54 protein-coding genes and 1 pseudogene (2 of these 55 only partly in view) are annotated in these 57,076 nt (G+C 61.9%); 26 read left to right on the top strand and 29 right to left on the bottom strand.

Annotated elements, in window-relative coordinates; translation table 11 throughout:
• Positions 1-1,867, bottom strand: partial view of a DNA internalization-related competence protein ComEC/Rec2 gene (locus tag J2T55_RS03735; protein WP_259054339.1) — the 5' portion only. 461 nt of this gene lie to the left of the window's left edge; 1,867 of the gene's 2,328 nt are visible here — the first part of the coding sequence; the start codon lies at positions 1,865-1,867; its stop codon lies off the left edge, out of view.
• Positions 1,868-2,013: 146 nt separating this feature from the next.
• Between J2T55_RS03735 and J2T55_RS03730 the strand changes: the two genes are divergently transcribed.
• Positions 2,014-2,580 carry a DUF2062 domain-containing protein gene (locus J2T55_RS03730; protein WP_259054338.1) on the top strand — a complete coding sequence of 189 codons (567 nt, stop codon included), beginning with the start codon at positions 2,014-2,016 and terminating at the stop codon, positions 2,578-2,580.
• Here J2T55_RS03730 and lolD read toward each other — a convergent pair.
• Both lolD and J2T55_RS03720 read right to left on the bottom strand, forming a co-directional pair.
• Positions 2,577-3,263, bottom strand: coding sequence for a lipoprotein-releasing ABC transporter ATP-binding protein LolD (gene lolD / locus J2T55_RS03725; RefSeq protein ID WP_259054336.1), 687 nt, complete (start codon positions 3,261-3,263; stop codon positions 2,577-2,579). The two genes, J2T55_RS03730 and lolD, sit on opposite strands and share 4 nt — an antisense overlap.
• Positions 3,256-4,500: a lipoprotein-releasing ABC transporter permease subunit gene (locus tag J2T55_RS03720; protein WP_259054333.1), complete on the bottom strand. Its 1,245-nt coding sequence runs from the start codon at positions 4,498-4,500 to the stop codon at positions 3,256-3,258. Before J2T55_RS03720 ends, lolD begins: the two co-directional genes overlap by 8 nt.
• 105 nt (positions 4,501-4,605) lie before the next feature.
• Here J2T55_RS03720 and tsaB point away from each other — a divergent pair, with 105 nt between their 5' ends.
• The 3 genes from tsaB to J2T55_RS03705 all read left to right on the top strand — a co-directional run bounded on the left by tsaB (position 4,606) and on the right by J2T55_RS03705 (position 7,738).
• Positions 4,606-5,283, top strand: coding sequence for a tRNA (adenosine(37)-N6)-threonylcarbamoyltransferase complex dimerization subunit type 1 TsaB (gene tsaB, locus J2T55_RS03715; RefSeq protein ID WP_259054331.1), 678 nt, complete (start codon positions 4,606-4,608; stop codon positions 5,281-5,283).
• A 23-nt stretch (positions 5,284-5,306) separates the two neighbouring features.
• The gene (locus J2T55_RS03710; protein ID WP_259054328.1) at positions 5,307-6,173 is read left to right on the top strand and encodes an SDR family oxidoreductase; all 867 of its coding nucleotides are present in this window, start codon (positions 5,307-5,309) and stop codon (positions 6,171-6,173) included.
• Positions 6,174-6,295: 122 nt separating this feature from the next.
• Positions 6,296-7,738, top strand: a complete 1,443-nt coding sequence (locus J2T55_RS03705; protein WP_259054326.1) for a sensor domain-containing diguanylate cyclase — start codon at positions 6,296-6,298, stop codon at positions 7,736-7,738.
• Between the two features lies 1 nt (position 7,739).
• Here the strand turns inward: J2T55_RS03705 and J2T55_RS03700 are convergent, their stop codons facing one another.
• The gene (locus J2T55_RS03700; RefSeq protein ID WP_259054324.1) at positions 7,740-8,486 is read right to left on the bottom strand and encodes a phosphodiesterase; all 747 of its coding nucleotides are present in this window, start codon (positions 8,484-8,486) and stop codon (positions 7,740-7,742) included.
• 148 nt (positions 8,487-8,634) lie between these two features.
• On the opposite strand from J2T55_RS03700, the gene J2T55_RS03695 reads away from it, so the two are divergent.
• Positions 8,635-9,297: an O-methyltransferase gene (locus J2T55_RS03695; protein WP_259054323.1), complete on the top strand. Its 663-nt coding sequence runs from the start codon at positions 8,635-8,637 to the stop codon at positions 9,295-9,297.
• 13 nt (positions 9,298-9,310) lie between these two features.
• A complete protein-coding gene (locus J2T55_RS03690; RefSeq protein WP_259054322.1) occupies positions 9,311-9,769 on the top strand; it encodes a glutaredoxin family protein in 459 nt (152 codons plus the stop codon).
• Here the strand turns inward: J2T55_RS03690 and J2T55_RS03685 are convergent.
• From J2T55_RS03685 to efp, 3 genes are read right to left on the bottom strand one after another with little or no spacing between them, the layout of a single operon-like run.
• Entirely contained in the window at positions 9,752-11,695 is a 1,944-nt protein-coding gene (locus tag J2T55_RS03685) for an ATP-dependent DNA helicase (RefSeq protein ID WP_259054321.1), read from the bottom strand. The genes J2T55_RS03690 and J2T55_RS03685 overlap by 18 nt on opposite strands.
• A gap of 10 nt (positions 11,696-11,705) precedes the next feature.
• Positions 11,706-12,686, bottom strand: coding sequence for an EF-P lysine aminoacylase EpmA (epmA, locus tag J2T55_RS03680; RefSeq protein ID WP_259054320.1), 981 nt, complete (start codon positions 12,684-12,686; stop codon positions 11,706-11,708).
• Positions 12,687-12,692: 6 nt separating this feature from the next.
• A complete protein-coding gene (gene efp, locus J2T55_RS03675; protein WP_259054319.1) occupies positions 12,693-13,259 on the bottom strand; it encodes an elongation factor P in 567 nt (188 codons plus the stop codon).
• 113 nt (positions 13,260-13,372) lie between these two features.
• On the opposite strand from efp, the gene epmB reads away from it, so the two are divergent.
• A complete protein-coding gene (gene epmB / locus J2T55_RS03670) occupies positions 13,373-14,392 on the top strand; it encodes an EF-P beta-lysylation protein EpmB (protein WP_259054318.1) in 1,020 nt (339 codons plus the stop codon).
• 2 nt (positions 14,393-14,394) lie between these two features.
• On the opposite strand, the gene J2T55_RS03665 is transcribed toward epmB, so the two are convergent.
• From J2T55_RS03665 to J2T55_RS03615, 11 genes are all read right to left on the bottom strand, one after another.
• Positions 14,395-14,946: a cysteine hydrolase family protein gene (locus J2T55_RS03665; protein ID WP_259054317.1), complete on the bottom strand. Its 552-nt coding sequence runs from the start codon at positions 14,944-14,946 to the stop codon at positions 14,395-14,397.
• Positions 14,947-14,999: 53 nt separating this feature from the next.
• Complete coding sequence (locus J2T55_RS03660; RefSeq protein WP_310521971.1) at positions 15,000-15,290, bottom strand: GIY-YIG nuclease family protein; 291 nt, start codon at positions 15,288-15,290, stop codon at positions 15,000-15,002.
• A gap of 13 nt (positions 15,291-15,303) precedes the next feature.
• On the bottom strand, positions 15,304-15,825 hold the full coding sequence (locus J2T55_RS03655) for a flavin reductase family protein (RefSeq protein ID WP_259054314.1): 522 nt from the start codon (positions 15,823-15,825) through the stop codon (positions 15,304-15,306).
• Between the two features lie 8 nt (positions 15,826-15,833).
• Positions 15,834-16,268 carry a hemerythrin domain-containing protein gene (locus J2T55_RS03650; RefSeq protein WP_259054312.1) on the bottom strand — a complete coding sequence of 145 codons (435 nt, stop codon included), beginning with the start codon at positions 16,266-16,268 and terminating at the stop codon, positions 15,834-15,836.
• Between the two features lie 30 nt (positions 16,269-16,298).
• Positions 16,299-16,835, bottom strand: coding sequence for an NlpC/P60 family protein (locus J2T55_RS03645; protein ID WP_259054310.1), 537 nt, complete (start codon positions 16,833-16,835; stop codon positions 16,299-16,301).
• An 82-nt stretch (positions 16,836-16,917) separates the two neighbouring features.
• Positions 16,918-17,373 carry a YaiI/YqxD family protein gene (locus J2T55_RS03640; RefSeq protein ID WP_259054308.1) on the bottom strand — a complete coding sequence of 152 codons (456 nt, stop codon included), beginning with the start codon at positions 17,371-17,373 and terminating at the stop codon, positions 16,918-16,920.
• Between the two features lie 66 nt (positions 17,374-17,439).
• Complete coding sequence (gene htpX, locus J2T55_RS03635; protein ID WP_259054307.1) at positions 17,440-18,327, bottom strand: protease HtpX; 888 nt, start codon at positions 18,325-18,327, stop codon at positions 17,440-17,442.
• Between the two features lie 92 nt (positions 18,328-18,419).
• Positions 18,420-20,669 carry a DNA topoisomerase IV subunit A gene (parC, locus tag J2T55_RS03630; RefSeq protein WP_259054305.1) on the bottom strand — a complete coding sequence of 750 codons (2,250 nt, stop codon included), beginning with the start codon at positions 20,667-20,669 and terminating at the stop codon, positions 18,420-18,422.
• Between the two features lie 114 nt (positions 20,670-20,783).
• Positions 20,784-21,923, bottom strand: a complete 1,140-nt coding sequence (locus J2T55_RS03625; protein ID WP_259054303.1) for a PQQ-dependent sugar dehydrogenase — start codon at positions 21,921-21,923, stop codon at positions 20,784-20,786.
• Between the two features lie 80 nt (positions 21,924-22,003).
• Positions 22,004-23,896: a DNA topoisomerase IV subunit B gene (parE, locus tag J2T55_RS03620; protein WP_259054301.1), complete on the bottom strand. Its 1,893-nt coding sequence runs from the start codon at positions 23,894-23,896 to the stop codon at positions 22,004-22,006.
• Between the two features lie 323 nt (positions 23,897-24,219).
• Positions 24,220-24,465, bottom strand: a complete 246-nt coding sequence (locus J2T55_RS03615) for a heterodisulfide reductase-related iron-sulfur binding cluster (RefSeq protein ID WP_259054299.1) — start codon at positions 24,463-24,465, stop codon at positions 24,220-24,222.
• 292 nt (positions 24,466-24,757) lie between these two features.
• Here J2T55_RS03615 and J2T55_RS03610 point away from each other — a divergent pair, with 292 nt between their 5' ends.
• From J2T55_RS03610 to J2T55_RS03595, 4 genes are all read left to right on the top strand, one after another.
• Positions 24,758-25,072 (top strand): exodeoxyribonuclease VII small subunit, encoded by a 315-nt coding sequence (locus J2T55_RS03610; RefSeq protein WP_259054297.1) that lies wholly within the window; start codon positions 24,758-24,760, stop codon positions 25,070-25,072.
• 2 nt (positions 25,073-25,074) lie between these two features.
• The gene (gene ispA, locus J2T55_RS03605; RefSeq protein ID WP_259054295.1) at positions 25,075-25,965 is read left to right on the top strand and encodes a (2E,6E)-farnesyl diphosphate synthase; all 891 of its coding nucleotides are present in this window, start codon (positions 25,075-25,077) and stop codon (positions 25,963-25,965) included.
• A gap of 120 nt (positions 25,966-26,085) precedes the next feature.
• Positions 26,086-26,892, top strand: coding sequence for a GTP cyclohydrolase FolE2 (gene folE2, locus J2T55_RS03600; RefSeq protein ID WP_259054428.1), 807 nt, complete (start codon positions 26,086-26,088; stop codon positions 26,890-26,892).
• 56 nt (positions 26,893-26,948) lie between these two features.
• Entirely contained in the window at positions 26,949-27,248 is a 300-nt protein-coding gene (locus tag J2T55_RS03595; RefSeq protein ID WP_259054292.1) for a hypothetical protein, read from the top strand.
• Positions 27,249-27,435: 187 nt separating this feature from the next.
• On the opposite strand, the gene mazG is transcribed toward J2T55_RS03595, so the two are convergent.
• Positions 27,436-28,242 (bottom strand): nucleoside triphosphate pyrophosphohydrolase, encoded by an 807-nt coding sequence (gene mazG, locus J2T55_RS03590; RefSeq protein WP_259054291.1) that lies wholly within the window; start codon positions 28,240-28,242, stop codon positions 27,436-27,438.
• Positions 28,243-28,443: 201 nt separating this feature from the next.
• Between mazG and J2T55_RS03585 the strand changes: the two genes are divergently transcribed.
• The 7 genes and pseudogenes from J2T55_RS03585 (at position 28,444) to fabI (ending at position 35,266) form a co-directional block, all read left to right on the top strand.
• Positions 28,444-29,016, top strand: a complete 573-nt coding sequence (locus J2T55_RS03585) for an HNH endonuclease (RefSeq protein WP_259054289.1) — start codon at positions 28,444-28,446, stop codon at positions 29,014-29,016.
• A gap of 78 nt (positions 29,017-29,094) precedes the next feature.
• Positions 29,095-30,294 carry a pyridoxal phosphate-dependent aminotransferase gene (locus J2T55_RS03580; protein ID WP_259054287.1) on the top strand — a complete coding sequence of 400 codons (1,200 nt, stop codon included), beginning with the start codon at positions 29,095-29,097 and terminating at the stop codon, positions 30,292-30,294.
• Positions 30,295-30,446: 152 nt separating this feature from the next.
• Entirely contained in the window at positions 30,447-30,827 is a 381-nt protein-coding gene (locus tag J2T55_RS03575) for a hypothetical protein (protein ID WP_259054285.1), read from the top strand.
• Between the two features lie 255 nt (positions 30,828-31,082).
• Positions 31,083-31,367 (top strand): Lpp/OprI family alanine-zipper lipoprotein, encoded by a 285-nt coding sequence (locus J2T55_RS03570; RefSeq protein WP_259054284.1) that lies wholly within the window; start codon positions 31,083-31,085, stop codon positions 31,365-31,367.
• Between the two features lie 545 nt (positions 31,368-31,912).
• Positions 31,913-33,315, top strand: a pseudogene (locus tag J2T55_RS03565) (bifunctional enoyl-CoA hydratase/phosphate acetyltransferase).
• Positions 33,312-34,499 (top strand): acetate/propionate family kinase, encoded by a 1,188-nt coding sequence (locus tag J2T55_RS03560; RefSeq protein WP_259054282.1) that lies wholly within the window; start codon positions 33,312-33,314, stop codon positions 34,497-34,499. Before J2T55_RS03565 ends, J2T55_RS03560 begins: the two are co-directional and overlap by 4 nt.
• Positions 34,496-35,266 carry an enoyl-ACP reductase FabI gene (gene fabI, locus J2T55_RS03555; protein WP_259054281.1) on the top strand — a complete coding sequence of 257 codons (771 nt, stop codon included), beginning with the start codon at positions 34,496-34,498 and terminating at the stop codon, positions 35,264-35,266. Before J2T55_RS03560 ends, fabI begins: the two co-directional genes overlap by 4 nt.
• Before the next feature lie 42 nt (positions 35,267-35,308).
• On the opposite strand, the gene J2T55_RS03550 is transcribed toward fabI, so the two are convergent.
• Positions 35,309-36,253: a L,D-transpeptidase family protein gene (locus J2T55_RS03550; RefSeq protein ID WP_259054280.1), complete on the bottom strand. Its 945-nt coding sequence runs from the start codon at positions 36,251-36,253 to the stop codon at positions 35,309-35,311.
• A 181-nt stretch (positions 36,254-36,434) separates the two neighbouring features.
• Between J2T55_RS03550 and J2T55_RS03545 the strand changes: the two genes are divergently transcribed.
• On the top strand, positions 36,435-37,448 hold the full coding sequence (locus J2T55_RS03545) for an esterase-like activity of phytase family protein (RefSeq protein ID WP_259054279.1): 1,014 nt from the start codon (positions 36,435-36,437) through the stop codon (positions 37,446-37,448).
• A gap of 8 nt (positions 37,449-37,456) precedes the next feature.
• On the opposite strand, the gene moaB is transcribed toward J2T55_RS03545, so the two are convergent.
• On the bottom strand, positions 37,457-37,984 hold the full coding sequence (gene moaB, locus J2T55_RS03540; RefSeq protein WP_259054278.1) for a molybdenum cofactor biosynthesis protein B: 528 nt from the start codon (positions 37,982-37,984) through the stop codon (positions 37,457-37,459).
• A gap of 80 nt (positions 37,985-38,064) precedes the next feature.
• Here moaB and J2T55_RS03535 point away from each other — a divergent pair, with 80 nt between their 5' ends.
• Positions 38,065-38,466 (top strand): RNA-binding S4 domain-containing protein, encoded by a 402-nt coding sequence (locus tag J2T55_RS03535; protein ID WP_259054277.1) that lies wholly within the window; start codon positions 38,065-38,067, stop codon positions 38,464-38,466.
• A 24-nt stretch (positions 38,467-38,490) separates the two neighbouring features.
• On the opposite strand, the gene J2T55_RS03530 is transcribed toward J2T55_RS03535, so the two are convergent.
• Genes J2T55_RS03530 through hrpA form a run of 4 tightly spaced genes read right to left on the bottom strand, consistent with a single transcriptional unit; the run spans position 38,491 to position 44,126 of the window.
• A complete protein-coding gene (locus tag J2T55_RS03530) occupies positions 38,491-39,093 on the bottom strand; it encodes a nitroreductase family protein (protein ID WP_310521968.1) in 603 nt (200 codons plus the stop codon).
• 42 nt (positions 39,094-39,135) lie between these two features.
• A complete protein-coding gene (locus J2T55_RS03525; protein ID WP_259054276.1) occupies positions 39,136-39,759 on the bottom strand; it encodes a Rieske 2Fe-2S domain-containing protein in 624 nt (207 codons plus the stop codon).
• Complete coding sequence (locus J2T55_RS03520) at positions 39,756-40,235, bottom strand: hypothetical protein (RefSeq protein WP_259054275.1); 480 nt, start codon at positions 40,233-40,235, stop codon at positions 39,756-39,758. The genes J2T55_RS03525 and J2T55_RS03520 overlap by 4 nt, the downstream gene beginning before the upstream one ends.
• Positions 40,236-40,268: 33 nt before the next feature.
• The gene (gene hrpA / locus J2T55_RS03515; protein ID WP_259054274.1) at positions 40,269-44,126 is read right to left on the bottom strand and encodes an ATP-dependent RNA helicase HrpA; all 3,858 of its coding nucleotides are present in this window, start codon (positions 44,124-44,126) and stop codon (positions 40,269-40,271) included.
• Positions 44,127-44,282: 156 nt separating this feature from the next.
• On the opposite strand from hrpA, the gene J2T55_RS03510 reads away from it, so the two are divergent.
• Positions 44,283-46,292: an SUMF1/EgtB/PvdO family nonheme iron enzyme gene (locus J2T55_RS03510; RefSeq protein ID WP_259054272.1), complete on the top strand. Its 2,010-nt coding sequence runs from the start codon at positions 44,283-44,285 to the stop codon at positions 46,290-46,292.
• A 161-nt stretch (positions 46,293-46,453) separates the two neighbouring features.
• Here the strand turns inward: J2T55_RS03510 and ligA are convergent, their stop codons facing one another.
• From ligA to smc, 3 genes are read right to left on the bottom strand one after another with little or no spacing between them, the layout of a single operon-like run.
• A complete protein-coding gene (gene ligA, locus J2T55_RS03505; protein ID WP_259054271.1) occupies positions 46,454-48,571 on the bottom strand; it encodes an NAD-dependent DNA ligase LigA in 2,118 nt (705 codons plus the stop codon).
• A gap of 7 nt (positions 48,572-48,578) precedes the next feature.
• On the bottom strand, positions 48,579-49,340 hold the full coding sequence (locus J2T55_RS03500) for a cell division protein ZipA (RefSeq protein ID WP_259054270.1): 762 nt from the start codon (positions 49,338-49,340) through the stop codon (positions 48,579-48,581).
• A gap of 15 nt (positions 49,341-49,355) precedes the next feature.
• Positions 49,356-52,874: a chromosome segregation protein SMC gene (gene smc / locus J2T55_RS03495; protein ID WP_259054269.1), complete on the bottom strand. Its 3,519-nt coding sequence runs from the start codon at positions 52,872-52,874 to the stop codon at positions 49,356-49,358.
• A gap of 166 nt (positions 52,875-53,040) precedes the next feature.
• Between smc and queF the strand changes: the two genes are divergently transcribed.
• From queF to J2T55_RS03470, 5 genes are all read left to right on the top strand, one after another.
• A complete protein-coding gene (gene queF / locus J2T55_RS03490) occupies positions 53,041-53,478 on the top strand; it encodes a preQ(1) synthase (RefSeq protein WP_259054268.1) in 438 nt (145 codons plus the stop codon).
• A 1-nt stretch (position 53,479) separates the two neighbouring features.
• Positions 53,480-54,247 (top strand): sulfate transporter CysZ, encoded by a 768-nt coding sequence (cysZ, locus tag J2T55_RS03485; RefSeq protein WP_259054267.1) that lies wholly within the window; start codon positions 53,480-53,482, stop codon positions 54,245-54,247.
• An 89-nt stretch (positions 54,248-54,336) separates the two neighbouring features.
• On the top strand, positions 54,337-55,170 hold the full coding sequence (gene dksA, locus J2T55_RS03480; RefSeq protein WP_259054266.1) for an RNA polymerase-binding protein DksA: 834 nt from the start codon (positions 54,337-54,339) through the stop codon (positions 55,168-55,170).
• 47 nt (positions 55,171-55,217) lie between these two features.
• On the top strand, positions 55,218-56,138 hold the full coding sequence (gene gluQRS / locus J2T55_RS03475) for a tRNA glutamyl-Q(34) synthetase GluQRS (protein ID WP_259054265.1): 921 nt from the start codon (positions 55,218-55,220) through the stop codon (positions 56,136-56,138).
• 64 nt (positions 56,139-56,202) lie between these two features.
• Positions 56,203-56,871, top strand: coding sequence for a retropepsin-like aspartic protease family protein (locus J2T55_RS03470; RefSeq protein WP_259054263.1), 669 nt, complete (start codon positions 56,203-56,205; stop codon positions 56,869-56,871).
• Between the two features lie 7 nt (positions 56,872-56,878).
• Here the strand turns inward: J2T55_RS03470 and J2T55_RS03465 are convergent, their stop codons facing one another.
• A protein-coding gene (locus J2T55_RS03465) for a cob(I)yrinic acid a,c-diamide adenosyltransferase (RefSeq protein ID WP_259054261.1) crosses the window boundary here: on the bottom strand, positions 56,879-57,076 show its 3' end. It continues 363 nt past the right edge of the window; 198 of the gene's 561 nt are visible here — the last part of the coding sequence; its start codon lies off the right edge, out of view — the gene reads right to left on this strand; it ends in the stop codon at positions 56,879-56,881.

Here is a 57,076-nt window from a genome sequence, read left to right as displayed (position 1 = left end):
GTATGGTGAAATCGACACCATCCCAGTGCCACGACTGACCCGCCCGGCAATGTTGGGCATGGTCCAGCGGCAATGCCGCCGGCACGCTGCTCAGGCTGGCCATGATTGGCAGTTGTGCGGCCAGTGCAGCGGTACCGCCGATATGGTCGTTGTCACCATGACTGACGATCAACTGGTCGATACGTTCATGACCACGACTGAGCAGGTACGGCAGCAACACGGCGGAACCGGCATCGAAGCGGTCGCTGAAGCGCGCACCGGTGTCATAGACGAGCACATGCCGCTGCGTCTCGATCACGGCAGCAAGACCCTGACCGACATCAAGCACCGCCAGGCGAAAGGCGCCGTTGTCCGGGCGCGGTTGCGCGGGCAACAGCAGCGGCAATAGCCACAGCAGACCGAGCCAGCGCGCCGGCACGGCCCGCGGCAACAGCAGCAGCGCGGCACCGGCCAGGCCGGCAAGCAGCAATGGCGCCGCCGGCTGCGGCCGGATCAGCAATGCCGGCAGCCACGCCAGCAGCAGGTCGAGCCCCTGCCACAGCCAGTCCAGCGCCAGCGCGGCCATGTGCAGCAGCAGCGCCGCGGCTGCCGGCCAGACGCCCAGCAACAGCAATGCGAGCAGTATCAGTGGCACCACCACGGCGCTGACCCAGGGCACGGCAACCAGGTTGGCGCAAAAACCGGCCAGCGGCACCTGCTGGAACCAGAACAGCAACAACGGCGCCAGACCGAGCGCGATCAAGGCCTGGGTACGGCCATAACGCCACCAGAAGCCGTTCTGCGGCAGGCGCCAGGCCAGCCCCCAGCCGATCACCGCCACGGCTGCAAAAGACAGCCAAAGACCGGGCGCGAGCAGCGCGAATGGATCGAACAGCAGGACCAGCAGCAGGGCCAGCGCGAGGCCATCGCCCAGTCGCCAGCGCCGCTGCAGCAGCAATGCCAGCACGACGACAGCGAGCATGATAAGCGCGCGCCGGGCAGGAATGGCAAGCCCGGACAGGGCCGCATAACCGCCGGCCGCGATCAGGCCGGCCAGTAGTCCGGCCCGCTGTGCCGGGACCCGGCTCGTGAGTCCGACGAACAACGACCCAATCGGACGTACCAGCAAATAGGCCAGTGCCGCCACCAGGCCGATGTGCAGGCCGGAAATGGCCAGCAAATGGCTGGTGCCGGTGGCGCGCAGGCGGTCCCAGTCGGCCGGTTTCAGGCCGCTGCGATCGCCCAGCGCCAGCGCCCTGACCAGGGCCGCGCCGTTGCCGGTGCCGAGAACGGCCTGCAAACGCTCACGCAGCTGCTGGCGCCAGTGATGAATGCCGCGCGCCGGCCGGGGCAACCGCCGGTTATCGGCATGGCTGCGGACATAACCGCTGGCACGTATGCCCTGCTCGAACAGCCAGGCCTCGTAATCAAACCCGCCCGGGTTGAGAAAACCGTGCGGTCGTTTCAGGCGTACGCGCAACTGCCAGGATTCACCGGCACGCGGTCGTTGCGCGCTGTCGTACCAGCTCAGTCGGATCGTTTGCGGCAACGTGTCCATCGCCGACCTGGCGCCGGGCGGCCATTCGCTGACCGCCAGGTTGAAACGCGTACGTTCCGGCAGGTAATCGGGCAACGACGCGATGGTACCGCGCAGCGTCAGGCTTTCACCTTCCAGCGCAGCCGGCAGTTGCTGTTGCAGTCTCAGCTGGGCATGGCCCAGGGCGTAGAGGAAACCGGCGGCAAACAACAGGACCGCGCGACTGCGCGGCTGGGTGCAGGCCAGTAACAGACATACCGGTAAACCGGCGACCAATGCCGGCGGCGGTAACGCCGGGCACTGCAGCAGCGCCAGTACACCCAGCATGAAGGCCAATATCCCTGTTGGCATGAAGCTTCCAACTATCCCTGTTGGACACGGTCAGACAGTCTGAACGGCACATGACAGTGCTGGCAAGTCCGTTATAATGCGCGCTTTTGGTAGACCGTTCCGTCCCGGGTCAGGGTACCGCGAGCACCTATGCAACGTATCATTACATGAGCCTGCGCGAACTCTTCAAGCGGTACCTGCCCGAGCATCACATTTTCCGTGAACATCGGCATATCCGCCTGTTCGGCGATCTGCTGCACGATCATACACTGTGGCGGCTGACGCGGCGCTCGGTGGCCGGCGCCATCGCCATCGGCCTGTTCTGTGCTTTCATTCCATTCTTCGGCCAGATGATCATTGCCGCCGCGCTGGCGATCTACTGGCGCGTCAACCTGCCCATCGCGGTGGTATTCACCTGGGCCAGCAATCCGCTGACCTTTGCGCCGATCTTTTACATGACCTATCGCATTGGCAGCCTGTTTCTCGACCTGCCGGTGCGCTACACCCAGTTTCATCTTTCCTACGAGTGGTTCAGTGCCGTACTGCACGAGATATGGCTGCCGGTATTGCTCGGCAGTCTGCTGCTGGGCGCGCTGGCGGCGGTGGCCGGCTATTACGGTACCAGCCTGCTGTGGCGGCTGCTGTTGCTGCGCAAGCGCGATGAACGGCGCAGCAAGCGACCATTCATGCGCCGCCTGGACGACGACAGTGACGATCCCCCGGGCGCTGCCTAGGCCAGCGCCTGCAGGTGGCCTTCGGTAAGTTCGTAGCGGCGCTGCATGCGTGCGGCGAGTTCCAGGTTGTGCGTCACCATCACCAGGCTGGTGCCGATCTCGCGATTCAGTTCCAGCACCAGCTCGAATACCTTGTCGGCCGTGTGTTCATCAAGATTGCCGGTCGGCTCGTCGGCCAGCAGGCATTGCGGCCGCGTCACCAGCGCCCGGGCGATGGCAGCACGCTGGCGTTCACCGCCGGACAGTTCGCCCGGCTTGTGCGTACCACGGTGACCCAGACCGACCCGTTCGAGTAGCGAGCGCGCCGCTGCCAGTGCCGCACTGTGGCTCTCGCCGCGGATACGCAGCGGCATGGCGACGTTCTCCTCGGCGGTGAATTCCGGCAACAGGTAATGGAACTGGTAGACGAAACCGAGCGCGGCATTGCGCAGGTTGCCGCGGGCGGTTTCCGACAGTGTCGATACCGCCGTTCCGGTGACCGTGACTTCGCCCGAGGTCGGCCGGTCCAGCGCGCCGAGCAAATGCAGTAGCGTGCTCTTGCCGGAGCCGGAACTGCCGACGATCGCCAGCGTGTCGCCATTGGCCACGCGCAGATCGATGCCACGCAATACCTCGATCTCGGAGTCGCCCTGGTGGAACGACTTGCGCAACTGTTGTGTTTCGATAACGGCCGTATCACTCATAGCGCAATGCCTCCACCGGCTGGGTCTTGGCGGCCCGCAGCGCCGGGTAGATCGTCGCCAGTATGTTCATGACAAACGCGACCGAGCAGATCCAGATGACGTCCGCCCACTGCAGGTCGGAAGGCAGCTCGCTGATGTAGTAGACCTCGGGGGACAGGAACTGGACCTGGAACAGCTGTTCGATCGCCGGCACGATGGTCTCGACGTTAAGCGCCAGCCAGACGCCGCCGACCAGGCCGCTGAGCATGCCGATGAGGCCCGTTACCGTGCCCTGGATAATGAAGATGCGCATGATGCTGCGAGGCGAGGCACCGAGTGTGCGCAGCACCGCGATGTCGGTCTGCTTGTCGGTAACCACCATGACCATGGTCGAGACGATGTTGAAGGCGGCCACGGCGATGATCATGGCGAGGATGACGAACATGACCATCTTCTCGGTCTGCAGCGCCTTGAAGAAATTGGAATGCCGCTGGGTCCAGTCGACCACCCAGTACTCGCCCGGCAGCTGCGCGACGATGCTGCGACTGATCTGCGGCGCCCGCATGATGTCGTCGGTTTTCAGGCGCAGACCGGTTACGCCATCCATGCGAAACAGCTTGGCGGCATCGTCCATCTGGATCAGCGCCAGCGAACTGTCGAATTCGTACATGCCGATGCGAAACAGTCCGACCACGTTGAACTGTTTCAGGCGCGGCAATACACCCGCGGGGGTGACATTCGTCTTCGGCGCGACCAGAGTTACCTTGTCGCCGACCCCCACCCCCAGGACGCGGGCCAGATCGGCGCCGAGAACAATATTGAATTCGCCGGCGACCAGATCCTGCAGGCTGCCCGACTCGATATTGTTGGCGACATCGGATACCTCAACCTCCTCGTCCGGCAGTACGCCGCGAATCAGCGTGCCCTTGACGTTCTTGCCCTTCATCAACATGCCTTCGCCGTCGATATAGGGCGCTGCACCGACGATGCCGGGCTGCCCCTGAACGCGCTTTTCGGCATCCTGCCAGTCCTGAAGATCGCCGCTACGCGCCATCACCGTGGCATGCGAGGCCATGCCGAGAATACGGTCGGTCAGTTCCTTCTTGAAACCATTCATGACCGACAGCACCGTAATCATGACCATGATGCCGAGCGCCAGGCCGATGATCGATGTCAGCGAGATGAAGGAAATGAAATGGTTCCGGCGTTTGGCGCGCAGATAACGCAGGCCGATGAAGGCTTCGAATGCTTGAAACATGGGCGGCGATTATAACGAAAGCGTAACGCCTGTGCCCGTCGAATTACTCGTAGCCGCGTACGGGCTGTACAATGCACCCATGTTGATGTTTATACCGAAACCGTTATGAAACTGCTGGCCATCGAAACCGCCACTGAAGCCTGCTCGGCTGCATTATGGCTCGACGGTGACATTCACGAGCGCTTTGAATTCGCACCCCGCCGGCACACCGAACTGATCCTGCCTATGGTCGACAGCCTGCTGGCCGCGGCCGGTTTGCGCAGCGCGGACATGGATGGCTTCGTCTACGGCTGCGGACCGGGCTCGTTCACCGGCGTACGTATCGCGACCGGCGTTGTTCAGGGACTGGCACTGGCCGCCGATCGACCGGTTGTTGCCGTATCCACCCTGGCCGCGCTGTCACAAACGCTGATTGAGCATGATCAGCCGGTCCTGGCGGCCCTGGATGCGCGCATGGATGAGGTCTACTGGGGCTGTTACCTGCCGGCCGACAGCGGCATGCAGCTGCAGGGCGCAGAGCACGTTTGTTCACCGGAGACGGTGCCGTTACCGGAAACGCGCCAGTGGCTGGCAGCCGGCAGTGGCTGGTACAGCTACGCCGAGCGCCTGCGCGCGCGCCTGCCGGCACTCGACATCACGGTTGTCGCCGACGTCTGGCCGCGGGCGGCCGCCAGTGTCGCGTTGGCCGCGCGAAACTGGACCGCCGGTCGCGTGCTGACGGCGGCGCAGGCGCGGCCCACCTACCTGCGCGATCGTGTCGCCCAGGTCAAACAATCGACTTGAAGAAAACGGGATAAATCGTTGTTATGGATATATTAATAGTCGGTTGTGGCGATACCGGGCGGCGTCTCGCCGAACTGCACCGGAACGCCGGTGATGGAGTCACCGTAACCAGCCGCAGCACAGAACGTTGTGCGCTACTGGCCGAAGACGGCTTTACCAGCCGACAACTGGACCTGGATAACGTCAACGCGGATCAGCCGATCGCCGCCGAAGTGGTTTACCTGCTCGCACCACCCGGCGGCAGTGGCGGCCATGACCCACGTACGCACAACCTGTTGCAATGGCTGGATACCGGCACGTTGCCACGGCGTTTCGTCTACATCAGTACCACCGGCGTTTACGGCGACTGTCAGGGGGACTGGGTCACGGAGAACCGGCCACGCAATCCGCACAGCCAGCGCGCCTCGCGGCGCGCGGCGGCGGAACAGCAGCTGGAAATATGGGCGCAACAGCGTGGCGTGGCTCTGGTCATTCTACGGGTACCCGGCATATACGGCCCCGGCCGCCTGCCGCTAGACCGGCTTCAGCGCGGCGATCCGATCATTCGCGAAAGTGAAGCGCCGTGGAGCAACCGCATTCATATCGACGACCTGGCAAGCGCGACGCACCTGGCCGGCAGCCTGACGCAGGTGGAAGCTATCTACAATGTCAGTGACGGCCAGCCCACCAGCATGACCGATTACTTCAACCGCCTCGCCGATACGCTCGGTTTACCACGGCCGCCCCAGGTCAGCCGCGCGGAAGCCGAACAGCAGCTCAGCGCCAGCATGCTGTCGTTTCTGAACGAATCGCGTCGTATCGACAACCGCCGGTTGCTGGAATCCCTCGGCCTGCAACTGCGCTACCCGGATCTCACGACCGGCCTGAAAAGCTGTCTGCCGGTCGCCTGAGCGGTTGATTCCCTGTCATGTCTCGGACATGCTAGGCGCCTTTTACCGTAACCGGTCCCCGCCGGCTACTGGCTGTTCCTACTGGTTTCCGACAGGGGCGGGATCCGCAACAGGTTCGAATCGTGTTATCCAGAAAGATCTATTTTGCTGCCGCACTCGCGGTACTGCTGATCATTGGCTTTATGGCAACCAGCCTGATCAGTTATTTCGTCGCGCACGACTCCATGAGCGATTATCTCGCCGAGGAGACGCTGCCGCTGACCAGCGACAACATTTATTCCGAGATACGCCGCGACCTGCTGCGCTCCATTCTGATCTCGTCTCTTATGGCACACGATACCTTCGTACGCGACTGGACCCTGTCCGGCGAGGAGAATCCCGAAGCCATCGTCCGCTATCTCAGTGAAATCCGGCAAAAGCACGAGACGATCACGGCCTTCTTCGTCTCTGACAGGACGCGCAATTACTATCACCCCGACGGCATTATCAAGCAGGTCGATGCGGATGATCCCGCCGACAGCTGGTATTTCCGCATCCGCGAAATGAACGATCCCTACGAGATCAACATCGATAACGATACGGCCGACCGTCAGCGCGTCAATATTTTCATCAATTATCGGGTCAACGATTACCAGGGCAACTTCATCGGCGTCACCGGTATTGGCCTGTCGGTTGATGCCGTCGCCGATTTGATCGCGAGCTATCAGAAACGCTATGGCCGACAGATCTATTTCGTTGACCGTGACGGCAAGGTCGTGCTCAACGGCACTGATTTCAGCGGCCCACGACAGCTGCATGAACGCGCCGGCATCGGCAGACATGCCACCCAGGTGCTGACCAGCCCGGGCATGTCATTCACCTACCAGCGGCCGGATGGGCATACCATCCACGTCAATACGCGTCTGATTTCGGAATTCGACTGGTACCTGGTGGTCGAGCAGGACGAGCATGCCGCCGAGACCCGCATTCGAAATACGCTGATCGCCAACATTCTGGTATCACTGGCAATCACAATTCTGGTGCTGACCGTCGCCCACTTCATGGTTCGCGGCTACCAGCGCCGGCTTGAAGAAATGGCGACTACCGACAAACTCACCGGCGCGGCCAATCGCCAGGTCTTCGACATGATTTTTGATCATGTCATCAAGACGGCACGGCGGCGCAACGAAGCGGTGACCCTGATTACGCTGGACATCGATCACTTCAAGGAAGTCAACGACAATCATGGCCATCAGGCCGGCGATCAGGTAATTCGACAGATTGCCGATGTCATCCGTCAGCACACCCGCGATACCGATACGCTGTGTCGCTGGGGCGGCGAAGAATTCCTGCTGTTGCTGTCGGACTGCTCTCTCGCCAACGCGCGCGAACGCGCCGAAAGTATCCGCGCGGCAATCAATAGTGAAATTATCCAGGTCGGCAATCATGCAATTGGCGTCACGGTAAGCCTCGGCCTGGCCGAGTATCGTCATAACGAGGACATGGCGACATTCATCAGTCGTGCCGATAAAGCACTTTACGCAGCCAAGAGTCGGGGCCGCGACCAGGTGCAGTGTGCCGACTGAATCAGCTGTTGACGCGCGTCACCGTCGTCCGGATCTCGCCGCTGTCGGTCAATAGCAGGTGGCGATAGCCCGGCCCGAGTTCGTCGCGGGCGTATTCATCGCTGCCGGGCCGGAATTGCACGCAGGTCGAGGGACAGCCGAGCAGCCGCACACCATGACGCTCGCTCTCGAACTGCTGGTGGATATGACCCCAGATCACGCCGGCAACCTGCGGCTGGCGATCGATAACCGTCAGCAGGTCATCGGCGTTGCGCAGCCCCATCGCGTCCATCCACGGACTGCCGATGGACACCGGCGGATGATGCAGGGCGACCAGACTCGGCGTATCCGGCTGTTGCTCCAGTTGCTCCGCGAGCCAGTCGAGTTCGGCTGCCGGCAACTGGCCGGCGTGCTCGCCCTCTAGCCAACTGTTCAGCAACAGCACGCGCCAACCGCCCTGCTCGATCAGGCGTTCGTGGCGTACCGGTGCATCCAGCTGTTCACGCATCAGGGCCGGATCGTCATGGTTGCCGGGAATGGCGTGCACCGGCCGTTCGACGGCCTGCAGCAAATCGTTCAGCCGACGGTACGAGGTGCTGTCCGGATCGTGCACCAGGTCGCCGGTCAGCAGTATCCGGTCCGGCTGTTCATGGGCGTTGATGTGATCGAGCACCGCCGCTAGGCTGGCGGCGCAATCGATGCCGTCGAAGGTCGCGCCCGGCTCGGCCTGGATGTGGGTATCGGTGATCTGGATGAGAGACAGGGACATTGGCTGGTGATTGGTGATCAGTGATTGGTGAGAGTTTGAATCGTGGATAAAAGCTGTCAAGCTTGACAGTCAGCCGTTCAATCGATTAGCCAGTCATTGGTGACCAATCACTGATCACCAATTACCAGTTCAGTTACCAGGTACCGCCATGACCCGCAAAAGCATCACGCTGACCGACGATCTGTATGACTACCTGCTGTCGGTGTCGTTGCGCGAAAGCGACGTCCTGCGACAGTTGCGCGAGCACACCGCCGGCCTCGAGATGGCGCGCATGCAGATCGCGCCCGAGCAGGGCCAGTTGCTGGGACTGCTGGTCACGCTGCTACAGGCGCGCCGTATTATCGAGATCGGCACCTTTACCGGCTACAGCAGCCTGTGGCTGGCGCAGGCGCTGCCGGTCGACGGCCGTCTCGTCACCTGCGATACCAGTACCGAGTATACCCGCATTGCCCGCGACTACTGGCAACAGGCCGGTGTCGCCGAGCGCATCGAACTGCGCCTGGGGCCGGCGCTGGAAACCCTGGCGACGCTGCTGGACGACGGCGAAACCTGGCACTTTGACCTGGCGTTCATCGACGCGGACAAGGCCGAATACCGCGACTACTATGAAGCGGTATTGAAGCTGCTGCGACCCGGCGGTCTAACCGTTATCGACAATACGCTCTGGGACGGCCAGGTTGCCGATGCAAGGATCAACGATCGCGACACCCGCGCCATCCGCGACTTCAACGAATTCATTCATCACGACGAACGCGTCGCCATCAGTCAACTGCCCGTAGCCGACGGTATCACGCTGGCCGTCAAACGCTAGCGGGGAGGCAATCATGACTGCACGTCTATTACTACTGCTGCTCGGCCTGGTGCCACTGTGTCTGTCCGCGCAGATACTGTACAAGTACGTCGATGACGCCGGCCAGGTGCACTACACCGATCGGCCGCCGGCCGATGCCGCCTCGGAAGAAATGGATATCCAGGTCGATTCACTGCTTGGTCCGGCGGAAATCAGCGCGCGGCGTGCGGATTACGCCGCACGATTACAAAACGTCGCCAGCGGCCGCGTGGTGATCTTCACCACCGACTGGTGCCGTGTCTGCAAGAAGGCGAAGCGCTACATGGATAACCACAGCATTGCCTACAGCGAACGCGATATCGAGAAAAGCGACTCTGCGCGTCGCGACTACGAGCGGCTGGGTGGCAAGGGCGTGCCGCTATTGCAGGTCGGTCAGCAGACCATGCATGGCTTCAACGCCGGCTCGCTCGACCGCTTACTGGCGCGTCAGTAAGGCGTCGTCGCGGTTGCCCGCCTGCTCACGCCGGTCCTGGAAAAAGCGCTGCACATCGGCTATGTCCGCGGTTTGTGGCAGCGGCGGCAGTGATTTCAGTACACGCTTGCCGTAGCCCTTGCTGCGAATACGCGGATCGCACAGCACCAGCACACCGTAATCGTTGATGTCGCGGATGAGTCGACCGATGCCCTGCTTGAGGCTCAATATGGCCTGCGGCAGCGCGTAGTTCATGAACGGTTCGATACCCTGCTCTTTCATGCGCGCGGCCCGCGCCGCGTAGACCGGATCGTCCGGCGGCGGAAATGGCAGTTTGTCGATGACCACGCAGGTCAAAGCCTCGCCACGCACATCAACACCTTCCCAGAAACTGCTGGTGCCGAGCAGCACGGCGTTGCCGTGTTCGCGAAACCGGCGCAGCAGCTCGGTACGCGGCGCCTCGCCCTGGACCAGCAACGGGTAGTCGATGGCCTCGTGCAGCGCGCGGGCCGCCTCCTGCAACGCCCGATGGCTGGTAAACAGCAGAAACGCGCTGCCACCGCCGGCTTCCAGCACCGGCCGCATCGCGGCAACCAGTTTCTGCGTATAGCCGGCTTCCATGGGGTTCGGCAGGCCCGGCGGCAGATACAGCAACGCCTGCTGCGCGTAGTCGAACGGTCCGGCCCAGGTCTGCTGGCTCGCTTCCTGCAGGCCGAGCTGGCCGGCGAAGTGACTGAAGTCACCGGCGACCGTCAGCGTCGCCGAAGTATATATCGATGTACAGCCGTAGGCTTGCAGCCGCGACTGGAACGCGCCGGAGACGTCGATCGGCGTACGATGCAGCTGCAGCTGCTGACCCTGCGCCTCGACCCAGCGCACCCAGTGTTCGGAAGTGTCCGCGCGAAACGCGTGCAGGCGCTGGATCTGCAAGGCACAACGGCGCCGCGCGAAAGTCAGCAGACGACCGCGTTCGGCCACCAGCGCCAGGGCCTGATCGAGATCGGCCAACGCCTGGTCGAGTTCGTCGAGCGCCGCCTCGACGCTGTCGCGCCGTGCCCAGTCATCCCAGGGCGCGCGCAGGTCGCGGTTACCAAAGGCCAGCCGCAGGTGCTGCACGGCGAATTCCAGATCCGCGGCCAGGGTTAGAAGATCGCGCGTGTCGCTGGCCTCGGTCGCCTGCGCCTGGCGACAGTCGCGCGCCAGCCCCAGCAGCTGGCGACTGTTCAGGCCCTCGCTGAAAAACTCGGCAGCCAGCGCCGGCAGCTGGTGCGCCTCGTCGAAAATAATGGCATCCACGGCCGGCAACAGTTCGGCGAAGCCGGTTTCGCGCAGGGTCATGTCGGCCAGCAGCAGGTGATGATTGACGACCACGACTTCCGACTGCACCGCCCGGCGCCGTGCCTTGAGCACGAAGCACTGCTCGAACTCCGGGCAGTCCTGGCCGAGGCAATTGTCGGTCGTGGAAGTCACGCTGGCGCGCAGCGCGTCGTTATCGGCCAGCTCGGCAAATTCCGACAGGTCGCCGTCCGTGGTCCTCCGTGCCCATTCGTTCAAGGCCTGCAGGCGCGCCCGCGGGCCGTTGCCGGACTCCAGCGTCTGCTGGAAACGATAGCGACACAGGTAATTGCCACGCCCCTTCAGCAGCGCCACCTCGATCGGCTGGCCAAGCGCCTTGCGGATCAGCGGCAGGTCTTTCTGAAAGAGCTGGTCCTGCAGGTGCTTGGTACCGGTCGATATGACCACGCGCTGGCCGGACTGCAGCGCCGGCACCAGGTAAGCAAAGGTCTTGCCGGTACCGGTGCCGGCCTCACACAGCAATGGTTCGCCAGCGGCCAGCGCGGCTTCGACCGCCGTCGCCATGGACTGCTGGTCGGCACGGGCATGAAAACCGTCGATCAGGCGGGCGACGGGACCGTCTTGTGCCAGGATCTCGGCCGCGCTCAGCATGACCGGGCGTTCAGCTGCGCTCGACCGGGAAGGCGAGGACGTCATCGATACGCCCGGCGCCGCTGACCTGCATGAGCAGTCGATCGAGGCCGATGGCAATGCCGCAGCAGTCCGGCAGTCCGGCCGTCAGCGCCGCCAGAAGGTTTTCGTCCAGCGGCCGCTGCGCCAGGCCGCGGCGGCCGCGTTCGGCCTGGTCGGCCTGAAAGCGTTGCCGCTGTTCGGCGGCGTCGGCCAGTTCGTGGAAGCCGTTGCCGATCTCGACGCCGTGAATGAACAGTTCAAAACGCTCGGCAACGTCCGGCTTGCCGTCAGCGCCGCGGCGAATGCGCGCCAGCGCTGCCTGGGCCAGCGGAAAATCGCTGACGATGGCACAGGGCCTGTCCTTCAGTTCCGGCATGACCGCACTGCTGAACAGGAAATCCAGCAGCTCGACCCGCGACAGATCGCGCGACACCAGACCGAAATCCAGTGCCCGCCGCTGCAGCGTCTGCTGATCGGCGCAGTGCGGATCACAACCGGTGGCCTGCTGAAACAGCGCGCCGTAATCCAGCCGCTCGCTGCGCGGCAGCTCCAGTGCCAGCAGCAGGGCGTCGATTTCGTCAAGCATATCGGCAACGCTGAAACCCGGCCGATACCATTCCAGCATGGTGAACTCCGGGTGGTGCCAGCGACCGCGCTCGTTATCGCGGAACACCTTCGCGACCTGGTAAATCGGGCCGCTGCCGGCCGCCAGCAACCGCTTCATCGCAAACTCCGGCGAGGTCTGCAGGTAATACGGCGTGCCATCGACAGCGACCGCGAACGACTGCAGCGCCGGGTCGGTCACCGCCGCCCGCGACAGCAACGGTGTCTCGACCTCGAGAATGCCGCGCGCGTCCATGAAGCGGCGGATCGTTGTCAGCAACGCCGCCCGCTGGCGCAGGCGCTCGGGACTGGCCAGCGGCTGCCAGGTGGCCGCGTCGGTGTCGACTGGTGCGCACGCCCGGCTCATGCCAGCCTACTTGGCGCGACCCAGGTATTCACCGGCGCGCGTATCCACCTTGATGATCTCGCCCTCCTCGATGAACAACGGCACCTTCACCACCGCACCGGTTTCCAGCGTCGCCGGCTTGGTGCCGCCCTGGGCGGTATCGCCACGCACGCCCGGATCGGTCTGGCTGACCGCCAGCATCACCGTATTGGGTGCCGTCACGCTCAGCGGCCGGCCGTTGTAGAGCGTCACAGTGCAGGTTTCCTCGGTCTTCAGCCACTTGCCGGCGTCGGCCATGGCTTTCTCGTCGGCGGCGTGCTGTTCGAAAGTGGCCGGGTCCATGAAATACCACATCTCGCCGTCGTTATAGAGATACTGCATTTCCAGCTCGACAACATCGGCGCCCTCGAGGGTGTCACCGGACTTGAAGGTCTTTTCGAGAATCCGGCCGGTGTTGAGATTGCGCAGCTTGACGCGGGCGAATCCCTGGCCCTTGCCGGGCTTGACCATTTCATTCTCGACGATCGCGCAGGGTTCGCCGTCGAGCATTACTTTCAAACCGCCTTTGAATTCATTGGTGCTATAGGTTGCCATGTTATTGTCACACTGAGTCGGTTAACGGATTAGAATAAGCCCGCCGGCACGACCGGTGCCGACGATGACGCCAAAGACATCTCCACCGCAGCAGAGAATGATCCAAAACCACCATGATACCGCGAAGCCAGCCCAGCGTGCAGTCCACTGACGGCGACAGCGGTCACTGGCAGGCGCAACTGCGGCAGTCGACCATGACCGCCGCGCAACTGCTGGCGAAACTGCAGATTGAACCGTCGCCGGCACTCGCCGCGCGCGGTCAGGATCAGTTTCCGCTGCGCGTGCCGCCGGCGTTTCTCGCCCGCATCCGGCGCGGCGATCCGCATGACCCGCTACTGCGACAGGTATTGCCGCTGGCCGCCGAAGACAGCGAGAACGCGGGCTTCAGCCACGACCCGGTGGGTGAAGGTGCCGCCCAGAAACAGCCCGGACTGTTGCACAAGTATCACGGTCGCGTACTGCTGACGCTGACCGGTGCCTGCGCCATTCACTGTCGTTACTGTTTTCGCCGGCACTTTCCCTACGCCGATGCCAACCCGGCGCGCGGCGCCTGGCAACAGACGCTCGACTATCTACGCGCGGATACCTCGATCACGGAGGTCATACTGAGCGGCGGCGATCCGCTCGCCCTGACCGATGCGCGGCTTGCGGCAATGGCCGCCGATCTCGCCGCAATTTCACACCTGAAACGGCTGCGCATTCACAGCCGCCTGCCCGTGGTATTACCGGAACGCATCACCGCTGAGCTGCTGGACTGGCTGACGGCATCGCGGCTCAAGCCGGTGCTGGTCGTGCACAGCAATCATGCCAATGAAATCGGCCCGGAAGCCGTCGCGGCGTTGCAGCGTCTGTACCGCAGCGGCATACAGCTGCTGAACCAGGCCGTGTTGCTGGCGGGGGTCAATGACAATGCGCGTGCCCTGATCGATCTCAGCGAGACGCTGTTTGAAAACAACGTACTGCCCTATTACCTGCACATGCTCGATGCCGTAGCCGGCGCCGCGCATTTCAACGTCAGCGACGCCGCCGCCGGTGAACTGCTGGAGCAATTGCGCACCCGCCTGCCCGGCTACCTGGTACCGCGGCTGGTGCGCGAGGTCAGCGGCGAACCCTACAAAACGCCGCTGTTGTAATATCAGCCGAGACGCTTGAACCAGTCGCCGCTGCTGATGACTTCGCTGAGCAGCATCTGCTGCGCGCACAGAATCGAGCGCTGCAGTTCTTCCGCGTCCACCTTGCCGGCCTGATTATCCAGTGACAGCGTACCGGTCGCATCGCTCAGGAATTCGACCTTGTAGCCACGATGTACCGCCTGGCGCGCGGTGGTGTCACAACACATGTGGGTCATGTAACCGGAGATGGTGACGGTATCGATCTGGTTCTGCTTGAGCCAGTTTTCCAGCCCGGTATTGGTAAAGCTGCCCGGCAGGTTCTTCTCGATGTGCAGATTACTCGGGCGGCCGGCAACCTGCTCGTGCAATTCCCACGCCGGCGTGCCACGCTGAAACAGGGGCAGATCGTCGTTTAAAAATGTGTGCTGAACCACAATCACCGGCACCCCGGCATCGGTGGCCCGATCCATCACCTGCAGAATATTATCCAGGTGATTGTTCGGATAGGTGATCGGTAGACCCCCATCAAAATATTCGTTCTGCACATCGATAACCAGTAAGGCACGTTGGCTCATTTATGTCTGACTCCCTCTGCGATGGATAGTGATCATGAATTGATCGCGATTGACTAGCCGGCATTGCTATCGGCCGGTATTTTCAGCAATGCCCGCAGTGCTTCGCTATCGGGCGATTGGCTGACGATGGCCTCCTTATGTGACTTCGGTAACTGCTTGACCGCCCATTCCAGCCGGGTGGCGAGTGAGCGTGAACCGATGGCAACGCTATAGACCAGCTCCACCGGCAGGTTGGCGCGCAGATAACGTGCCGCCAGCCGGCCGCCTTGCTGATGTTCGGCCAGGCGCCGCTCGACATCGGTGGTAATCCCGGTGTACAGCGTGCCGTTGTCAGTGCGTATCAAGTATAGATGCCAGTCACGAGTGGCCATGGTCGGACGGAAACGACGCCGGAAAAAGCGCGGCACTGTTATCCATATTACCAGTCTCGGCGTCACTCATGGGCACAGCCTCGGCATCCAGCAGCTCACCAGCATGAACTGAAGCCAGTACCAGCTCATGGTCACCGGCTGGCGTTATCGTGTTGACGCGACAATCCAGCCACGCCAATGCCGCCTTCAGGTACGGCATGCCAGCGGGCGTTTCTGCCCAGTCGATTGGTGCCAGTTTGTCCGTATCGGCACCGGAACGGGTACCGAAATGCCGCGCCAATTCCAGCTGTTCCTGTTTGAGAATGGTCACGGCAAAGCGGCCACTGTTTTTCAACATTGCATGGGAAGCATTATCAGGATTGACGCTGAGCGCGACCATCAGCGGATCGAACGAAACCTGGGTCAACCAGGCGGCTGTGAAGGCGTCACGCCGGTTGCCATCAGCGACGCCGATCACGTAAATACCGGTCGTCAGGCGCTGAAACAGTTCGGCAATCGACCGGGCCATGACGACGTTTACTGGCTGTCCGCCTTTTCTTCCCGGTAGGACTGACCCAGCGATTGCTTCTGGTTATCAGACAATACCCGGCCGGCCAGCTGGAAGACTTCCTGTTCCTCCTCATCAAGGTGATGCTCGACCTTTTCCCGCAGTTGCCTGGCGGTTGCCAGCCAGGCCGGTGACTCGTATTCGGTCTGTTCCAGTTTCTTGACCAGTTCGTCGATCTCATGATGCTCGGCGATGCTGTGACGGGATTTTTCCTGGGTCAGATCGTGTTCCATCAACGGGATATAAAAATGCCGCTCTTCAGCGGCAGCATGTTCCTCGAGTTCCCGCTTGCGTCGTTGGAACAGTTCCTCACGGCCTTCGCTCGCGCCATGGGTTTGCGTCAGCAACCCGGTCAGCGTGCGCTGTTTCTCGTGATCCTCACGCAGCGCGTCGAATATTGTCATGACCGTCTCCCGCGGTTATCAGATGCCCGTTCAACGACCGGCCAGCTGTTCGGACGGACGTTGGGCTTTCCAGTAATGCGCCGACCAGTATTGGTCCTCTAGGTTCGACAGCATCACGCCCGCGCTGGTCGACGCATGCAGAAACTTGCCGTCCTCGATGTAGATGCCGACGTGGCGTCCCTTGGCGCCGGTACGAAAGAACACCAGATCGCCGGCTGTCACCGCATGACGCGGTACCGCGTAACCCACGCGGACCTGGCCTGCAGTGGTTCGCGGCAGCTGTTGATCGAAGCGCTTGCGAAAGGTGGTGTAGACGAAACCGGAACAGTCGATGCCGCGCTTGCTCAGGCCACCGTAGCGATAGGGCGTGCCGCGCCACTCCTGGTACTGGGCGTACAGGGCTGACTTGATCGACTCGTCCGCAGACGCCGGCTTTGCCGGCTCGGACCGCGATGGCGTAGCGGCAATATTCGGGGTATTACGGGTCGGCGTACTGCCACAGGCGGCCAGGAACATCACCAGGCACAGCACGACACCGTTACGATTCACTGCAGAAGCTAGCGACATGATGACGTTTTTCCTTGTTACGATAGGCCAAGCATGGCAAAAAAAAGCCGCTAAAGCGAATTTTTTCAGCAGGATACGTGACTTATTTCAACCCGGAATCACGCGTAATGAGTCGGTCCAGCTGGTTGGCGAAGGCCTGGATATCGGCCTTGCCCAGTGCCGGCGGCCCGCCACTGACCTGGCCGCTGCTGCGCAGCTCCTCGAGCAGGTTGCGTCGCGCCAGATGTTCGGCGACGTTGGCCGTCGTGTACAGCGTGCCGCGCGGATTCAGCGCCAGCGCATCACGCCGCACGACCGCTGCGGCCAGCGGTATATCGGCGGTGATGACCAGATCGCCGGCAGTCAGCTCGATGGCGATGCGATCATCGGCGACGTCAAAACCCTGGGCGACTTTGACCGCCCTGATGAAGGGCGACGGCGGCAACTGCAAAAACTGATTGGCGACAAATGTCGTCTGTACTTCACGCCGCCGCGCGGCCCGAACCAGGATATCTCGGACCGGCTTCGGACAGGCATCGGCATCGACCCAGATTTGCATCTATCCCGTCCCATCGGCTGGCTGATAAAAAAACACCCCGGTGTACCGGGGTATTCATGACTGACTTCAGTAACGTTGCTGCTGCAACGCCTGGATGCGTTCATCCAGCGGCGGGTGGCTGAGAAACAGGCGCTTGATGCCACGTCCCATGCCACCGGAGATACCGAACGCCTCGAGCTGCTCCGGCAGATGCGGCTGCTCGGTACTCTGTTTCAGGCGCCGCAGCGCGGCGATCATCTTTTCACGTCCGGCCAGCTGCGCACCGCCGGCGTCGGCGCGGAATTCGCGCTGGCGGCTGAACCACATGACGATCGCACTGGCAAGGATACCGAGCACGATCTGGGCGACGATCGCGGTGATCCAGTAGGCCGGACCGTGGCCGCGCTCGACCTTGAACACCACGCGGTCGACGATATGACCGATGACGCGGGACAGGAAGAACACGAAGGTATTCACCACGCCCTGTACCAGCGCCAGGGTAACCATGTCGCCGTTGGCGACGTGGGTCACCTCGTGTGCCAGCACCGCTTCGGCCTCGTCACGCTTCATGCCGCGCAGCAGGCCACTGCTGACCGCCACCAGCGCACTGTCGCGCATCATGCCGGTGGCGAAGGCGTTGATGTCCGGCGAGTCGTAGACCGCCACTTCCGGCATGCCGATACCGGCCGCGCGCGCCTGGCGCTGCACCGTTTCGATCAGCCACTGTTCCTCGGCGTTGCGCGGCGACTCGATCACCTGCGCGCCGGTCATCGACTTGGCCATCCACTTCGACAGTGCCAGCGAAATGAACGAGCCGGTCATGCCGACCACCGCGGAGATGATCAGCAACGCGGTCAGATCCAGCCCGACGCCCTGTTCGTCGAGGACACCCTCCAGGCCAAACATCTGCATGACAATGGCCAGCACCACCATGATGGCGATGTTGGTTCCAAGAAACAGCGCGATACGCTTCATTCAATTCCCTCCGGGAGTACCCCGTTGTTAAACCGTTTGTTAGATAGTGCCGTCGGGCAACGGTTTCAAGTCTGCATTCGTTTGTTACAGCTTTATTCCGCCAGCCGCAGCCGGCTGACGTTGCGAAAGCCGCGCGGTAACAGATTGCCGCGGCGGCCGCGTTCGCCGTGGTAATGCTCGAGGTCCGTCGGCTTCAGGGTCAGGGTGCGCTGGCCGGCATCAACCAGCAGCGCCGAATCCGCCGGCAATGTCACAATGCTGACACAGTATTCCTCGCGTGCCTTGAGTTTCGCCGGCGGGATCTGCATGAGCTTGACGCCCTTGCCCTTGGCCAACAGCGGCAACTCGCTCGCCGCGAAAAGCAGCAGGTGGCCACTGGTATTGGCGATCGCGATCCAGTCGTTGTCACGGTCGTTGACCAGCACCGGTGTAAGCACGCCGGCGCCTTTGGGCACGTTGAGACAGGCCTTGCCGTTGCGGTTGCGCGTCTGCAGGTCGCCGATGCTGGCGACAAAGCCGTAGCCGGCGTCACTGGCCAGCAGCGCATACTGATCGGTTTGCCCCGGCAATACCCCGGCAAAGGTGGCGCCGTCGGGCGGTGTCAGACGGCTGGCCACCGGCTCGCCCTGGCCACGTGCCGACGGCAGGCTGTGCACGGCGAGCGCGTAACTGCGGCCGGTGGAATCCAGCAACACCACCTGCTGGTTGCTGCGCGTTCGCGCGGCGGCACGCAGGCCGTCGCCACTGCGATAATTGAGGCTTGCCGGGTCGATTTCGTGGCCCTTGGCCGAGCGAATCCAGCCCTTCTCGGACAGCACCACGGTTACCGGCTCGGCCGGCGCCAGTTCCTGTTCCGACAGTGCCTGGGCGGCGGCCACCGATTCGACGATGGGCGAACGCCGGGCATCGCCGAATTTTTCCGCATCGGCAACCAGCTCTTTACGCACCTGCTTTTTCAGGCGCGCCTTCGAGCCCAGCGTTTTTTCCAGCTCGGCGCGTTCCTTGTTCAACTCGTCGAGCTCGCCCTTGATCTTCATCTCCTCGAGCTTGGCCAGTTTGCGCAGCTTCAACTCAAGAATCGCCTCGGCCTGGATGTCGCTGAGCGCGAAACGTTCCATCAGAACCGGCTTGGGCTTGTCCTCCTCGCGGATGATCCGGATCACCTCGTCGATATTGAGGTAGGCGATCATCAAACCTTCGAGCACGTGGATCTGCTCGAGTACGCGGTCCAGGCGGTACTGCAGCCGGCGGCGTACCGTCTCGGTGCGGTATTGGAGCCACTCACCCAGCAGGGTCTTCAGATCCTTGACCTGCGGCCGGCCGTTGAGGCCGATCATGTTGAGGTTGACGCGATAGCTGCGTTCCAGGTCGGTGGTCGCGAACAGGTGCGACATCAATTCATCGACATCGATGCGATTGGAACGCGGAATGAGTACCAGACGTACCGGGTTCTCGTGGTCCGATTCGTCGCGCAGGTCTTCCAGCATCGGCAGCTTCTTGGCCTGCATCTGCGTGGCGATCTGCTCGAGAATGCGGCTGCCGGAACTCTGGTGCGGCAGCGTGTGAATAACGATGTTGCCGTCTTCCTTTTCGTAGGTCGCGCGGGCGCGGATGGCACCGTGACCGGTCTGGTAGACACTCAGCAATTCATCACGCGTGCTGATGACTTGGGCGCCGGTGGGATAGTCCGGCCCCTGGACGTACTCGAACAATGCGGCGACATCCGCCTTCGGGTTATCGAGCAGGTGCACGCAGGCGTCGGCGACCTCCTTCAGGTTATGCGGTGGGATGTCGGTGGCCATGCCGACGGCAATACCGGTGGTACCGTTGAGCAAGACATTGGGCAGGCGTGCCGGCAGGCGCTCGGGCTCGTTCAGCGTACCGTCAAAATTCGGAATCCATTCGACCGTGCCCTGCTCCAGTTCGCCCAGCAACAGTTCCGAATACGCGGTCAGCTTGGCCTCGGTGTAGCGCATCGCGGCGAACGATTTCGGATCGTCCGGCGACCCCCAGTTGCCCTGGCCGTCGACAAACGGATAACGGTAGGAGAACGACTGCGCCATCAGCACCATGGCTTCGTAACAGGCCAGATCACCATGCGGATGGAACTTGCCGAGCACGTCACCCACCGTGCGCGCCGACTTCTTGTATTTCGACTGCGCCTTGAGACCAAGCTCGGACATGGCATAAAGAATGCGCCGCTGCACCGGCTTCAGGCCGTCACTGATATGCGGCAGTGCCCGATCGAGCACCACGTACATGGAATAGTCGAGATAGGCTTTCTCGGTAAACTCGTGCAGTGGTTTGTTTTCAACCAGGTCCGTGGTGCTGTTGTCTGACATCGTAATGAAATTCCGCCTGGTGGCTGGTTCAGTCATGTTGGCCCGGGCCGACCGCGGCCCGGGGCATGGAAAGTTTATTGTTTATAGACCGGCGTGTCCGGCCGGGACATCGCCTCAGGAGGCCGGCTCAATTCTAAGCAGTTCGCCCTTCGCTTCATCGAGCACGTACAGCAGGCCGTCGGGCCCCTGGCGGATGGCGCGCACCCGTTCCAGCGTGCCCTCGAGCAGGCGTTCCTCGCCGGTTACCTCGAAATCTTCGTTCAACTCGAGCCGGGCGATGAAACCGAACTTGAGCGAGCCAACGAAAGCATCGCCCTGCCATTCCGGAAAGGCATCACCCGCGTAGAACGCCAGCCCGGAGGTGGCGATCGACGGGTCCCAGTAATGCACCGGTTGTTCCAAGCCTTCCTTGTGCGTGCCCTCGCCGATTTGCGTGCCCGTACCGTAGTTGACGCCGTAGGTGATCACCGGCCAGCCGTAATTGTTGCCGGCCTGCATCAGGTTGAGTTCATCGCCGCCCTGCGGACCGTGCTCGTTGGTCCACAGCTGTCCGGTTTCCGGATGCAGCGTCATGCCCTGCATGTTGCGGTTGCCGTAGGTATAGATTTCCGGCCGTGCACCATCCGCGTCGACCAACGGATTGTCGTCCGGCACGCGGCCATCCGGGTGAATGCGGATCAACGAACCGGGATGCGTGGAGCGATCCTGGGCCTGGTCCTTGATACCACGGTCACCGAGCGATATGTACAGCATACCGTCGGACGTGAACTGCAGGCGTGAACCGAAGTGGCGGCCACCGTCCGACTTCGGCAGGGCGCGGAAGATCACCTCGACATCCTCCAGCGCGTTATCAACGAGTCGGCCGCGCGCAACCTCGGTGCCGTAACCGCCCTCACCTTCGCCGGCGTAGCTGAAGTAGATCCGCCGGTTGTCGGCGAAGTCGGGGTCCAGCACCACGTCGAGCAGACCGCCCTGGCCGATTGCGGCGATATTGTCCGGCAGGCCACTGATCGGTTCCGCCAGCAGTTCACCGTCGCGCACCCGCCGCAGGTCACCCGACTTTTCCGTTATCAACAGGCCTCCGTCGGGCAGAAACGCGAATCCCCAGGGTTGATCGAGATCGCTGACCACCGGCGTCAGGCGAAAACTCTGCTGTTCGGAGTCAAACGTCGCCGCCGTGGTCGGGTTGCCGCAGGCACCGGCGAGCAGGCTGGCCAATGCAAGCGTGCATGAGAAAGTTCTTAATTGAATCATGGTATTACCGCCTTTCGTTAAAGTAATGACTGGAATCGGTCTATACCCAGTGTTAGTCAGTCAACGGCGCGAGTCTATCCCTAGTACATGACCTCGGCATGGTCGCCCTTGGATTCCAGCCACGAGCGCCGATCGGCGGCGCGCTTTTTCGCCAGCAGCATGTCGAGCAACTGATCGGTGGTATCACCGTCGGCCAGGGTCAGGCGCACCAGTCGCCGGGTTTCCGGCGCCATGGTCGTTTCACGCAACTGCAGCGGATTCATCTCGCCGAGCCCCTTGAAGCGCTGGACGTTGACCTTGCCCTTCTTGTTCTCGGCGGCTATGCGGTCGAGCACGCCTTCCTTTTCCTGTTCATCCAGGGCGTAGTAGACCTCCTTGCCGACGTCGATGCGATACAGCGGCGGCATGGCAACGAACACGTGCCCGCCTGCGACCAGCGGCCGGAAATGCTTGACGAACAGCGCACACAGCAGGGTCGCGATATGCAGGCCGTCGGAGTCGGCATCGGCGAGGATACACACCTTGCCGTAGCGCAGCGTCGACAGATCCTCGGAGCCGGGATCCACACCCAGCGCCACGGCGATATCATGAACCTCCTTGGAGCCGAGCACTTCGGCGGGATCGACTTCCCAGGTGTTCATGATCTTGCCGCGTAACGGCATCACCGCCTGGTAGTCGCGATCGCGCGCCTGTTTGGCCGAGCCGCCGGCAGAATCACCCTCGACCAGAAACAGTTCGGTGCGATCCAGCCCCTGGCCGGTACAGTCGGCCAGCTTGCCGGGCAGTGCCGGGCCGCTGCCGACCTTCTTGCGCACCACCTTCTTTTCCGCCTTCAGGCGTTTCTGTGCATGCCGCACGGCCAGTTCGGCGATCTGCTGGCCGCTTTCGACGTGATGGTTGAGCCAGTCACTGAAGGCATCGCTGACCACGCCGGAAACGAAGGTGGCGCAATTGCGCGAGGTCAGCCGTTCCTTGGTCTGGCCGGAAAACTGCGGATCGTCCAGTTTCACCGACAGCAGGTAGCTGCAGCGTTCCCAGACGTCTTCCGGCGCCAGTTTCACGCCACGCGGCAGCAGCGAACGCTGATCGCAGAACTCGCGCAGTGCTTCCAGCAAGCCCTGGCGCAAGCCGTTCACGTGCGTACCGCCCTGCACGGTAGGCACCAGGTTGACGTAGCTTTCGGTTACCAGTTCACCATCGTCCGGCAGCCAATGCACTGCCCAGTCGACGGTTTCATTGTTGCCCGCCAGGCTGCCGAGAAAGGGCTCTTCCGGCAGCAGCGTATGGCCGCTCAGCGCCTCGGACAGGTAACTGCGAATGCCGTCGCTGTAACACCATTCCTCGGTTTCATCGTTGGCCTCGTCCTGCAGCCGGATGGTCAGACCCGGACACAGCACGGCCTTGGCACGCAGCAGGTGCTTGAGTTTTGGCAGTGCGAACTTCGTGGTATCGAAATACTGCGGGTCCGGCCAGAAGCGGATGCGCGTGCCGGTGTTTTGCTTGCCGACCGTGCCGACTTCTTCCAGCTTCGACTGCACCTCGCCACCGGCAAAGGCCATGTTGTACTCCTTGCCGCCGCGCTTGACCCAGATCTCGAGATGCTTCGACAGCGCGTTGACCACCGATACGCCGACGCCGTGTAGACCGCCGGAGAACTGGTAGCTCTTGCGCGAAAACTTGCCGCCGGCGTGCAGTCGCGTGAGGATAACCTCGACGCCGGGTACGTTTTCACCGGGATGCATGTCGACCGGCATGCCGCGGCCGTCGTCGCTGCAGCTGACCGAACCGTCCTTGTGCAGGATGACCTCGATCTTTTTCGCATAGCCGGCAATAGCCTCGTCGACGCTGTTGTCGACCACTTCCTGGATCAGGTGATTCGGCCGGGACGTGTCGGTATACATGCCTGGCCGTTTGCGTACCGGCTCCAGGCCGGTCAGGACTTCAATATCGGCCGCGTCGTATTGTTTATTCAAGAATGACCCCGAAAATTATGCAATTGGAAACATCGGTCACATGGTCGCCGCATTATGCGGGGTGGCGATCATGTTGTCAGGCGGGTTTTGTATTGTAACGTGACGGCGCCGTCAAGCCATTGACAACGCGACCGAAACAGGCAGGGATCCAGCCGGGATCGACAATGAGGGCTGCACGCAGCGCGTCGGGAACGCACTCTACTGCATACGGCAGTTCCTGCTTGAACATCAGCACACAGGACGGCACCGGCGCCATCTATTCCTGGCCAACTGCGCAGCCGTATAGAGCCGCGGCATGTGTATGCTTTCAATCGCGCCAGCGTTTACAGATCGCCAAGCTCAAGCTTGAGCATGCCGCAACAGCGTTCCTGTCCAACCGGTGATACCGGAATGCGGTTATGCTCGAGAACGGCCAGCAGGTCCTCGACCACGCCCGGGTTATTGCGGTTGCCGTAGCAGGTCACGAACATTGCCACCCGACCACAGGTATCAGCGGCGGGCTGAGCCTTGATGTCCAGCGTGTCACGGTCGGCGCTGCGCTTGCATAGGTTGCTGCCGTAATACTTCATTTACTGCCTTTCAGCTCAGACAGAGCAACCCTTCTCATGCAGACGCACAAGAAAATCCGGCAACTCACTGATTGGTAATGCTTTTCAAGTTATTCGCGCCTCGCCCTTTCAATGCTTGCAGTTTTAGAGCCAAACTAACCTGTTTCAGGATCAAAGCGGGTCCACGACAGGGCAGTGTCAATTATGCATCGCAACAGGTTATCGCCGCCCGGCACCTACCCGCGGGGTCTGTACAGTCGTGTGCAAACCGGTATGATTGCCGCCTTAATTTGACACCCGTCCGAGTACAACCTTGGCCAAGGCAAAACAAAACAGCGACAGTAAACCGGCTGCGGATCCCGCGGCGGAAAAATTCGATTTCGAGGCTGCCCTGGCGGAGCTGGAGCAGCTGGTCGAACGAATGGAACAGGGCGAGCTCAGCCTGGAAGAATCGCTCCAGCAGTTCGAGCGCGGCATCGCCCTCACCCGCGCCTGCCAGCAAGCCCTGCAGGCGGCTGAACAGAAAGTCCAGATACTGCTGAATGAAACGCCGGAAGCAGAACTCAGCGAATTCGACAGCGATAGCGCGCGCGACAAACAGAACAACGACAACCCTGACCAGGCTTGACTATGGCCTTTGAGACCCGCCTGCAGCTTTACCAGCGCAGCGCCGAAGCCGCCCTCGAGCGCTGGCTCCCCGACGCCACCATTCAACCGCAGCATCTGCACGGGGCGATGCGCTACGCCGTGCTCGGCAATGGCAAACGCATCCGCCCGGTGCTCGTCTATGCCACCGGCGAGGCCTTCGGGGTCGATCTTGCCGCGCTCGACGGCCCCGCCTGCGCGGTGGAAATGATCCATGCCTATTCGCTGGTGCACGACGACCTGCCGGCCATGGACAACGATGACCTGCGCCGCGGCCAACCGACCTGCCACCGCGCCTACGACGAGGCAACCGCGATACTTGCCGGTGATGCCCTGCAGGCGCTGTCGTTCCACATTCTCGCCAGCGACGACGCCATTCAGGTAGCGGCCGATCGCCGTCTGGCGATGATCAACGCCCTGGCCGTGGCCAGCGGTTCGCGCGGCATGGCCGGCGGCCAGGCCATCGACCTGGCGGCGGTGGGCAATCAGCTGAATATCGCCGAGCTGGAAAACATGCACATCCATAAGACCGGCGGCCTGATCCGAGCCAGTGTCGAGCTCGGCGCACTGTCCAGCCCGACGGCGGCCAGCGACGAAGTCGACCGGGTGTGTCACTATGCGCACTGTGTCGGCCTGGCCTTCCAGGTGCGTGACGACATTCTCGATATCGAAAGCGACACCGAAACCCTGGGCAAGACGCAGGGCGCCGATGTCGCCCGCAACAAGCCGACCTACCCGCACCTGCTCGGTATGGGCCGCGCCAAGCAGGCGGCCGCGGACCTGTACCAGGAAGCGCTCGACAGCCTGGCCGGATTCGGCCCGCAGGCCGACATGTTGCGTGGGGTGGCGAACTATATCGTCAACCGCAATAAATGATTGTTTATGCTTCGTCGAGTTGAGACGAACTCTAAAGCTTAGTAAAATACTAAGGAATTGCCCCGCAATAGACGGGCACGAACTCAGAGTAGAGGAAATGGCATGAGCCACCCAGAGACCATGAACGAGGAAACCATCAACGAGCTGCCGGATACCCAGGGCAGTGCCGACACGCGCAATCTCGCTATCGACCAGGTCGGCATCAAGGACATCAACCACCCGATCGTTGTGACCTCGCGTTCCGGCCAGGAACAGCATACGGTTGCCAACTTCAACATGTACGTCGCCCTGCCACACAACTTCAAGGGCACACACATGTCGCGTTTCGTCGAGATTCTCAACAACCACGAGTATGAGATCACCATCGACTCGTTCAAGCGCATGATTAGCGAGATGGTCGAGACGCTCGATGCCGAGTCCGGCCATATTGAAATGTCGTTTCCCTATTTTATCGAGAAAGCCGCGCCGGCAACCGGCGTCAAGAGCCTGCTCGACTACGAGGTGACCTTCATCGGCCAGATCCAGGACAACGGCAAGCCACAGGTGCTGGTCCGGATCATCGTCCCGGTAACCTCATTGTGCCCATGCTCCAAGGGCATCTCCGATTACGGCGCCCATAACCAGCGCTCGCACATCACCATCACCGTCAAGACCAACGGTTTCATCTGGATCGAGGACCTGATCGAAATGGTCGAGGCCGAGGGCTCGTGCGAACTCTATGGCCTGCTCAAGCGGCCCGACGAAAAATGGGTCACCGAGCGTGCCTACGACAACCCGAAGTTTGTCGAGGACATCGTTCGCGATGTCGCCGTCCAGTTCAACCGCGACGATCGTATCGCCGGCTACACCGTGGAATCGGAAAACTTCGAGTCGATTCACAACCATTCGGCCTACGCCAAGATCATTAAGGATAAAAAGAGCAAATAACCGCTCCGCGCGCGTCGCGGCGGAACTGTTGCCGCGACGCGCCGCTCTCAGGGGGTATGTCGACCCTGTTCCTGAAACAATCCGCCCGTACCTTGCTGCTCGCACTGATGCCGCTGACGGCCGGTGCCGACAGTCTGGACCTGCGTGACTACAGTCTGCTCGATACCGGCATGTCGCAGGCCGAGGTCGAGTACCGGGTCGGGCCACCGGACCGCGAATCGGTGCTCGGCGACGGCATTCACGGTCCCACCCGGATCATCTGGTACTACATTCCCGCGTCAGCCAACGGCTGGATCAGCGAGATCATCTTCGATTCCCATGGCCGCATCAGGGATCTGAAGCGGTACAAGCCGTAGTTGCGTCGTGCGTCGCTGGTGAAGCGTATCTCGACGGCGGGCCTTGCCTGTCACCAGTTACCAACTCCCCCCATTCCCGGCTTACTGCATGCCGGGACAGGCTCTTGCTTCCGTCGTCACAAGGTTGAAGAAACAAGCGTGCGCTGCGCGCCATTTGTGCATGGTGAACCCCACCAATCACCAGTCACTAATCACCAGCCTCCGCTACCCCATTCGTCTTCGCTTCCTCCCACAGCGCATCCATTTCTTCCAGGCTGCTGTCTTCCGGTGTCCTGCCCTGCGCGGCAAGCCGTTCCTCAATAAAGGCGAAACGGGACTCGAACTTGCGGTTGGCACGGCGTAGCGCGGATTCCGGATCGATGCCGGCATGGCGGGCAAGATTGACGCAGGCAAACAGCAAGTCACCGAACTCTTCCTCCACGCGCACATGATTGTCCGCACCGCGGGCCATTTCGCTGCGGAACTCGTCCAGTTCTTCCTCGATCTTGGCGAACACCGGCGCCGGGTCGCCCCAGTCAAAACCAACGTGGGCGGCGCGCTTTTGCAGCTTGCGCGCCCGGCTCAGGGCGGGCAGGGCCCGTGGCACGTCGGCCAGCGCACCATCACCGGCTCCTGACTGGCGGCGCTCCTCGGCCTTGATGCGTTCCCACTGGCCACTGAGTTCGGCCTCGTCAGTAGCAGTCTCGGCAAACACATGCGGATGACGGCGTTCCAGTTTCCCGGCGATGGTCGCAGCGACGCTGTCGAAATCAAACCAGTCGCGTTCACTGCCCAGCTGGGCATAGAAAACGACCTGGAACAGCAGATCACCAAGCTCGCCGCGAATGCTTTCGGCATCGCCCGTCTCGATGGCCTCGGCCAGTTCGTAGGCCTCCTCAAGGGTATGCGGGACGATACTGGCGAAATCCTGGCGCCGGTCCCAGGGACAGCCATTGTCGGGATCGCGCAGCTGGCGCATGATCGCAAGCAGGCGTTGAGTCGCTTCAAGTGTCATGATTTTGTCCAAAAGATTGGCGCTGAAAATCGATGGCCCGTCTCAGATTGTGGTGAGAAAGACTTGATTCAGAGGTACATTTTGCATAATGATAACAAGCGTCAGCCTCACAAGGGTTGCATCCCGGGTTTTATAAAGACCCTCCGTCCGTGCCGGCGCAACACTCCGGAACGGTCGGCGCGGGAACGAGGATAACAATAAATGAGCCACTTGATTTTACGTCTCGATGTATCGGGTACCCCGGTCACGTGGATACCCTGGCAGGATGCGGTCTGCCTTTACAGCCGCAACATGGTCGCCTGGACCGCGGGCGAGCACATGTTCCGTTTCCAGGGCGGCATATGCCGAGCCACCGGCCAGCGCTCCGCCGTCAATGTCAATTCCATCATCGCCATCAAGCGCTCGGCACAAAACAAATACGTCCGCCGCGGCGTACCGCCCCTGACCAATCGCGAACTGTTCCTGCGCGATGCTCATATGTGCATGTATTGCGGTAACGATCAGCGTAACACCCTGCTGACGCGCGACCATGTGCTGCCGATATCGCGCGGTGGCCGGGACAGCTGGTCCAACGTCGTTGCCGCCTGTCGTACCTGCAATACCCGCAAGGGCAACCGTATCCCTGAAGAAGCGCACATGCCGCTGCTGGCCGTACCGTATGTGCCGAACTGGGCCGAGTACCTGGCACTGTCGAACCGGCGCATTCTCGCTGACCAGATGGACTTCCTGAAGTCGCAGTTCTCCGGCCGGCCGATGCCCTTTCACCGGCAATAGCCGTGCACCGGGGCCACCCTGCCCAGCGGCCCTGACGACAGGTATGATGGCGGGCTTTGCCCGTAACCGATCAGAACCATGTCCGCACAGACTCGCTCAAGCCCCGTTCAGCGTCCGCCCGTCAGCCGCCGCATGCAGGCGGTTCAGGATCCGATCATTCCCCTGCTGGGCGAGTGGATCCGGGCGCAGCCCGGTACCATCTCGCTGGGCCAGGGCGTGGTCTACTATCCGCCACCCACCGCCGCACTCACGGCGGCACGCAGCTACCCGGAAACCGCCGAGGCCCATCGCTATGGCCCGGTAGTCGGCGAAGCCACGCTGCGCGAAGCAATCCAGGCCAAGCTGGCAAACGATAACGGGCTTGCCGTCAATGACGATCGAATCGTCGTCACTGCCGGTTCCAACATGGGCTTTATGAACAGCCTGCTGGCGATCGCCGATCCGGGCGACGAGATCATTCTGCTGACGCCGTACTACTTCAATCACGAAATGGCCATCAGCATGCTCGGTTGCCGCTGTGTGCCGGTGGCGACCGACGCCGACTACCAGCCGGACCTGGCGGCGATCAGCGCCGCCATCACGCCACGTACCCGTGCTGTCGTCACCGTCTCGCCGAACAATCCCACCGGCGCGGTCTATCCACGGGCCACGCTCCGGGCGATCAACGCACTCTGCCGGGAACAGGGTCTCTATCACATCAGCGACGAGGCCTACGAATACTTCACCTACGACGATCATGAACACTACTCGCCGGCCAGCGACCCGACGGCGGCCGATCACACGATTTCGCTGTTCTCGCTGTCCAAGGCCTACGGCATGGCCGGCTGGCGCATCGGCTACATGGTCATTCCGCCGGCCATCGCCACGGCCGTACAAAAGGCCCAGGACACCAACCTCATCTGCCCGACCCTGATCGCCCAGCAGGCCGCCGCCGCGGCACTAAACTGCGGTGGCGACTACTGCCGCCAGCACCTGGACAGCCTTGCCGCAACCCGGCGCCAGGTGCTGGCAGCGCTGCAGCCACTCGCCGGTCGCTGCGTGGCGCCAGCCGCCAATGGCGCCTTTTATATCCTGCTGCGCGTGGCCACGGACATGGACTCGCTGACACTGACACGGCGCCTGATCGCCGAGCACCAGGTCGCCGTCCTGCCCGGGCAGACGTTCGGCTGCAGCGACGGCTGTTACCTGCGGATTTCCTATGGCGCACTGGCCGGCCAGACCGCGGTGGCCGGTGTCGAGCGGCTGGTCGGCGGCCTGGCGACACTGCTCGGCGACTGATGCGCGGGTTTTGTTCAAGGCAACTTGGGGCCAGGCACACAGCGCTGGCCATCATGGCCATGGTCGGGATATATTCCCGTGCCGTTCACTCTAACGGCCATTACCAACAACAAATAAAGCGGCCGCACGCGGCCCTCATCAGGGAGTAGCACATGCGTTTCAGGATTTTATTGACTGCTGTTGTCAGCGTACTGTTCAGTTCATCATTGTATGCCGCCGATGCCGAAGGCAACTACGCCATTTGGGGTATGGGCAACGCCTCCTGCCATTCCTACAACAAGGCCCGGGAAAAGGATGGCACCGACGAATTCCGTTACTACATCATGGGCTATCTGACGGCTTACAATGTCCACCAGAGCGAGACCTACAGCATCAGTAATCTGCAGGAGATGCCCGACATCATGGCCTGGTTCGACGACTTCTGTACCAACAACGCCGTCCACAGTTTCGAAAGCGCGCTCGCAAACTTCATTAGTGAACATTACGAGGACCGCAAGAAGACCCTGCGCCAGAAGAATCCATACGGCCGCTGAGACAGGCCGCCGGCGGCCGTGACGCAGGTCACGCCCGCTGAAAAAATGGCCGCCACCTCTGGTCAGTGGCCGGCAGAACGGTTATCTTGTGCGTTGCGTTACCGGGGTAGAGGGGCTGTACCGAGGCCGATCCGGCCCGGATGACAACGGCCATCATTTACAGTGGCGCAAATTGCTATAGACTAAAAAATACGTCATTATTAGCAGACGTGAACTGGGGAATCCTCAGACTCAAGTCCAATGGGAGAATCATCAATGAAAACAAAGCTTGTGAAAATCTCAGCACTTGCCCTGGCGCTTGGGCTGATCGCCGGCTGTGGTGCCACGCAGGAACAGCTCGACGAAGTTCGCGCCACTGCCGAAACCGCACTGGCTGAAGCCAAGAACGCCCAGCAGCGTGCTGACAATGCTCATACTGTCGCCTCAGAAGCAGCCTATGCCGCTTCCGAAGCCCAGAAGAGCGTCCAGACTGCACTCGACTGCTGCAACGAAAACTCTGACCGCCTGGACCGTATGTTCGAAAAGGCCATGGCCAAGTAACTTCGTTTTACAGCAGTTCAGTAAAAAAAAGCCCTGTAGCGATACAGGGCTTTTTTTATTGTTATTCGTAGATTAACGGGACAGGTTAAAGCATAAGCAGTAGCGCCAGTCGATTATGGATACAGGTCATCAGCGATGACAACCAGCCACGGATACTGATTTGATATTGATTAGCCACTGGCCAAACACGGCATAGTCCGCCATTTAGCCACGCCCCGACCGTCAACTTCACGGTTCCTTTTACTCCAAGCCTCAACCAGATCATCGACAATCAATACCTTGAACAGTGACTCCAACAGACCGGGATGACTGGGGTGACTGAGCACGGCAGTAGAATCATCAGCGTTACCAGGCTGAGCCAGCATTTCCCCATACCGCAGACGATACATATATCCAGACCCGGCCATCCTGTACTGTCGATCAGACCGAACGGCGCAATAGTCCGGGTCTTGGAGGTTGGTTGACGCAGCGCAGCATTCGTGAAATAAAGGGCGTATTGAACCACCGCCCGGTCAACGTACCGAATTTTTAGGAAAAACAGCGTCATGCCGAATTCACGACCCGTCATCGCCAACCAGGTTTTTGATGAGATCGAGATCGGCGCCAGCGCCAGCATCGAACGGCGCCTGACCCAACGCGACATCCAGCTGTTTGCGGTCATGAGCGGCGATGTCAATCCGGCGCACCTGGACGCCGACTACGCCAAAAGCAGTCATTTTCATGAAATCATCGCCCACGGGCTGTGGGGCGGTTCACTGATTTCCACGGTGCTCGGCACGATCCTGCCGGGACCGGGGACCATCTACCTGGGTCAGTCACTGAAGTTCAGGCGCCCGGTCCATCTCGGCGATTTACTCACGGTCAGCGTCACGGCAAGGGAGAAAAGAGCCGAGCGCAACATTGTCGTGTTCGACTGCTGCTGCATCAACCAGAACGGCGAGACCGTGATCGAGGGCGAGGCCGAGGTTATCGCCCCGACCGATAAGATCGAGCGCCCGCGCCCGGATCTGCCCGAGATACGCCTGTCCGAGCGCGGCCGCCTGAAGGAACTGTTCGAAGCCGCCGAACCACTCGACCCACTAGCGACGGCAGTGGTTCATCCGTGTAGCGAATATGCTCTGCGCGGCGCCGTGGAATCGGCCCAAGCCGGCCTGATACGGCCGCACCTGGTCGGTCCGGCCGACCGCATCCGCCGCCTGGCCGACGAGCTGGAACTCGACATCAGTGACTATCCGCTCGTCGACGTCGAACACAGTCACTCTGCGGCCGAAAAGGCCGTGCACATGGGCCGCGCCAGTGAAGTCGACGCGCTGATGAAAGGCAGCCTGGATACCAACGAACTGCTACGCGCCGTCATACACAAGGAACGCGGCATCCGCTCGGAACGGCGTATCAGCCACGTTTACGCCTTCGACGTACCGACCTATCCGCGCCCGGTACTGGTCACCGACGCCGCGATCAACATCGCGCCGATGCTCGACGAAATGCGCGATATCGTCCAGAACGCCATCGACCTCGCCCACGCGCTGGAAATCGAACGGCCGAAAGTTGCGCTGCTGTCGGCGGTGGAAAAGTCAACAAGGATATCAGCTCGACCCTGACGGCGGCGGCGCTTTGCAAGATGGCCGATCGCGGCCAGATCACCGGCGGCGTACTCGATGGCCCGCTGGCTTTCGACAACGCCGTCTCGCCGGCGGCGGTCGAGGCCAAGCAAATCGAATCAAAGGTGGCCGGTCAGGCCGACATTCTCGTCGCGCCGGACCTGGAAGCGGCGAACATCCTCGCCAAGCAGCTTATCTACCTGGCCGACGCCAAGGGCGCTGGTATCGTCATGGGCGCGCGCCTGCCGATCATCCTGACCAGCCGCTCGGACTCGGTCATACAGCGCATCGCCTCAAGCTCGCTGGCGCTGCTTTACCACAGGCATTACAAAAGCGTACGGCGATGAACCGACCCATACTGGTCATCAACAGCGGCTCGTCGAGCATCAAGTACTGTCTCTACAGTACCGATCTCAAATGCCTCGACCGCGGCCAGATCGACCGCCTTGGCGGCCAGCCCACCTTGACGAGCCGACGCGACGGCGAAGCGCACAGTCGCGAACTGCACGCCGGCACCAGTCATGCGCAGGCGCTGGAGCAACTGCTCGACGAACTCATGGCCAGCGAGGCGCAGACCGATCACCTAGCCGTCGGCCACCGCGTGGTGCACGGCGGCAGCGACTTCAGCGCACCGGTAACGATAGACGACAGCGTACTGCAGCGGTTGCAGGCGATCGTTCCGCTGGCGCCATTACATCAACCCTACAACCTGGCCGCGATCGGGGCCATCCGCGACATCTATCCGGATACGCCGCAGGTGGCCTGTTTCGATACCGCCTTTCACGCGAACATCGGCAAGCCGGCCACGCAGTTCGGCCTGCCGGCGCGTTATCATGACGCCGGCGTGCGCCGCTATGGCTTTCACGGCCTGTCGTACGAATACATCGCCACGCGCCTGGCCGATACTGATCCACAATTGGCCGCTGGTCGCGTCATCGCCGCGCACCTGGGCAACGGCGCCAGCCTCTGCGCCCTGCACGGCGGCCAGAGCGTCGACACCAGCATGGGCTTCAGCACCCTCGAAGGCCTGATGATGGGCACGCGCTGCGGCCGCCTCGACCCGGGCGCCCTGCTCTATATGCAGGCATCCATGGGCATGGACGTCGAAGCCGTGACCGCACTGCTATATCACGAGTCGGGCCTGAAAGGTGTATCCGGCATCAGCCACGATATGCGCGACCTCGAAACCAGTGACGCCCCGCAGACGCGCGAGGCCATCGATCTTTACGTCTACCGCATCCTCGCCGAACTCGGCGCGCTGGCCGTCGGCCTGCAGGGCATCGACGGCCTGGTCTTCACCGGCGGCATCGGCGAGAACAGCGCGCACATCCGGCGACGCGTCAGCGAATGCCTCGGCTGGCTGGGCGCGGAACTGGACGAAGCAGCCAACGAACGCAACGCGCGCGTCATCTCTACAGCTGGCAGCCGAATAAAGCTTTGTGTCATTCCCACCGACGAGGAAGGCATGATCGCCCGCCACACGCGTGAACGACTCAACCACCCCGAAGAATTGAAGGATACGAGAACATGACCCGCTTCGATCTGAGTAACAAGAAGGGCCTGATCGTCGGCATCGCTAACGAACAATCACTTGCCTACGGCAGCGCGCAGGCAATCCGCGAACAGGGCGGGCGCCTCGCCATCACCTATCTCAATGACAAGGCCAGGCCGCACGTCGAGCCGCTGGCGAATGAACTCGGATCGGAACTGTTTCTGCCCTGCAACGTCACCCGGCCGGATGAAGTCGACGCCGTCTTCACGCAGATCCGCGAGCACTGGGGCGGGCTGGATTTTCTCATACATTCGATCGCCTACGCGCCGCTGGCCGATCTGCAGGGCCGACTGATTGATTCCAGCCGCGACGGCTTTCTCGAGGCGATGGACATCTCCTGTCACTCACTCATGCGACTGGCGAAACAGGCCGAGCCACTGATGAAGGACGGCGGCAGCATCCTCACCATGAGTTACATCGGCGCCGAACGCGCGGTGGCAAACTACAACCTCATGGGTCCGGTGAAGGCGGCACTGGAAAGCGCGGTGCGCTACCTGGCCCACGAGCTCGGGCCGCGAGATATCCGCGTCAACGCGATCTCGGCCGGTCCAGTGGCCACGCGCGCAGCCTCCGGCCTGGCCGACTTCGAAAAGCTAATCGAGCGCGCCAACCAGCACGCACCACTGAACCGGCCCTTGAGCGTCGCCGATGTCGGCTCGCTGGCCGCCTTCCTGGTCGCGGACGGCGCCTATTCGATCACCGGCGAGACCCTGCACGTCGACGGCGGCTACCACGCCCGCGACTAGCGCCACGGCCCCGGTGGCCGGCACCCGGCGGTGCAGAGCAGATCAGTTCCGGCCAGCACCACCCGCCGCGGCCAGCGGCAAGTCCCGTCGCGGGTTCACGGTTGCGGCCCGGGTCGCTTGCACTTCCGGCAGCCGCATGCCGATGGCGATGGGCACACCCTGCGCCGCCTCAGTCACTTCACGAGCCAGTTCCCAGTCGACCTCGAAACGCGTGTCCGGGCCAATCCGTGCCAGTACCCGGCTGACGATCTGGCTGTAGGCGTTAGCGAACTGGTCCTTGTCTTCCTGCAGATGGGGGTGGACTTCCAGGTACAGCACCTCATCCTTCATACCGATCTTGAACGGCTGGTTGATGATTCTGACCACCGTGCCGACTTCCACTTCCTCGAACAGGGCCTCGATATGCTCGGGATAGAGCCGGATGCAACCGTGGCTGACGCGCATGCCGACGCCCCAGGGCCTGTTCGTGCCGTGGATCAGGTAACTCGGCAGCCCCAGGCGCATGGCAAAAGCGCCAAGCGGGTTGTCCGGCCCGGCCGGAACCACACTTGGTAACGGGTCGCCCTCTGCGGCGTGTTCCTCGCGGATGGACTCCGGCGGGTACCAGGCCGGATCGGCAACCTTCGCGGTCACCGTGGTGGTCTCGTACGGTGTCGACCAGCCTTGCCGGCCGACTCCCAGCGGATAAGTCACCACCCCAGGCTCGCCATCTTCGCTGCTGGTATAGTGGTACAGGCGCATTTCCGGGATGTTCAGCACCAGTCCTTCGCGCGGTGTCGCCGGCAGTATGTAGCGCTTTGGCAGCACCACTTCCTGACCATCACCCGGCAACCAGGTATCGACATGTTCGTTGGCGAGCCGGATCTCGTTGTAGCCCAGGCCATTATGGCGAGCGATATCAAGGAGCGTGTCCTGGTGCTCGGCACGCGCCTGACCGAATTCGCCGATGACGCTGTCGCCATCAGGCAGCGCAAAACGTTCGGCCATAACCGGCGCGATTGCGGTGGCCAACCATAATGCGACAACCAAGAGCAAGGGACGGCAGACGTAAAACATGACGGTGCTAGTGTTCCGGCTTGTTGACCACAGAATTGGACAATCAGACTAGCAGGAATTCCGACACTTGGATATTATCGCTGCTTCAACGCCCCTTGCCGAAGCAGTTTCGATGTCCATCCCTGTCCGCCGGTCACCCTGCCGGATTGCCATTACAATAATCCTTTCTTGCCTGTCTGCCGCTGTCAGTGCCGACCCGGACTGCGCCAGCCATACCAGTGAGCATGCTCCGGGATCGGATTTAAACAGCGGCGATGAGTACATGGGTCTGCGGCTGCTGGGCAGCTTGGAATTGCACGAAACGCAGTGCAAGAGCTTGCCGCTGATGGGACTGTCGGCACTCGCCTGGTCCGCCGACACGCAAATTCTTTACGCACTCTCGGACCGCGGCCATGTCCTGCATCTGCGTCCAGTCATCCACGCAAACCGCCTCACCGATGTCAGGGTAGTCGACGCCTTTCCCCTGCGCGGGCCGGATGACCAGCCGCTGGATACCCACAATGGCGACAGCGAAGGCATGACGGTACTGAACGGCGCCAATGGCATCTCCGGCGATGAACAGTTGCTGGTCAGCTTTGAACGCCGGCCGCGCGTCAGCCGCTACCGAACCTACGGCCTGTGGCTGGAGGATATGCCGCTGCCAGCGCGACTGACCGAAATCGACAACTACCGCACGCCCAACCAGGCCCTGGAAGGCGTGGTCATGCATCCACAGCTTGGTCTGCTGACCGCACCGGAACGGCCCGTGGCGGACACGCGACAGAGTCATTTCCGCATCTACGATCGGAACGGCCCGGTGGCCGAACTGGCCCGGGCCGATGCCGACTACGGCAGCCTGACCGACATTGCACTAACGCCGGACGGCCGACTGCTGGCTCTTGAACGCATTTTTTCCGGCGCCTTCGGCATCATCGCCGCCGTCATCCACCGGCTGGATCCGGCGGGCGCTGACACCGGATCGACACGCGTGGAAACAATCGCGCGTCTGGATCGCGACGCCGGCCACAACATCGACAACTTCGAGGGCCTGACGCATCATCGCGACAACCGCTACTTCATGATCAGCGACAACAATGGCTTTTTTGTTCAGAAAACCCTGCTGTTGTATTTCGAACTGGTTGATTGAAGGAGTGGTTATTTTTCCAGCAGACGCGGCATCAGCTCGACCAGGTTGCACGGCCGGGTGCGATAATCGAGCTGCGCGCTGATCAGATCGTCCCAGGCTGTCGCGCAGGCACCGGCGGATCCGGGCAGGGAAAAAATATAGTGGCCGTTGGCAACGCCCGCGATCGCCCGTGACTGCAGCGTCGACGTGCCAATCTGGGCATAGGATATCTGCCGGAACATTTCACCGAAGCCGTCGATCTCCTTGTCCAGCAAAACGCGGACGGCTTCCGGTGTGCCATCGCGGCCGGTTACTCCGGTACCGCCGGTGAGCAGAATCACCTGGATAGTGTCGGTGACGCACCACTGGCTGACGATCGCGCGGATGCGATAGATATCGTCGGGCACGATCTGCTTGTCGCGCAGCTCGTGACCGGCCTGTTGCAGGCGCTCGGCAAGCAGCCGACCGGACTTGTCCGAAGCCTCGTCACGGCTGTCGGATACGGTCAGTACCGCGATGCCTAACGGCTTGAATGCACGCTGCTTTGCTTCGGCCATACGAGTGATTACCATGAACAGGACAGATGGCATAGTAAAACACTTAAGCACCGGAATAACAGTCGACGACGCATTGATCCATGAATGACCAGACGGCCATGCGCCTGGACAAATGGCTGTGGTGTGCCCGCTTCTTCAAGACCCGGGGCCGGGCTGCCAGTGCGATCAAGGGCGGCAAGGTGAAAGTCGACGGCCAGCGGCCCAAGCCGGCGAAAACGATCGCGCCGGGCGCCGAACTGATCGTCAGACGCGGGCCGTATGAATACCACATCGAGGTGAATGCGCTCAGCCACCAGCGTCTGGGCGCCAGCGCCGCCGCCGAACTCTATACCGAATCGGCCGCCAGCCGCGCGGCACGCGAGCAGCTGGCGGCCCAGATCAAGGCCGAAGCCACCAGTCAGCCGCGGCCGCCACGCCGGCCGACCAAACGCGAGCGGCGCCAGATCATCCACTTCAACCAGAAAAACAGTCTGCCCGACTAGCCACGGCAGCCGGGGAAAACAACCCTAGTCGTAGGCCTGGCCCCAGTCACCGTCAAAGAATAATTCACCCAGCGGCCAGCGGGCCCGTTCGGCCTGCGCGCGCTGCTGCTGTTCGGCGCTCATCGCGGCCAACGGCAAAGGATAACCCACCGCGATCATGGCCAGGGCGGCGTGGCCTTGCGGCACGGAAAAGTCTCGCAACGCCCGGTCGCTGTCAAAACCGCCCATCTGGTGGGCCATCAGACCCATGCTGGTCGCCTGCAGACAGAGGTTCTCACTGGCCGCACCGGTGTCGTAATGACTCCAGCGATTATTGCCGTCACGGCTGACAAAATGCTCGTGCGCCAGTACCAACAGCAGTAATGGCGCATCCTGCGCCCAACCCTGGTTACCCCCAGACAGGCAGCCGAGCGCCCGCTCCCAGGCAGGCCGGTTGGCAGCACGATCGCAGACCACATAACGCCACGGCTGTTCGCCAAAGCAAGACGGCGCCCAGCGCGCCGCTTCCAGCAATGCCAGGATCTGGTCGCGGTCCAGCAAGCGTTCCGGATCAAAAAAGCGGCCGCTCCAGCGTCGTGCCAGCAGGTTGTCGATGGGGACCTGAGTTATCGCTTTCTTTTCTATCATGCGTTCATGCGCCTGTTGTTCTGCCAGCGGAAGGCATCTCGCTTACCAATAGGCAAGCAACCGACCGTCCTCGATCTTGTGCTCGAACTCGGTCAGCGGCCGGTTGCCCTTGGCGATGCATTCGCCGGTACTTATATCAAACTGCCATTCGTGTTTCGGACAGGTCAGCGTGCAGTCGCTTAAGGCCAGTTGGGGAATGTTGGTGACCTGGTGCGGGCAGCGACTGTCATAGACCTTGATCACATCACCATTGCGGTAGATGAACAGTTCGCGGTTGTCGCAGGCCAGGCGACTGACGCCATCGTCGATTTCATCAATCCGGCCCACCGTATGCCATTGTGGTTCACTGCCCAGCGCCTCCGGCTTGAACTCCGGCAGATCCATGTCGAGCAGGATATCGGTCGCCCAGATCAAGCCGGACAGACCGATCATGGGAAAGGCGGCCAGCAGCGCATCAAGCACCTCGTCGGCACTGCAGCCGACGCGCAAGGCGCGCGTCAGGTATTGCCTAAAGCCACGTTCGGTACGACCGTGCACCTTGCTGATCACGGAAATCAACGCGCGCGTCTTCGGATCCAGTTTCTTGCCCGACTGCTTCAGAAAGCTGAAGTACGGCTGCATTGCCTCCGGACGTGCCTGCAGCAGATAGTCGATCGCGTCACTCATGCACCATTCTCCTGTCCAGCCGCTGTTGCCAACGGCTTCATTTCCACGCTGAATGTGCGCCCCGGTTTGACCAGCAGATCGGGTATGTTGTAACGCTGCACCGGCTTGTCGTAATCGCCGTGAATGAACATGATGCGCAGCTCCTCCTCGCTGACCGGCGAATAGCGTACCGCGTGCGTGAACAGCAGCGATTCGCGGACATGCTTTTCCACCAGCAGGCTGACGCGCACGACACCGCGTTCGCGGCTGGGTGGCTGGCCGCAGGCATTGGTGGTGCCAAACTGGAAACAGCGTATTTTCACATCACTGATTTCACGCCCGGTTTCGGCGTCCAGCGTTCTGACGCGGAAATCGACGAAATCCGTGCTGGTACTTTCGCGCACGCCAAACAGGCCGAGGTAATCGGCGGCGACAAACATACCGGCCAGACAGACTATGCCGACAAGGACGGCGAGTGGGCGTTTGTAGGCAGTCATGTCTGCAGGGTCCTTTCGTGGTGCATAAACCGGTTAGCGCGCACGGCGCAGTTCATCGCGCGCGGCCTGCAGGCGTTGCGGCGACACCGGCTGGGCGGTTTTCAGTTCCTGGGCGAATACCGATACCCGGTATTCCTCGATCAGCCAGCGATACTGGTGCAGCTGTTCCGGGCCATTGTCCTGTCCCGTATGGGCGCTGGCAAGTTTCAGGTAATCCTGCCACCAGGGTGCAACGAGTGCGGCCCGCTCGCGATCCCGTGCCGGGTTCTGTTCCAGCTGTTGCAGGCGCTTGTCGATGGCGTCGAGATAACGCGGGTAGTGTTCGAGCGCCGAAACGGGTACGGCATTGATGAAACCGGCAAACACCAGGTGATCGAGCTGTTCGCGAATGTCCTTGATCGCGGCCAGCCATTGCGGCGATACATTGCCGGACAGGTGACTACGCAGCTTCGTATGTCGCTGCAGAATCTCGCTCAGCAGTGCGCACAGGCTGTTGGCCTCGCTGACGAGTTGCTTGCGCCCCGTTTCCAGTTGCTGTTCAAAGTCTGCCTGCGTGCGCGGCTGCGCATGATCCAGCTGGCAGGCGTGAATGACCGCCTGTTCAACCACGCGCTGCGTCAGCTCCTCGCAATTGCCCAGGGCACTGTAAGCCAGACAAAGCTTTTTATGGTCGGGCAGATTGCGGCGCAGGTATTTGATCTCCTTATCGAGCGCCAGACAGAACAGTCGCAATAAGCCTGCCTGCATGTGTGACGCGGCTTTCGCGGCAGTATCGAAACAGCGAATCGCAACGCGATCGGCGCAGTCGACCAGTGCCGGGTAGGCACGCATCCGGTAGCCGCCCTGCTCCAGTTCCACCACCTCGGGCAACTCGCCGAAATTCCAGTCGGTCAGGTCCTCGCGCTCGACGCCGGTATCGAGGCGGCCGGCAAAACTGCGTGCCGCCTCGCCGCCGAATTGCTCGCGCAGTACCTGGTAGTCGCGTTCGCTTGCCAGCGTACTGCCGTTGTCATCGATCAGACGAAAGCGCGGCGTCAGATGCGCCGGCAGTTCCGCCGCCTGCCAGGCATCGGCCGGAATCTCGACACCGGTCTGGCGCAGCAGGCAGGCGGCCAGCGCCTCCGGCAGCGGTGCGCTGCTTTCGCGCACATCGGCCAGGCAGCGCCGGGCCGTGTCCGGAATCGGCACGAAACGGCGGCGCAGGCTTTTCGGCAATGACTTCAGCAAGGCGGTGATCTTCTCTTCCAGCAGACCCGGCACCAGTCGTTCAAACGCCTCACTGTCGAACTGGTTCAGCAACTGCAGCGGCACATCGATGGTGACACCGTCGTCCTCGGCACCGGGTCTGAAAGCGTAGTCGACCGGCAGCACGATGCCGTTGACGTGCAGTTCATCCGGGTAATCCGCGGCCGTGGCGGTCTCCTTGCGGATCAGCTGATCGCGCTCGGCGTACAGGCTATGCGGATCGTTCTGTTCCGCCCGGCGGCGCCATTTCTCCAGCGACGCACCATCGGTCACCGTCGCCGGCAAACGGTCATCGTAGAACGCGAACAGGCGCTGTTCATCGAGCACATCGGGACGCCGGATCTTCTGTTCCTCGCGCCTGATTTGTTCGATTAATTTGCGATTGTGCTGGTAGAAACCGGCACGGCTGCGCAACTCGCCTTCTACCAGGGCGTGCTGGATGAACAGCTTGCGCGCCTCATCCGGATCGATGCGCGCATAATCGACCGGCCGCGCGGTCACCAGCGGCAGGCCGTACAGCGTCACCCGCTGGCGCGCGTTGATGCGCTGCGCCTCGGCATTCCATTGCGGCTCGAAGGTTTCCGTGCGCAGCAGGTGCGCGGCCGGTTTCAGCAACCATTCCGGATCAATGGCGGCGACGGTGCGGGCAAACAACTGCGAGGTCTCCACCAGTTCGGCGGCCATGAACCACTTCGGCTGTTTGGCAAACTGCGACGAGCCGGGAAATATTTTCAGCTTGATGTTACGAGCGCCGGTGTATTCGCCGGGACCGGTCTTCTGCGCCACATGGCCAAGCAAACCGGTCGCCAGGGCCGTATGCAGGCTCTCGTAGCCGGCCGCCTCACTATTGCGCTTATAGCCCAGCTCGCGCATCTGCTGACTCAACTGGCGATGGATATCGCGCCATTCGCGCACGCGCACATAGGCGAGAAAATTCTCGCGGCAGGCGTGGCGGAACTGGTTCTTCGACAGCTTCGCGGACAGGCGCTCGAAGAAATCCCACAGCTTGAGAAATTCGAGGAAGTCGGAACGTTCGTCGCGAAACTGCTGATGCGACTGATCGGCTTTTTGCTGCGTTTCCAGCGGTCGCTCGCGCGGATCCTGGATGCTCAAACCGCTGACAATAATCAGCGCCTCGTTCAGGCACTGCATGTCGCCGGCGGCCAGCAGCATGCGCCCGAAGCTCGGGTCGAGCGGCAGTTTCGCCAGCTGTCGGCCGATCGGCGTCAGCTTACCGCCACTGATCGCTTTCTTGCTGCCGTTACTGTCAATCGCACCGAGTTCGACGAGCAGGTTGACCGCGTCGTTGATCTGGCGCTGGTCCGGCGGTTCCAGGAACGGAAACTTTTCCACCTCGCCGAGCCCCAGCGTTTTCATCTGCAGGACCACGGAAGCAAGATTTGTACGGCGGATCTCCGGTTCAGTGAAGTCGGGGCGAGCCTCGAAATCCGCCTCGCTGTAGAGGCGAATGCAGATGCCATCGCTTTCGCGGCCGCAGCGACCCTTGCGCTGGTTGGCCGGGGCCTTGGCGATTTTCTCGATCGGCAGGCGCTGCACCTTGCTACGCGGACTGTAACGGCTGATGCGGGCGTAGCCGCTGTCGATGACATAACGAATGCCGGGGATGGTCAGCGACGTTTCGGCGATATTGGTCGCCAGCACGATATGCCGGCGCTGGTGCGGCTGGAATATCTGCCCCTGTCCGGCCGCGCCCAGGCGTGCGTACAGCGGCAACACGTCGGTGTCCGGCAGATCCTGCTTGCGCAAAAACCTGGCCAGCTCGTGAATCTCGCGTTCACCCTCGAGAAACACCAGGATATCGCCGCGATCACGACCGGACAGTTCGCGCACGGCATTCAGCACGGCGTGTTCGAACGCCAGGTCATCGTCATCATCCTCATACGGCCGGTAACGCACCTCGACCGGGTAGCTGCGCCCGGAGACCTCGATGATCGGTGCATTATCGAAATGCTCGGAAAAGCGTTCCACATCGATGGTTGCCGAGGTGATGATCACCTTCAGGTCCGGCCGTCGCTTCAGCAGTTGCCGGAGATAGCCGAGGATGAAATCGATGTTGAGACTGCGCTCGTGGGCCTCGTCGATGATCAGCGTATCGTAGTCGAGCAGATCGCGATCCGAACGCAGTTCCGCAAGCAGGATGCCGTCGGTCATCAGCTTGATGTAGCTGTCGCTGTTGGTGCTGTCCTGGTGGCGGATCTTGTAGCCGACTGCCGCACCAATCTCGCTGCCCAGCTCGCTGGCGACACGCGCTGCCAGAGTACGGGCCGCCAGTCGTCGCGGCTGGGTATGTCCGATAAACCCGGCGACCCCACGGCCGGCCGCCAGGCACAGCTTCGGCAGCTGGGTGGTCTTGCCGGAACCGGTCTCACCACAGACGATGGTCACCTGATGATCGCGGATCGCGGCGATGATGTCATCGCTGGCAGCGGTGATCGGCAGATCAGCGGGAAAATCGACCGTCGGCACGTGCTCGCGGCGTGCCTGGTAACGGCTGCGGGCAGCGGCCAGCTCGGTACGCCACTGCTCGGCGTCCTGCTGCCGGCGGCGCGAAAGACGCCGACGATCGCGTACCGTGCACTCGTTCAGTGCCGCGGTTTCCGGCTGGGCTGTATCAGGGCTGCTCATGACAGAAAAATAATGCTCGTAAAATGCATGCTTGCATGCAATTCATGTTTGTTTTTGTAAACTGACAAGGGGCTGGTAGGATACATTATTGAATCGCCCTGAATAATAACAGGCAAGACAGCAAGATAGCGCCAACATCGGTAGGGGAAAGCCATAATGGGGTTGCAGTATGAGATCGCAGGCAACCAGATAGACGGTGCCCGCGATTATCAGGAAGATGCTTTCCTGGTAACACACTTGACCGATGCCGAAGGTCAGCCCAGCGTTCTGGCGATTGTCGCCGACGGCATGGGCGGTCACGCCGCCGGCAATGTCGCCAGCAACATGGCCGTGCAGGCGTTCAACAAGTACGTCAGCGCCAATTACCCCAGCGACGATGTAACCGGCCTGCTTCAGGGCGGCATCCTCAAGGCGAACGGCTCGATCGCCGAAACCATCCGCGAAACCCCCGCCCTGCAGGGTATGGGCTGTACCATGGTCGCCGTGCTGCTTGAGCAGAATCACCTTTGGTGGGCCAGTGTCGGCGACAGCCACCTGTACCTGCTGCGCGATAAGCAGCTGAGCAAGAAAAACGCCGATCACAGCTACGGCGGCTTCCTTGATCGGCTGGCAGCCGCCGGCCAGCCCATGGAGCCGGAACCGGGGCTGTCGCGCAACATGCTCATGAGCGCGGTCACCGGTGAAGAGATCACCGAGATCGATTGCCCGGAAGCGCCGCTGGAGCTGCAGCATGACGATCGCATCATTCTCAGCAGCGATGGTCTCGACACGCTGGGCGGCGGCAAGATCATCCAGTTCTCCGAGTGGTCGGACAAACCCAAAGCCTGCGTGCAGACCCTGCTGCAGGCGATCGAAGACGAGGCCATGCCACGGCAGGACAATACCACCGTGCTCGTAATCGATGCCCTGTCCCTGGACGCCGACGTTGCCTTTCCCCCAGACAGCACTGCCTCGGCCGGTCTTGCAATCAACGACGCCGGTGAGGTCGACCTGACCGATCAGACCGTCCCCAATGCCGCCGCCGGTAGCACGATCAGTGACGCCGCCGATCCGGTGCCGATGCTGGATATAACAGCCGGTGAGGATGAAATCGCACCGCGTGGTTCCGACATCGACCTGTCCGCCAACGTCGATGAAACGACCGCCGATGGACGCAAACGCTTTGCCGCTGCCATTGCCGTGATTGCCGGTGGCGTGATTCTGATCGCCGTGTTCGGCTATTACTGGCTGGCGCGTATACCCGGCGATGAACCCGGCAGCGAGCCGCGTATAACGGCGGAACAGACAGCATCGGAAACGGCGCGCGACGCCGCCCCGGCACCCGCCGAAGACAGGCCCGCCAGTGAGCCCGAATCGGCTCCGGCTGAGGAAGCAGAAACGGCGCCGGCAACCGCATCGACGACGGAAACCGAACCGGTCAGCGCCCCCCTGCCGAAACCGGCCTTCCGTGATCCATTGGCCGGCGGCGGACAGGGGCCGCTGATGCGCCCGCTACCGGCCGGCCAGTTCCAGATGGGCAGCAGTCGCTTTCGCGAGGAGCGCCCGGAACATACGGTCACGGTACAACGCTTTGCCATCAGCCAGTACGAGATCACGATCGCCGAGTACGAACGTTATGCGCGCGCCACCGGCAAGGCCATGCCGGAGTCGTTCGGCCAGAGCCGCAGCGATCATCCGGTGATCAACGTCAGCTGGGCTGATGCCGCCGGTTACGCCGACTGGCTGTCGCGCCAGACCGGACATGACTATCGCCTGCCCACTGAGGCGGAATGGGAATACGCTGCTGCCGGTGGCCAGGAGACGGATTACTGGTGGGGCGTGACCATGGAGCCGGGCCGCGCCTACTGTTTCGGTTGCGACGAGGAACTGCAGCCGCGCATGCCCACCGCCATCGGCAACTTTCCGGCCAATCCCTACGGCGTACATGACATGCTCGGCAATGTCGCCGAGTGGACTGCCGACTGCTGGCACCCGGATTACGAAAACGCCAATGGCACGGCACATCAGCCGCGCCAGGCCAACGGCAGTTGCCGGTTACGCGGTGTCCGTGGCGGCTCGTACAACAGTCCGCCAACCTCACTGCGCCATTCACGCCGCGACAAGTTCGACGCCAGCCAGGGTTATGACAACATCGGTTTCCGCGTGGTACGGGAGATGGGGGATTAAAATAGCGTGACCGACACCGTTTCAGTGTCAAGGAACAATCCCGTCACTATTCACTAGTAACCACCCCACCTGTAGGAACCGACTTCAGTCGGTGAAACATGCACTGATGGTTCGCGGATTTTAATTCGTTCCCATAGGAGTCGAACCGTGCCAATCACTAATCACGACTTACCAGTGACCAGCTCAAGAAACGCATCCTCGTCCAGCACCGCGACACCGAGCGCCTCGGCCTTGTCACGCTTGCTGCCCGGATCGGCGCCAGCGACGACGTAGTCGGTCTTCTTCGATACGCTGCCGGTCACCTTGGCGCCCAGCGCGGTGAGCTTTTCCTTCGCCGCGTCACGGCTCATCGATGCCAGCGTGCCGGTCAGCACGAAGGTCTGCCCGGCCAGCGGCTGGTCGCCGGCATCGGCGACCTCGATGTCATCCCAGTGCACGCCGAACTCGCGGAGTTGCCGGATCACGTCGAGGTTGTGGGATTCATGGAAAAAGCCGGCAAGCTTGCTGGCGATCTCGTGGCCGACGTTGGCCACCTGTTGTAATTCGAGCGCCTTGAGCCGCCGGTGGTATTCGGCCTGTTTCAGATCCATGCCGGCCAGCTCTGCCAGCTGCCCGGCATAGTCCTTCGCTGCCTGCTCAATTTTTTCCAGGCTGCCGAAATGACTGGCCAGGTCCGCGGCCGTGACCTCGCCGACTTCCGGTATGCCGAGTGCGAACAGAAAGCGTGGCAGCGTCGTCGCCTTGCTCTTTTCAATCGCCGACAGCAGATTGGCGACGGACTTTTCGCCCCAGCCATCGCGTTCAACCAACTGTTCGCGATGTTCATGCAGCCGGTAGATGTCCGCCGGCGTTTTCAGCAAATCCTCGCTGACCAGTTGTTCGATCAGCGCGTCACCGAGGCCCTCGATGTCCATAGCACGGCGGCTGGCGAAGTGGATCAGCGCCTGGATGCGCTGTGCCGGACATACCAGGCCACCGGAGCAACGCGCCACCGCCTCGCCTTCCGGTCGTACGACTTCCGAACCGCATTCCGGACAGGTCTGCGGCATCTTGAAACGACGGCTGCCCTTCGGCCGTTTTTCACGGATGACACGCAGGACTTCCGGAATGACGTCACCGGCGCGGCGGACGATCACCGTGTCGCCCTTGCGCACGTCCTTGCGCTCGATCTCGTCCTGGTTGTGCAACGTGGCGTTGGTCACGGTCACGCCGCCGACCTGCACCGGTTCGAGCCGCGCCACCGGCGTCAGCGCGCCGGTGCGGCCGACCTGGACCTCGATGCTGAGTAGCCGGGTGGTTGCCTCCTCGGGCGGGTACTTGTAGGCAATGGCCCAGCGCGGCGCACGCGAGACGAACCCGAGCTGTTGCTGGTAATCGAAGCGATCGACCTTGAAGACGATACCGTCGATGTCATACGGCAGTGCCGTGCGGCGCTCGCCGATGCGACGGTAGTAATCAAAGCAGCCATCCAGATCCTTCACGACTTCGATCTCCGGCGACACCGGAAACCCCCAGTCGCGCAGGCGTGCCAGCATGGCACTCTGCGTCACCGGCAGATCGCCGCCCTCGGTCAAGCCGACGCCGTAGGCGAAGAACGCCAGCTTGCGGCGTGCCGTTATTTTCGGATCCAGCTGCCGCAGGCTGCCGGCGGCGGCGTTGCGCGGATTGGCGAACTGCTTGCCGCCGTTTTGGGTCTGGTATTCGTTCAGCGCGATAAAGGCTTTCTTGGTCATGTAAGCCTCGCCGCGCACTTCCAGCCGGCGCGGCCAGTCGCGGCCGCGCAGTCTCAGCGGTATCGGCCCGACCGTACGCACGTTGGCGGTGACATCCTCGCCGCTGGCACCGTCGCCACGCGTGGCACCGCGCACCAGTTCACCGTCCACGTAAAGCAGGCTCAATGCCAGGCCGTCGAGCTTCGGCTCGGCATTGTAATGCACCTGGTCGACATCGAGCCGCTCGTGCACGCGCCGGTCGAAGTCGCGCAGTTCCTGTTCGCTGAAGGCGTTGCCCAGCGACAGCATGGGCTGCTCGTGCCGGACCTCGGCGAAGGCGCTCGATGGCTTCGCACCGACCCGCTGGGTCGGCGAATCGCTGCTGATCAGATCGGGATGCGCCTGCTCGAGCTGCTCGAGTTCGCGAAACAGGCTGTCGTACTCGGCGTCGGTGATCTCGGGATCGTCGAGTACATAGTAAAGGTAATCATGACGGCGGATTTCCTCGCGCAGCGTCTCGAGACGCTTGCGGACATCGCTGCCGGTGGACGCGGAACGGGCGGCCATGCCGGCCTCAGGCAGGTTTCAGGACTGCCCGGGCACGGGCGACACCGGCATCGTCCAGCGGCTGGTGCTGCTCGTCGTGCAGTTCACCGCCGAGACGGCCGGCCATTATCTCCGCCTTGCCGAGCATGCGCTCGAAGGCATCCATCTCATCCATGGCATTACCCGCCAGCGGCAGCTGCATGAACAGGGCCACACCGCGGGTACTGAAGTGTTCCGGGTCGTCGATGTCCAGGGTCCCGGGCTCGAAGATGTTGGCAACGCTGAATATCGTGTCACCGTGACTGTTGCGGTCGTGGTAGATACCCATCTCGCCCAGCGTCATGCCGGCCGTGGCCAATGCCTCGAACAGGCCCGGCCCGGCAAAGGCCTGGCCCGATGGCGCCTTGAGATAGAACACGATCAGGCGTTCGTCGGTCACCGCCTGCCCGTCCGTGTCTGCAGCCTCGTCGTCGCTGACGGCATTTTCGCGCACACCGATCTCGGCCTCGGCGATCGCCTCCTCGTCTGCATAGCTGGCATGGCCGGTTGTGGCCTCGAGATCAGCGTCGCTGTGGCTTTCCTGCTTGGCCCTGTTGAGACCGCTCAGGGCGTCGCTGTAGTCCTCGGCGTCGTCACCGGGCCGCGGTGCCATGTTGAACTCGGCCGCGGCATCATCATCGGCAAACTGCTCCGACCACTTGCGGCGCTGGCGTTTGAAGCGATCGAAAAAGTAGATGCCGGCGACCAGGGCCAGGCCAATGAACAACAGTATCCAGCGCAGACCATCCATGAGCGTGGTCCTGCCCTAGCCGGCTGCGGCCATGGCAACAGCCTCGTCCATATCCACGGTCACCAGGCGCGAGACACCGGCCTCCTGCATGGTGACGCCGATCAGCTGACTGGCGATTTCCATGGTGATCTTGTTGTGCGTGATCACGATAAACTGGATCTCCTCGGACATCTTGCGAACCATCTCACTGAAGCGGCCGACGTTGGTATCGTCCAGCGGCGCATCGACCTCGTCGAGGATGCAGAATGGCGCCGGGTTGAGCTTGAAGATCGAAAACACCAGCGCCACCGCCGTCAATGCCTTCTCGCCACCGGACAGCATGTGAATGTTGCTGTTCCGTTTGCCCGGCGGCCGCGCCATGATGGCGACACCGGTTTCCAGCAGATCGTCGCCGGTCATTTCCAGGTAGGCATGACCGCCGCCAAAGAGTTCCGGGAACAGGCTGGCGAGGTTGTCGTTGAGCTGATCGAAGGTTTCCTTGAAACGGGTCCGGGTTTCCTTGTCGATCTTGCGGATCGCGTTTTCCAGCGTCTCCAGTGCCTCGGCCAGGTCGTTGTACTGGCTGTCGAGATAGTCCTTGCGTTCCGACAACTGCTGGTGCTCGTCGATCGCGGCCAGGTTGATCGGGCCGAGGCGATCGATCTTGCGCTGAATGGCAGCCAGCTGTTCGCGCCAGCTGTCCTGGTTCGCCTCGTCGCTCAATTCGGCCAGCAAGGTGTCGAGATCGTGCTCGGCATTGCGCAACTGTTCCTCGACCGTTTCCAGGCGCACGCGCGTTTCCTGTGCCGCCATGCGCGCGTCTTCCTGCTTCTTCTGCGCGGCCTCGAGCTGCTGTTCGTTGTCGCTGCGCTGCTGTTCCAGGCCGCGCAGCGTTTCATCCAGGCCCTGGAGCTTTTCGCGCGCCGCCTTCAGGCGCTGTTCGGCCGCCTGCTTGTCTTCCAGGCGCGCGGTCAGCTGCTCCTGCATATCCGGTAGTGGGCCGCGGGTTTCCTCAAGCGTACGGCTCAGTTCCTCGCGGCGTGCGCGCTGCTGCTCGAGCTGGCGCTCGACCCGTTGCAGCCCCTGCTCCAGCGACGCCCGCTGTGAACTCAGCGACTCCAGCCGCAGGGCGATGCCGTGACTTTCCTGGTTGGTGGTCTGCCACTGTTCGCGCGCCTTGTCCAGCGCCTCGCGGTGGCGCTCGCGCTTGGCCGCCAGTTCCTCGCGCTGGCCGAGCAGTTCGTCGTGTTCCTGCTTGAGCTTGTCGGCGCGTGTCTGTGTTTCGTCGCGTTCCTTGCGGTCCGCCTCGATCTGTTCGGCCAGACCCTGCAGTTCGTCCTCGATCTGCTGGGCGCGCGCCGCCTGCTGTTCGGCCCGCGCCTCGGCGGCGGCCAGCTCCGAGCGCTTCGCCGATACCGTTTCCTGCAGCCGTTGCTGTTCGCCGCGGGCATCTTCCAGTGCCTGCTCGCGTTCGGCCAGCTGTTCGCGCAGGGTCTGGCGTTCGGCCAGCAAGGACTCGATGTGCTGCTCGCTGTCGGCCAGCGTCTGGCGCAATTCGTTGAGTTCGCGCTCGCGATCCAGCGTGCCGCCCTCTTCGGCCGCAGCCGGGCTGCTGCGTAGCCAGTCCGGACCAACCTGGACGCCGGTGCGGGTGATGATCGATTCGTGCGCCGCAAGCTGCGGTCGCGCCACCAGCGCTGCGTCCATATCGTCGGCAACATAGACGCCGGCCAGCAGGCCGGCCAGGCTGCCTGGCGCGTGCACTTTATCGGCCAGAGGCGCCAGTGCAATCTGCGGATTGGCCGGCGTGGCCGCCGCCGCGGCGTTGGCATAGGCGCCCAGCTCACCGGCCGGTGCCGACTGCAGTTCGCGTGCAAAGCTGTCGATGTCGTCCAGGACCAGGTCCTGCAGGTGCGGTCCGAGCACGGTTTCCAGTGCCAGCGTCCAGTCGGCGTCGACTTCCAGCGCCTGTGCCAGGCGCGGCGCCTGATCGTAGCCGTTGGTCGTGACCCAGTCGTTGAGGGCCTGCTGATCCTGACCCAGCGCCGCCTGCTGCAACGCTTCCAGTGACGCCAGCCGACCACGTTGATCCTGCTGTGCGGCACGCTGCTCGTCGATCGTCTTCGACTGCGTTTCGATGTGGCTGCGCAGTTCACTGATGGCCTGGCGATGCTGCTCAAGCTGTTCGCCCTGTTCGGTCTGCTGCTGCTCGGCCTGTTTCAGGGCCTGCTCAATCTCGGCACGCGCCTGACGGCTTTCCTCGGGTTCCAGTGATTGCTGCTCGCGCTGCAACTGCTCACGCCGATGCTCGGCTTCCTCGACGCTCAGCTCCAGGTGCTCGAGCCGGGTTCGGGCGTTCTCCTCGGCGCGCGCGGTCTGCGCCACCTGCTCGTTGAAGGCGTCCCACTCCGATTGCCAGCCCTGCATGGCCTGCTCGGCCTCGTTCAGGTACTCGTAGGCCTGCTCGCTGTCGTTGCGCGAACCTTCCAGTTGCGGGTTCAGGCGTTCCTGTTCGGCCACCAGTTCCTGCAGGCGCTGCTGGTCCTGCTCAAGCTGGCTGCGGGCAGAGGCGGTATCGGTATCGATCTGTTCGACGTCGCGTTCCAGGGTAGCGACGCGCTCGCGGGTGTGTTCAAGCTTCTGTTCCAGCTGGGCGATGTCGGCGCCGACCTGGTAAAACTCGGACTGGGCGGTATTGAAATCCTCGGTAGCCTCGGCAACGTCGCTGCGCTGCTGCTCCATCGCCGCCTCGACCTGGCGCAGCCGGGCGCGTGCCGCCTCAACCGCATTCTCGGCCTCGCCCTGCTTGCCAACATGCTCGTCGGCACGGGTCTTCAACTGGCGCCAGTCGAGCGCCAGCAATTCACCGGACAGCTTGCGTTCTTCCTTTTTCAGTTCCTGGTAGCGCTCGGCGGCCTTGGCCTGGCGCTGCAGTTTTTCAAGCTGTTTCTCAAGTTCATCTCTTATATCATTGAGACGACTGATATTTTCTTTTGTATGACTAATACGGTTTTCGGTTTCGCGACGGCGTTCGCGATACTTCGAAATACCGGCCGCCTCCTCGATATACAGGCGCAGTTCATCCGGCTTGGCCTCGATGAAGCGCGAGATCATGCCCTGCTCGATGATCGAGTAGCTGCGCGGGCCGAGCCCGGTGCCGAGGAAAATGGCGGTGATGTCGCGCCGCCGGCAGCGGCCGCCGTTGAGGAAATACTGCGACTGGCCCTCGCGATCGATCTGGCGCTTGATCGATATCTCGTTGTAGCTGGCGTACTGGCCGGTCACGCGGCCGTCGCTGTTGTCGAACACCAGCTCGACCATGGCCTGACCGACCGGCTTGCGGGCGTTGGAACCGTTGAAGATGACGTCGGTCAATGCATCACCACGCAGATGCTTGGCCGAGCTTTCGCCCATGACCCACATCATCGCGTCGATGATATTGGACTTGCCACAACCGTTCGGACCGACGATGCCAACGCGGTCTCCGGGGATGGTCAGCGTGGTAGGATCGACGAAGGATTTGAAACCGGAGAGCTTGATCTTGCGTAGGCGCATGGCGCGTTAAGATACCGGGTAAATGTCATTGACACAAGCAGTGACCGCGGTTGCTGCCAACCATGAAAAAAACACCTTAAGCCATTCAATTAACTGCTAATATCATGCGTTACCCCAACAGGCAACAGGCCTTTTCAGCAGACCGTCAGTCAGGATTGATTCGATCATGAGTAACCCGTCCAGTCAGGCCGCCACCGGCGTGCTCGAAACCTTTCCCAATCCGCAACCGCAGCGCGATTTTACCATCCGCATGCGCATTCCCGAATTCACCTGCCTGTGCCCGAAAACCGGGCAGCCGGATTTCGCGGTACTGCGGCTGGAGTACGTGCCGGACCAGCTGTGCGTGGAACTGAAATCACTGAAACTCTATGTCTGGAGCTATCGTGACCAGGGCGCCTTTCACGAGGCGGTCACCAACCGGATCCTCGACGATCTGGTCGCGCTGACGGCGCCACGCTTCATGCGCCTGACCGCCGACTTCAATGTCCGTGGCGGCATCTTTACCAGTGTGGTGGCCGAGCACCAGAAACCGGGCTGGCAGCCGGCCGCGCGCATCGAGCTGCCGCCAGGCGGCGACGAAACCACCGCCAGTGCCGGGGCCTGATATGCGCCAGCCCGGTTTCAGCGACGGCGTGCGCGCCTTCAGCGCCGGTTTCGGCCTGCTCCGGCAGCCCGGCATACGCCTGTTCGTGATCATCCCGCTGCTGATCAACATGCTGCTGTTTGCCGCCGTGATTGCCTATGGCGCCAGCCAGCTCAGCGGCTTCATGACCTGGCTGCAGACGGAAATCACCACCGGCTGGTGGCAGTGGCTGGACTGGATACTGTGGCTGCTGTGGCCGCTGTTCATCGCCTTCAGCCTGTTGCTGGTGTTCTTTACCTTCTCGATCCTCGCCAACCTGATCGCGGCACCATTTAACGGCTTCCTCGCGGCGGCGGTGGAAAGACACCTGACCGGTCAGGCGCCGGATGACGGCGGCAGCCTGAAACAGCTGCCCCGGGAAATCGTCCGCGCCATCGGCGGCGAGGCCCGCAAGCTGGGTTACTTTGCCATCCGCGCGCTGCCGCTGCTGCTGCTGTTCCTGATCCCCGTGATCAATATCAGCGCGCCCCTGATCTGGTTCCTGTTCGGCAGCTGGATGCTGGCGCTGGAATACCTGGATTTTCCCATGGGCAACCACGGTCACACGTTTCCGAACATTCGCCGGCGTCTGGCGGGGCATAAACGGGCCGGTTTCGGCTTCGGCATGGCGACACTGCTCGTCAGCATGATCCCGGTCGTCAACTTCATCGTCATGCCCGTTGCCGTGGCCGGCGCAACACGACTGTGGGTTTCGCATTTACAGGCCGACTCGATGGCGATATCGTCGTAGTATAATTGCAGCTGGTTAGCTTTATTGCCTGAGCGAATGCTTTCTGGTATAGATGCACGCTTTCTCGACCCTAGCAGCAGGAAAACTTGATGGCAGCCAAGAAGAAAAGTGCCCGCAAGAAAACCGCGACGAAGAAAAAAGCTGCGGTGAAAAAGAAGACTGCGACCAAGAAAAAGGCCCAGTCCAACAGCGCGACTGCGGCCAGGTCGAGCAAGAAAAAAACAACCGCCAAAAAGAAAGTAGCGACGACGACGAAGAAAACGGCGTCGAAGAAGGCGGCGGCCAAGAAAACGGCCAGTAAAAAGACGACCCAGAAAAAGGCCGCGGCGAAGAAAAAGACCGCGGCGAAGACCTCATCCGGCAAGCCGGCCAAGAAGAAGGCGGCAGCCGCTCCCCCAACCAAGAAGAAGACCGCAACCAAAAAACCGGCTGCGGACAAGAAACCTGTGAGTAAGAAAACCATGGCGAAGGCCACATCCTCCGCGAGTCGTAAGCGTGCGCGGACCCCGGAAGAAGTCCGTCCGGGCTTTACGCCCTACAAAGAGAAAAAGGGCGAGGAGTACATGAACGATGCCCAGGCCGAGCACTTTCGCAATCTGTTGCTCGACTGGAAGCAGGAACTGATGGAAGAAGTCGATCGCACCGTCCACCACATGCAGGACGAGGTCGCGAACTACCCAGATCCCAATGACCGCGCCACCGTGGAGGAAGAATTCGCGCTGGAACTGCGTACCCGGGACCGCGAGCGCAAGCTGATCAAGAAGATCAACGAATCGCTGACGGACATTGATTCCGGTGATTACGGGTTCTGCGAAGTCTGCGGCGTCGAGATCGGCATTCGCCGACTGGAAGCCCGGCCCACGGCCACCCTGTGCATCGACTGCAAGACGCTCGACGAGATCAAGGAGCGCCAGTACGGCTAGTCGAAACGGCAGGAAGCCCGGACCGAAAACAGGTGTAAAGTGAAACCTTGTTCGCGGTCGGGATATCGCTCCTGCACATTCCCTGGCCGGCGGTGAAACCCGCTTCCCCCTATCATGGTCGCTTCGCGCCCACACCCAGTGGCGCCCTGCACTTCGGTTCGGTGATAGCCGCGCTCGGCAGTTACCTGCAGGCACGCGCCAGCAATGGTCTCTGGAGCGTGCGCATCGATGACCTTGATAAGCGCCGCGAGGCGGCCGGCGCGGCGGATGTCATACGCCGCGATCTCGAACACCTCGGATTGCAGCCGGATCAGGCGATCGTTTATCAAAGCGAACGCCTCGCTGACTACCAGGCGGCATTGGCCCGGCTGCAGACTGCCGGCTACATTTTTGCCTGTGGCTGTACACGGCGTGAAGCGGTCGGCATCTATCCCGGCACCTGTCGCAACGGCCTGCCACCGGGACGCAAGGCACGTTCGCTCCGGTTGCGCGTGCCCGCGCGCCGCATTCACTTTCGCGACGCGCTACAGGGCGTACAGGATATAGACCTGACGACACAGGTCGGTGATTTCGTCGTGCATCGCGCCGACGGTGTCATCGCCTATCATCTGGCGACTGTCGTCGATGACGCGGCGGCGGATATCAGCGAGGTCGTGCGCGGTGCCGATCTGCTGGCCGCCACGGCACCGCAAATCCTGCTGCAGGAACTGCTCGAACTGCCAACACCGGCCTATCTGCATCTACCGGTGGCCCAAGATCAGCAGGGGCGCAAGATCAGCAAGCAGAACCACGCCCGGCCGATTGCCGATCAACCGGCCGCACAGGTGCTGGTAGCGGCACTGGCGTTTCTCGGCCAGCAACCGCCCGCGCAGCTGGAACAGGCTGCTACCACGACGGTCCTCGACTGGGCCGTCGAACACTGGCAACCCGCACGCATCCCCGCCTATAACCCGCAACGCTGCCGTTAACCGGCTTGTAGACGCCAGACGCATGCCGGAGAATGATTGTTCGCCCTATCAGCGGATGCCCAGCGTGCCGCGATCCACACGGTTCATTGCCCTATTCATCGGCCTAATCATTGCGATGCTGTCGGCGCCGCACGCGCTGGCCATCGACAAGATCGTCGTCGTCGGCCTGTTCAAGGACACCGCCGTGGTGCGTATCGATGGCCAGCAACGGCTGTTGCGCGTCGGCAAGACCAGCCCGGAAGGCGTCACGCTGATCGCGGCAGACAGTGAAGCGGCCGAACTGGAAATAGACGGCGAAAGGCGACGTTACCCGCTCGGTGCGCATATCAGCAGCCAGTTTGCGAAGCCCGCCTCGGGCCCGGTCATGCGCGTCTGGCCGAATGCGGCCAGCGGCCTGTACATCGCCGACGGTCACATCAACGGCTTTGCCATGGAGTTCGTCATCGACACCGGCGCAACCCTGGTGTCAATGAACAGCAACCAGGCGAAACGGCTCGGCATCAACTATCGCCTCGAAGGCGAAAAGGGCCTGTCACAGACGGCTTCCGGCACGAACACGATCTACATCATCGAACTGGAGAGCGTGCGCGTCGGCCGCATCGAGCTCGAAAACGTCAGGGCCGCCGTGCACGAGGGTGACTTTCCTGCCTACGTGCTGCTGGGCAACAGTTTTCTCGATCGCATCAACCTGCAACGCGACGGCAAGGTGCTGGAACTGCAGGCGCCACCCTGAGAGGGTGTCATTGATCGCTGTCCGGTGCCTCATGCCGCCACTGCACTTCCTCGGCGTTATCCAGCCGTGCCAGCATGCGCGCATAGACGAAAAACAGATCGGATAAGCGGTTCAGCCAGCCCAGCGTCAACGGGTTAACCGTCGCCTGCCGCGACAGCCGCCAGAGATCGCGTTCCGCACGCCGGCAGACGGCACGCACCAGGTG

Source organism: Methylohalomonas lacus (genome assembly GCF_024808875.1).
GTDB lineage: Bacteria > Pseudomonadota > Gammaproteobacteria > Methylohalomonadales > Methylohalomonadaceae > Methylohalomonas > Methylohalomonas lacus.
This window is presented reverse-complemented; position numbering and strand designations above follow the sequence as displayed.

Coding starts and splice junctions, on each gene's coding strand:
- J2T55_RS03595 (WP_259054292.1), top strand. CDS start 26,949: ATGTCGACCCTGTTCCTGAAACAATCCGCCCGTACCTTGCTGCTCGCA.
- efp (WP_259054319.1), bottom strand. CDS start 13,259: ATGGCAACCTATAGCACCAATGAATTCAAAGGCGGTTTGAAAGTAATG.
- lolD (WP_259054336.1), bottom strand. CDS start 3,263: ATGAGTGATACGGCCGTTATCGAAACACAACAGTTGCGCAAGTCGTTC.
- htpX (WP_259054307.1), bottom strand. CDS start 18,327: ATGAAGCGTATCGCGCTGTTTCTTGGAACCAACATCGCCATCATGGTG.
- J2T55_RS03550 (WP_259054280.1), bottom strand. CDS start 36,253: ATGGCCGAACGTTTTGCGCTGCCTGATGGCGACAGCGTCATCGGCGAA.
- J2T55_RS03570 (WP_259054284.1), top strand. CDS start 31,083: ATGAAAACAAAGCTTGTGAAAATCTCAGCACTTGCCCTGGCGCTTGGG.
- ispA (WP_259054295.1), top strand. CDS start 25,075: ATGGCCTTTGAGACCCGCCTGCAGCTTTACCAGCGCAGCGCCGAAGCC.
- hrpA (WP_259054274.1), bottom strand. CDS start 44,126: ATGAGCAGCCCTGATACAGCCCAGCCGGAAACCGCGGCACTGAACGAG.
- J2T55_RS03615 (WP_259054299.1), bottom strand. CDS start 24,465: ATGAAGTATTACGGCAGCAACCTATGCAAGCGCAGCGCCGACCGTGAC.
- J2T55_RS03525 (WP_259054276.1), bottom strand. CDS start 39,759: ATGAGTGACGCGATCGACTATCTGCTGCAGGCACGTCCGGAGGCAATG.
- fabI (WP_259054281.1), top strand. CDS start 34,496: ATGACCCGCTTCGATCTGAGTAACAAGAAGGGCCTGATCGTCGGCATC.
- J2T55_RS03535 (WP_259054277.1), top strand. CDS start 38,065: ATGAATGACCAGACGGCCATGCGCCTGGACAAATGGCTGTGGTGTGCC.
- J2T55_RS03645 (WP_259054310.1), bottom strand. CDS start 16,835: ATGTCGCTAGCTTCTGCAGTGAATCGTAACGGTGTCGTGCTGTGCCTG.
- parC (WP_259054305.1), bottom strand. CDS start 20,669: ATGTCAGACAACAGCACCACGGACCTGGTTGAAAACAAACCACTGCAC.
- queF (WP_259054268.1), top strand. CDS start 53,041: ATGAGTAACCCGTCCAGTCAGGCCGCCACCGGCGTGCTCGAAACCTTT.
- folE2 (WP_259054428.1), top strand. CDS start 26,086: ATGAACGAGGAAACCATCAACGAGCTGCCGGATACCCAGGGCAGTGCC.
- J2T55_RS03710 (WP_259054328.1), top strand. CDS start 5,307: ATGGATATATTAATAGTCGGTTGTGGCGATACCGGGCGGCGTCTCGCC.
- J2T55_RS03500 (WP_259054270.1), bottom strand. CDS start 49,340: ATGGATGGTCTGCGCTGGATACTGTTGTTCATTGGCCTGGCCCTGGTC.
- J2T55_RS03510 (WP_259054272.1), top strand. CDS start 44,283: ATGGGGTTGCAGTATGAGATCGCAGGCAACCAGATAGACGGTGCCCGC.
- ligA (WP_259054271.1), bottom strand. CDS start 48,571: ATGGCCGCCCGTTCCGCGTCCACCGGCAGCGATGTCCGCAAGCGTCTC.
- J2T55_RS03650 (WP_259054312.1), bottom strand. CDS start 16,268: ATGACAATATTCGACGCGCTGCGTGAGGATCACGAGAAACAGCGCACG.
- J2T55_RS03560 (WP_259054282.1), top strand. CDS start 33,312: ATGAACCGACCCATACTGGTCATCAACAGCGGCTCGTCGAGCATCAAG.
- J2T55_RS03580 (WP_259054287.1), top strand. CDS start 29,095: ATGTCCGCACAGACTCGCTCAAGCCCCGTTCAGCGTCCGCCCGTCAGC.
- J2T55_RS03530 (WP_310521968.1), bottom strand. CDS start 39,093: ATGATAGAAAAGAAAGCGATAACTCAGGTCCCCATCGACAACCTGCTG.
- J2T55_RS03545 (WP_259054279.1), top strand. CDS start 36,435: ATGTCCATCCCTGTCCGCCGGTCACCCTGCCGGATTGCCATTACAATA.
- J2T55_RS03685 (WP_259054321.1), bottom strand. CDS start 11,695: ATGCTGAGCGCGGCCGAGATCCTGGCACAAGACGGTCCCGTCGCCCGC.
- J2T55_RS03695 (WP_259054323.1), top strand. CDS start 8,635: ATGACCCGCAAAAGCATCACGCTGACCGACGATCTGTATGACTACCTG.
- J2T55_RS03585 (WP_259054289.1), top strand. CDS start 28,444: ATGAGCCACTTGATTTTACGTCTCGATGTATCGGGTACCCCGGTCACG.
- mazG (WP_259054291.1), bottom strand. CDS start 28,242: ATGACACTTGAAGCGACTCAACGCCTGCTTGCGATCATGCGCCAGCTG.
- J2T55_RS03665 (WP_259054317.1), bottom strand. CDS start 14,946: ATGAGCCAACGTGCCTTACTGGTTATCGATGTGCAGAACGAATATTTT.
- epmA (WP_259054320.1), bottom strand. CDS start 12,686: ATGAGCCGGGCGTGCGCACCAGTCGACACCGACGCGGCCACCTGGCAG.
- J2T55_RS03700 (WP_259054324.1), bottom strand. CDS start 8,486: ATGTCCCTGTCTCTCATCCAGATCACCGATACCCACATCCAGGCCGAG.
- J2T55_RS03655 (WP_259054314.1), bottom strand. CDS start 15,825: ATGGCCCGGTCGATTGCCGAACTGTTTCAGCGCCTGACGACCGGTATT.
- J2T55_RS03640 (WP_259054308.1), bottom strand. CDS start 17,373: ATGCAAATCTGGGTCGATGCCGATGCCTGTCCGAAGCCGGTCCGAGAT.
- J2T55_RS03520 (WP_259054275.1), bottom strand. CDS start 40,235: ATGACTGCCTACAAACGCCCACTCGCCGTCCTTGTCGGCATAGTCTGT.
- cysZ (WP_259054267.1), top strand. CDS start 53,480: ATGCGCCAGCCCGGTTTCAGCGACGGCGTGCGCGCCTTCAGCGCCGGT.
- J2T55_RS03575 (WP_259054285.1), top strand. CDS start 30,447: ATGCGTTTCAGGATTTTATTGACTGCTGTTGTCAGCGTACTGTTCAGT.
- J2T55_RS03730 (WP_259054338.1), top strand. CDS start 2,014: ATGAGCCTGCGCGAACTCTTCAAGCGGTACCTGCCCGAGCATCACATT.
- epmB (WP_259054318.1), top strand. CDS start 13,373: ATGATACCGCGAAGCCAGCCCAGCGTGCAGTCCACTGACGGCGACAGC.
- J2T55_RS03690 (WP_259054322.1), top strand. CDS start 9,311: ATGACTGCACGTCTATTACTACTGCTGCTCGGCCTGGTGCCACTGTGT.
- dksA (WP_259054266.1), top strand. CDS start 54,337: ATGGCAGCCAAGAAGAAAAGTGCCCGCAAGAAAACCGCGACGAAGAAA.
- J2T55_RS03720 (WP_259054333.1), bottom strand. CDS start 4,500: ATGTTTCAAGCATTCGAAGCCTTCATCGGCCTGCGTTATCTGCGCGCC.
- moaB (WP_259054278.1), bottom strand. CDS start 37,984: ATGGCCGAAGCAAAGCAGCGTGCATTCAAGCCGTTAGGCATCGCGGTA.
- smc (WP_259054269.1), bottom strand. CDS start 52,874: ATGCGCCTACGCAAGATCAAGCTCTCCGGTTTCAAATCCTTCGTCGAT.
- J2T55_RS03625 (WP_259054303.1), bottom strand. CDS start 21,923: ATGATTCAATTAAGAACTTTCTCATGCACGCTTGCATTGGCCAGCCTG.
- tsaB (WP_259054331.1), top strand. CDS start 4,606: ATGAAACTGCTGGCCATCGAAACCGCCACTGAAGCCTGCTCGGCTGCA.